48 protein-coding genes and 2 tRNA genes (1 of these 50 cut by a window edge) are annotated in these 57,671 nt (G+C 60.5%); 42 read left to right on the forward strand and 8 right to left on the reverse strand.

Features of this window, described 5'->3' with window-relative positions; translation table 11 throughout:
- Both BUA94_RS21585 and BUA94_RS21590 read left to right on the forward strand, forming a co-directional pair.
- Positions 1-629: the 3' portion of an amino acid ABC transporter ATP-binding protein gene (locus BUA94_RS21585; RefSeq protein WP_073015452.1), read on the forward strand. It extends 175 nt beyond the left edge of the window; the window shows 629 of its 804 coding nt (coding positions 176-804); its start codon lies beyond the left edge, outside the window; its stop codon occupies positions 627-629.
- A 244-nt stretch (positions 630-873) separates the two neighbouring features.
- A complete protein-coding gene (locus BUA94_RS21590; RefSeq protein WP_084082182.1) occupies positions 874-2,979 on the forward strand; it encodes an elongation factor G in 2,106 nt (701 codons plus the stop codon).
- A gap of 57 nt (positions 2,980-3,036) precedes the next feature.
- On the opposite strand, the gene sseA is transcribed toward BUA94_RS21590, so the two are convergent.
- From sseA to BUA94_RS21610, 4 genes are all read right to left on the reverse strand, one after another.
- A complete protein-coding gene (gene sseA, locus BUA94_RS21595; RefSeq protein WP_073015453.1) occupies positions 3,037-3,876 on the reverse strand; it encodes a 3-mercaptopyruvate sulfurtransferase in 840 nt (279 codons plus the stop codon).
- Between the two features lie 45 nt (positions 3,877-3,921).
- Positions 3,922-4,635, reverse strand: coding sequence for an alanyl-tRNA editing protein (locus BUA94_RS21600; RefSeq protein ID WP_073015454.1), 714 nt, complete (start codon positions 4,633-4,635; stop codon positions 3,922-3,924).
- Between the two features lie 126 nt (positions 4,636-4,761).
- Positions 4,762-5,415, reverse strand: a complete 654-nt coding sequence (locus BUA94_RS21605; protein ID WP_073015455.1) for a LysE family translocator — start codon at positions 5,413-5,415, stop codon at positions 4,762-4,764.
- Between the two features lie 15 nt (positions 5,416-5,430).
- Entirely contained in the window at positions 5,431-5,769 is a 339-nt protein-coding gene (locus BUA94_RS21610; protein ID WP_073015456.1) for a hypothetical protein, read from the reverse strand.
- A gap of 144 nt (positions 5,770-5,913) precedes the next feature.
- Here BUA94_RS21610 and BUA94_RS21615 point away from each other — a divergent pair, with 144 nt between their 5' ends.
- A complete protein-coding gene (locus tag BUA94_RS21615) occupies positions 5,914-7,695 on the forward strand; it encodes an SLC13 family permease (protein ID WP_073015457.1) in 1,782 nt (593 codons plus the stop codon).
- Between the two features lie 76 nt (positions 7,696-7,771).
- On the opposite strand, the gene BUA94_RS21620 is transcribed toward BUA94_RS21615, so the two are convergent.
- Entirely contained in the window at positions 7,772-9,460 is a 1,689-nt protein-coding gene (locus tag BUA94_RS21620; RefSeq protein ID WP_073015458.1) for a methyl-accepting chemotaxis protein, read from the reverse strand.
- 553 nt (positions 9,461-10,013) lie between these two features.
- Between BUA94_RS21620 and BUA94_RS21625 the strand changes: the two genes are divergently transcribed.
- The 39 genes from BUA94_RS21625 to lpxB all read left to right on the forward strand — a co-directional run bounded on the left by BUA94_RS21625 (position 10,014) and on the right by lpxB (position 53,398).
- Positions 10,014-10,090, forward strand: a tRNA-Asp gene (locus BUA94_RS21625).
- A 49-nt stretch (positions 10,091-10,139) separates the two neighbouring features.
- A tRNA-Asp gene (locus tag BUA94_RS21630) sits at positions 10,140-10,216 on the forward strand.
- 510 nt (positions 10,217-10,726) lie between these two features.
- The gene (locus BUA94_RS21635; protein ID WP_073015459.1) at positions 10,727-11,092 is read left to right on the forward strand and encodes an NADH-quinone oxidoreductase subunit A; all 366 of its coding nucleotides are present in this window, start codon (positions 10,727-10,729) and stop codon (positions 11,090-11,092) included.
- Positions 11,083-11,664: a NuoB/complex I 20 kDa subunit family protein gene (locus BUA94_RS21640; protein WP_073015460.1), complete on the forward strand. Its 582-nt coding sequence runs from the start codon at positions 11,083-11,085 to the stop codon at positions 11,662-11,664. The genes BUA94_RS21635 and BUA94_RS21640 overlap by 10 nt, the downstream gene beginning before the upstream one ends.
- 70 nt (positions 11,665-11,734) lie before the next feature.
- The gene (locus BUA94_RS21645) at positions 11,735-12,340 is read left to right on the forward strand and encodes an NADH-quinone oxidoreductase subunit C (RefSeq protein ID WP_073015461.1); all 606 of its coding nucleotides are present in this window, start codon (positions 11,735-11,737) and stop codon (positions 12,338-12,340) included.
- Positions 12,341-12,351: 11 nt separating this feature from the next.
- Positions 12,352-13,536 carry an NADH-quinone oxidoreductase subunit D gene (locus tag BUA94_RS21650; RefSeq protein ID WP_073015462.1) on the forward strand — a complete coding sequence of 395 codons (1,185 nt, stop codon included), beginning with the start codon at positions 12,352-12,354 and terminating at the stop codon, positions 13,534-13,536.
- Positions 13,537-13,617: 81 nt separating this feature from the next.
- On the forward strand, positions 13,618-14,811 hold the full coding sequence (locus BUA94_RS21655; RefSeq protein ID WP_073015463.1) for an NADH-quinone oxidoreductase subunit E: 1,194 nt from the start codon (positions 13,618-13,620) through the stop codon (positions 14,809-14,811).
- A gap of 9 nt (positions 14,812-14,820) precedes the next feature.
- Positions 14,821-16,119: an NADH-quinone oxidoreductase subunit NuoF gene (gene nuoF / locus BUA94_RS21660; RefSeq protein ID WP_073015464.1), complete on the forward strand. Its 1,299-nt coding sequence runs from the start codon at positions 14,821-14,823 to the stop codon at positions 16,117-16,119.
- Positions 16,120-16,147: 28 nt separating this feature from the next.
- Positions 16,148-18,217, forward strand: a complete 2,070-nt coding sequence (nuoG, locus tag BUA94_RS21665; protein ID WP_073015465.1) for an NADH-quinone oxidoreductase subunit NuoG — start codon at positions 16,148-16,150, stop codon at positions 18,215-18,217.
- A 15-nt stretch (positions 18,218-18,232) separates the two neighbouring features.
- Positions 18,233-19,282 carry an NADH-quinone oxidoreductase subunit NuoH gene (nuoH, locus tag BUA94_RS21670; RefSeq protein WP_073015466.1) on the forward strand — a complete coding sequence of 350 codons (1,050 nt, stop codon included), beginning with the start codon at positions 18,233-18,235 and terminating at the stop codon, positions 19,280-19,282.
- A 2-nt stretch (positions 19,283-19,284) separates the two neighbouring features.
- Positions 19,285-19,521 carry an NADH dehydrogenase gene (locus BUA94_RS21675; protein WP_073015467.1) on the forward strand — a complete coding sequence of 79 codons (237 nt, stop codon included), beginning with the start codon at positions 19,285-19,287 and terminating at the stop codon, positions 19,519-19,521.
- 23 nt (positions 19,522-19,544) lie between these two features.
- A complete protein-coding gene (nuoI, locus tag BUA94_RS21680) occupies positions 19,545-20,033 on the forward strand; it encodes an NADH-quinone oxidoreductase subunit NuoI (RefSeq protein WP_073015468.1) in 489 nt (162 codons plus the stop codon).
- Positions 20,034-20,124: 91 nt separating this feature from the next.
- A complete protein-coding gene (locus tag BUA94_RS21685) occupies positions 20,125-20,739 on the forward strand; it encodes an NADH-quinone oxidoreductase subunit J (protein ID WP_073015469.1) in 615 nt (204 codons plus the stop codon).
- 97 nt (positions 20,740-20,836) lie between these two features.
- Positions 20,837-21,145, forward strand: a complete 309-nt coding sequence (gene nuoK, locus BUA94_RS21690) for an NADH-quinone oxidoreductase subunit NuoK (RefSeq protein WP_073015470.1) — start codon at positions 20,837-20,839, stop codon at positions 21,143-21,145.
- Positions 21,146-21,151: 6 nt separating this feature from the next.
- Positions 21,152-23,176, forward strand: a complete 2,025-nt coding sequence (gene nuoL, locus BUA94_RS21695; protein ID WP_073015471.1) for an NADH-quinone oxidoreductase subunit L — start codon at positions 21,152-21,154, stop codon at positions 23,174-23,176.
- Entirely contained in the window at positions 23,176-24,696 is a 1,521-nt protein-coding gene (locus tag BUA94_RS21700) for an NADH-quinone oxidoreductase subunit M (protein ID WP_073015472.1), read from the forward strand. The genes nuoL and BUA94_RS21700 overlap by 1 nt, the downstream gene beginning before the upstream one ends.
- A 24-nt stretch (positions 24,697-24,720) precedes the next feature.
- Complete coding sequence (gene nuoN / locus BUA94_RS21705; protein ID WP_073015473.1) at positions 24,721-26,163, forward strand: NADH-quinone oxidoreductase subunit NuoN; 1,443 nt, start codon at positions 24,721-24,723, stop codon at positions 26,161-26,163.
- A gap of 59 nt (positions 26,164-26,222) precedes the next feature.
- Positions 26,223-26,972 (forward strand): biotin--[acetyl-CoA-carboxylase] ligase, encoded by a 750-nt coding sequence (locus tag BUA94_RS21710; RefSeq protein ID WP_073015474.1) that lies wholly within the window; start codon positions 26,223-26,225, stop codon positions 26,970-26,972.
- A 121-nt stretch (positions 26,973-27,093) separates the two neighbouring features.
- Positions 27,094-28,761, forward strand: coding sequence for a ribonuclease J (locus tag BUA94_RS21715; RefSeq protein ID WP_073015475.1), 1,668 nt, complete (start codon positions 27,094-27,096; stop codon positions 28,759-28,761).
- Positions 28,762-28,818: 57 nt separating this feature from the next.
- Positions 28,819-29,223 carry a methylmalonyl-CoA epimerase gene (gene mce, locus BUA94_RS21720; RefSeq protein WP_073015476.1) on the forward strand — a complete coding sequence of 135 codons (405 nt, stop codon included), beginning with the start codon at positions 28,819-28,821 and terminating at the stop codon, positions 29,221-29,223.
- 559 nt (positions 29,224-29,782) lie between these two features.
- Positions 29,783-30,064 carry a DUF1467 family protein gene (locus tag BUA94_RS21725; RefSeq protein ID WP_073015477.1) on the forward strand — a complete coding sequence of 94 codons (282 nt, stop codon included), beginning with the start codon at positions 29,783-29,785 and terminating at the stop codon, positions 30,062-30,064.
- A gap of 601 nt (positions 30,065-30,665) precedes the next feature.
- Positions 30,666-31,997 (forward strand): proline--tRNA ligase, encoded by a 1,332-nt coding sequence (proS, locus tag BUA94_RS21730; protein WP_073015478.1) that lies wholly within the window; start codon positions 30,666-30,668, stop codon positions 31,995-31,997.
- Positions 31,998-32,057: 60 nt separating this feature from the next.
- Positions 32,058-33,353 (forward strand): lipoprotein-releasing ABC transporter permease subunit, encoded by a 1,296-nt coding sequence (locus tag BUA94_RS21735; protein ID WP_073015479.1) that lies wholly within the window; start codon positions 32,058-32,060, stop codon positions 33,351-33,353.
- Positions 33,354-33,454: 101 nt separating this feature from the next.
- Complete coding sequence (locus tag BUA94_RS21740; protein WP_073015514.1) at positions 33,455-34,126, forward strand: ABC transporter ATP-binding protein; 672 nt, start codon at positions 33,455-33,457, stop codon at positions 34,124-34,126.
- Positions 34,127-34,815: 689 nt separating this feature from the next.
- Positions 34,816-38,310: a DNA polymerase III subunit alpha gene (gene dnaE, locus BUA94_RS21745; RefSeq protein ID WP_073015480.1), complete on the forward strand. Its 3,495-nt coding sequence runs from the start codon at positions 34,816-34,818 to the stop codon at positions 38,308-38,310.
- A 472-nt stretch (positions 38,311-38,782) separates the two neighbouring features.
- Positions 38,783-39,553, forward strand: a complete 771-nt coding sequence (gene rpsB / locus BUA94_RS21750; protein ID WP_073015481.1) for a 30S ribosomal protein S2 — start codon at positions 38,783-38,785, stop codon at positions 39,551-39,553.
- 146 nt (positions 39,554-39,699) lie between these two features.
- Entirely contained in the window at positions 39,700-40,620 is a 921-nt protein-coding gene (gene tsf, locus BUA94_RS21755; protein ID WP_073015482.1) for a translation elongation factor Ts, read from the forward strand.
- 69 nt (positions 40,621-40,689) lie between these two features.
- The gene (gene pyrH, locus BUA94_RS21760) at positions 40,690-41,409 is read left to right on the forward strand and encodes a UMP kinase (RefSeq protein ID WP_073015483.1); all 720 of its coding nucleotides are present in this window, start codon (positions 40,690-40,692) and stop codon (positions 41,407-41,409) included.
- Between the two features lie 112 nt (positions 41,410-41,521).
- Positions 41,522-42,085 (forward strand): ribosome recycling factor, encoded by a 564-nt coding sequence (gene frr / locus BUA94_RS21765; RefSeq protein ID WP_073015484.1) that lies wholly within the window; start codon positions 41,522-41,524, stop codon positions 42,083-42,085.
- Positions 42,086-42,121: 36 nt separating this feature from the next.
- On the forward strand, positions 42,122-42,889 hold the full coding sequence (locus BUA94_RS21770) for an isoprenyl transferase (protein WP_084082184.1): 768 nt from the start codon (positions 42,122-42,124) through the stop codon (positions 42,887-42,889).
- Between the two features lie 62 nt (positions 42,890-42,951).
- On the forward strand, positions 42,952-43,773 hold the full coding sequence (locus tag BUA94_RS21775) for a phosphatidate cytidylyltransferase (RefSeq protein ID WP_208980195.1): 822 nt from the start codon (positions 42,952-42,954) through the stop codon (positions 43,771-43,773).
- Between the two features lie 26 nt (positions 43,774-43,799).
- Entirely contained in the window at positions 43,800-45,029 is a 1,230-nt protein-coding gene (locus tag BUA94_RS21780; RefSeq protein ID WP_084082186.1) for a 1-deoxy-D-xylulose-5-phosphate reductoisomerase, read from the forward strand.
- A 152-nt stretch (positions 45,030-45,181) separates the two neighbouring features.
- Positions 45,182-46,318, forward strand: a complete 1,137-nt coding sequence (rseP, locus tag BUA94_RS21785) for an RIP metalloprotease RseP (protein WP_073015487.1) — start codon at positions 45,182-45,184, stop codon at positions 46,316-46,318.
- Positions 46,319-46,493: 175 nt separating this feature from the next.
- Complete coding sequence (gene bamA, locus BUA94_RS21790) at positions 46,494-48,866, forward strand: outer membrane protein assembly factor BamA (RefSeq protein ID WP_073015488.1); 2,373 nt, start codon at positions 46,494-46,496, stop codon at positions 48,864-48,866.
- 67 nt (positions 48,867-48,933) lie between these two features.
- The gene (gene lpxD, locus BUA94_RS21795) at positions 48,934-49,971 is read left to right on the forward strand and encodes a UDP-3-O-(3-hydroxymyristoyl)glucosamine N-acyltransferase (RefSeq protein WP_073015489.1); all 1,038 of its coding nucleotides are present in this window, start codon (positions 48,934-48,936) and stop codon (positions 49,969-49,971) included.
- Positions 49,972-50,028: 57 nt separating this feature from the next.
- On the forward strand, positions 50,029-50,493 hold the full coding sequence (gene fabZ, locus BUA94_RS21800) for a 3-hydroxyacyl-ACP dehydratase FabZ (RefSeq protein WP_073015490.1): 465 nt from the start codon (positions 50,029-50,031) through the stop codon (positions 50,491-50,493).
- A gap of 7 nt (positions 50,494-50,500) precedes the next feature.
- Positions 50,501-51,298 (forward strand): acyl-ACP--UDP-N-acetylglucosamine O-acyltransferase, encoded by a 798-nt coding sequence (gene lpxA / locus BUA94_RS21805; protein ID WP_073015516.1) that lies wholly within the window; start codon positions 50,501-50,503, stop codon positions 51,296-51,298.
- Between the two features lie 10 nt (positions 51,299-51,308).
- On the forward strand, positions 51,309-52,214 hold the full coding sequence (locus BUA94_RS21810) for an LpxI family protein (protein WP_073015491.1): 906 nt from the start codon (positions 51,309-51,311) through the stop codon (positions 52,212-52,214).
- Positions 52,211-53,398, forward strand: coding sequence for a lipid-A-disaccharide synthase (gene lpxB, locus BUA94_RS21815; protein ID WP_073015492.1), 1,188 nt, complete (start codon positions 52,211-52,213; stop codon positions 53,396-53,398). The genes BUA94_RS21810 and lpxB overlap by 4 nt, the downstream gene beginning before the upstream one ends.
- 15 nt (positions 53,399-53,413) lie before the next feature.
- Here lpxB and BUA94_RS21820 read toward each other — a convergent pair whose 3' ends face one another.
- The 3 genes from BUA94_RS21820 to gltX form a co-directional block, all read right to left on the reverse strand.
- Positions 53,414-54,457: a biotin/lipoyl-containing protein gene (locus BUA94_RS21820; protein ID WP_073015493.1), complete on the reverse strand. Its 1,044-nt coding sequence runs from the start codon at positions 54,455-54,457 to the stop codon at positions 53,414-53,416.
- 226 nt (positions 54,458-54,683) lie between these two features.
- Positions 54,684-55,976: a citrate synthase gene (gene gltA, locus BUA94_RS21825; RefSeq protein ID WP_073015494.1), complete on the reverse strand. Its 1,293-nt coding sequence runs from the start codon at positions 55,974-55,976 to the stop codon at positions 54,684-54,686.
- Positions 55,977-56,205: 229 nt separating this feature from the next.
- A complete protein-coding gene (gltX, locus tag BUA94_RS21830; protein WP_073015495.1) occupies positions 56,206-57,630 on the reverse strand; it encodes a glutamate--tRNA ligase in 1,425 nt (474 codons plus the stop codon).
- Positions 57,631-57,671 lie beyond the last annotated feature (41 nt).

Below are 57,671 nucleotides of genomic sequence, written 5' to 3' on the forward strand. Positions count from 1 at the left end.
GCCCGTCCGGTTCGGGCAAATCCACCATGATCCGCTGCATCAACCGTCTGGAAGAGCACCAGAGCGGCCAGATCATCGTGGATGGCAATGAACTGACCGATGACCTGAAGAAGATCGACGAGATCCGTAGGGAAGTGGGCATGTGTTTCCAGCACTTCAACCTGTTCCCGCATCTGACCATCCTGGAAAACTGCACCCTTGCCCCGATCTGGGTACGCAAGATGCCGAAGAAGCAGGCTGAAGAGATCGCGATGCACTATCTGGAGCGCGTCAAGATCCCGGATCAGGCCAACAAGTACCCGGGCCAGCTGTCCGGTGGCCAGCAGCAGCGCGTGGCGATTGCCCGCTCGCTCTGCATGAGCCCGAAGATCATGCTGTTCGATGAGCCGACCTCGGCCCTCGATCCGGAAATGATCAAGGAAGTTCTGGACGTGATGGTCGGTCTTGCCGAAGAAGGCATGACCATGCTTTGCGTGACCCACGAAATGGGCTTTGCCCGCAAGGTGGCGAACCGGGTGATCTTCATGGACGCCGGCCAGATCGTTGAGCAGAACGAGCCGGAGCCGTTCTTCACCAATCCGCAGCATGAGCGTACCAAGCTGTTCCTCAGCCAGATCCTGCACCACTGATCCGGCTTTGTGGACCTTCACTGACGTTGAAAGGGGCGGAGCGATCCGCCCCTTTTCGCGTTCCGGGGAAAGGGCTCAATGCTGCGCTGCCGCACAAGAAATCCTTGCGCCTGGGCCATCTCAGGCAGAGCATGGACACCTGTCCGCCGGGAATGAACCACGGCGGGCAAGGCGCGCAGATCTGGCTGCGCCTGAACGGGTCTGGCCGGGTGCCGCGCTGGTGATAACCAACGGGAGGCCCAGCATGCCCGACAAGACATTCCAGGAGACAATTCCCTCAGGCAGAGAGACCGGCGAAGGCGGCCGGACCCGGAACACGGCGGGAGCCCATGGCCCGCGGTGCATCGCCCTGACCGGCCCCTTCGGCAGCGGCAAGACCACGCTTCTCGAGGCGATCCTCGCCCGGACGGGTGCCATTGCCCGCCAGGGCACGGTTTCGGCGGGAAACATGACCGGAGATGCTTCCGCAGAAGCCCGCGCTCACGGCATGAGTGTTGAGGCAAACTTCGCCGAGGTCACCTATCTCGGAGACACTTTCTCTTTCATCGACTGCCCCGGTTCCATCGAGTTTCTTGCAGAAATGGAAGGGGTTCTGCCCGGTGTGGATATGGCCATCGTGGTGGCTGAGGACGACGAGCGCAAGCTGCCCGCCTTGCAGCTGATCCTCAAGGCGCTGGAGGCCCAGGGCATTCCGCGCATGCTGTTTCTGAACAAGATCGACCGGGAGGCGCGGGGCGTCCGCGTGGTGCTTGATACCTTGCAGGCGGCGTCCTCGGTGCCGCTGGTCCTGCGGCAATTGCCGATCTGGGAGGACGGCCGTGCGGTCGGCTTCATCGATCTGGCGCTGGAGCGGGCCCATGTCTATCACGAGCGCGAGGAAAGCACGCGGATCGACATGAGCGACCAGGACCGGGTGCGGGAACTGGAAGCCCGCTACACCATGCTGGAGACGCTTGCCGACCATGATGATGATCTGATGGAGGCTCTGCTTGAAGACATCGCCCCTGATCCCGCCCAGGTCTTCGGCGATCTGGTGCGCGAGATGCAGGAGGGCCTGATCTGCCCGGTGTTCTTCGGGTCTGGCGAGCATGGCAACGGGGTTGGACGGATGTTGAAGGCCCTCAGGCATGAAGCGCCGGGTGTCACGCAGACGCGCAAGCGCCTCGGCATGCACGCCCAAGGTCCGGCTCTGGAGGTGTTGAAGACCCTGCATACGCCGCATGGCGGCAAGCTGTCCGTGGCACGGGTGCTAAGTGGAACGGTGTCCGACGGCGACGTGGTGACGGATCCGCGCGGCGGCGAGAACCGGGTCTCCGGGGTCTTTTCGCTCCTTGGCCAGCAGGCGTCAAAACGGGGAGTTGCCAGCGAGGGTGAACTGGTCGGTCTCGGCCGTCTCGATACGGTGATGACGGGCGACATCCTGTCCGACAAGGCGGTGCCGTCCTCCGGTGCCCGCAGCTATCCCTATCCGGTTCTGGCGCTCAGCCTGAGGGCAGGGCGGCGGCAGGATGATGTGCGTCTGTCGGCGGCGCTTGCCAAACTGACCGAGGAAGACCCGTCCCTGATCGCCCGCCAGTCCCAGGACAGCGGTGAGACGATCCTGGAGGGGCAGGGCGAAATGCACCTGCGCGTGGCACAGGAGAAGCTGACCGGCAAGTTCGGGCTTGTGATCGAGACGGGGACACCGGCCATTCCCTATGCGGAGACCATTCGCAGCGGAACGGACATCAGGGCCAGGCACAAGAAACAGTCCGGCGGTCATGGCCAGTTTGGCGATGTGGCGCTGGAAATCCGACCCCAGGAAAGAGGCGCGGGAGCAGCCTTCTCCGACCGGATCACCGGCGGCGTGGTGCCGAAGCAATATATCCCCTCTGTCCGGGAAGGCGTGCTTGAAGCCTTGCAGAAAGGCCCGCTTGGCTTTCAGGTGGTGGATGTGGCGGTCTGCCTGACCGACGGGTCCTATCATTCGGTCGACAGTTCCGATCAGGCTTTCCGCATGGCGGCGATCCAGGGGATGCGCGAGGGGCTGGAGGCCTGCAAGCCTGTTCTGCTGGAGCCGGTGCTGAAGGTGACGATCCAGTGCCCGGCCGATGTGACAGCCAAGGTCAATGCGATTGTTTCCGCTCGGCGTGGGCAGCTGCTCGGTTTTGATGCGCGGGATGGATGGGCGGGCTGGGATGAGGTTCAGGCCTTGATCCCGCAGGCTGAAACCTCTGACCTGATCATTGAACTTCGCTCGGCAAGTGCCGGTGTTGCCAGCTATTTTGCCGCGTTTGACCATATGGCTGAAGTCAATGGCAAGGCGGCAGATCAGGTGCTGAGCCGGACAGGCAGCCAGGCGGCTGCCTGATCCTTTCTGATAATTCTCCGGCGCAGGTCAGGACCCGCGCCGGAGATGTCCCAAAGCCTAGCCAGTGACGACGTCCGTGTCTTCCCGTGCGCCCCATTCGCTCCAGGATCCGTCATAGACGCTGACATCGCGTGCGCCGATGATGTTGAGACCCATGGCGAGAATGGAGGCGGTGACGCCGGAGCCGCAGGTGGTCGTGACCGGCTTGTCGAGATCAACACCTGCATTCCTGAAGGCGGCTTCCAACTCCTCCTTCGGGCGGAAAGTGCCGTCTTCCGCGACCAGCAGGTTGAAGGGAAGGTTCAAGGCCGTAGGCATATGACCGGAGCGCAATCCAGCCCGGGGCTCGGGAGCTGTGCCATTGAAACGGGCGGCTGAGCGGGCATCGAGAAGCTGGCGTGAACCGCTGGCGATGATCTTCTGCACTTCCGCCAGATCGGCCACGGCGGAATGGTCCAGCCGGGCGCTGAAATGGCTTTCGCGCACCAGAGGGCTGGTGTTTTCGATCTGACGGTTCTCGGCTTTCCACTTCGGCATGCCGCCATCCAGCACATACACCCGTTCTGCGCCCATGGTGCGCAGGGTCCACCAGACGCGCGGAGCGGAATAGAAACCGTAATCGTCATAGACGACGAGGGTCTGGCCATCGCCGATCCCCATCTTGCGCATGGCAGAGGAGAACTGATGCGCGGGCGGCAACATGTGAGGCAGGCTGGTGGTCTTGTCGCAGATCTCGTTCACATCGAAGAAGACAGCGCCGGGAATGTGCTCGTTCGGATAGAAGGGCTTTGCGCCCGGATCCGTGACAGGAGGCATCCAGGCATTGATCACACGCACATCCGGAGCGCTCAGATGATCTGCAAGCCAGCTTGTGCTGACAAGGGGGCTCTCGCTCATTTCAGGTGTCCTCCCGGGACATGTGTTTGATAGGAATGTCAGGCCTCAACTGGCAAAGCGGATGCGGATCCGCCGGTTCAGCTTGCCCTTGTTTTCGATCTTGGTCACTTCGACGGGACCGATTTCCGAGGTGCGGGCCACATGGGTGCCGCCGCAGGGCTGGAGGTCGAAGTCCTCGCCGATTCGCACCAGGCGGATCTGGCCGGAGCCGCGAGGCGGGCTGACGCTCATGGACTTGACCAGATCCGGATTGGCATCAAGCTCGGCATCGGTGATCCATTCGGTCGAGGTTTCCATGTCCGCATCGATGGCGGTCTGGATTGCAGCCTGAACGGCGTCCCGCTCGGGCGGCTCGGGAATGTTGAGATCGATGCGGCTTTCCTCGGCTCCGATCTGGCAGCCGGTGATCTTGGTTTTCAGAACCGCGCAGATGATGTGAAGGGCCGTGTGCATGCGCATGAGCTTGTGTCGGCGCTCCCAGTCCAGCTCCGGGGCAAGGGCAGAGCCGACAGGCGGCAATTCCTGGCCTTCTTGCGGAACATGGATCACCGTGGTGCGGTCTTCGGCAAAAACCGTGTCGGCAATGGTCACTGCGGTGCCGTCCGCCATGACCAGCCGGCCCGTGTCGCCGGGCTGGCCGCCGCTGGCGGCATAGAAGACCGTGCGGTCGAGAATGATCCCGCCCTGATCCGTAATCTCCAGAACGCGAGCCTCGCAGGTCTTCACATAGGCGTTTTCGCGAAACAGGGGATCGGTCATGTCTTGCTCCGTTCAGGTCACTCTGCGGGTGGCAAGTTGATCAATGATCACCAGAAGATGCAAGGGCAGATCCGGCCGCAAGCTGCGGCCGGTTGTCATCAGAGGCGGAGGGGACGCGTTAGCGTCTCAGTTGCTGCTCGCCTGCGCGGTCAGAAGCCGGAGGGCAAAGCCGCCCATGATGGAGGCAAAGATCCAGTCAAAGGCCCGCATGGCCTTGGGCGAGGACTTGATCAGTCTCTGGAAGGCACTGGCGCTCATGACCAGGGCGATGCCAGCAGGAATGCTGAGGGCGACGAAGTAAAGGCCGAGGAACAGCAGCTTGCCCGTCGCATGGGGGTCGGTGACCGTGATGAACTGCGGCAGGAAAGTCACGAAGAACAGCACGATCTTCGGATTGAGCAGATTGGTCGCGATCGCTTGGGTGAAGGTTCCGAACAGGGAACCGCGGCGGCCGGAAGAGGCATCCAGATTGAGGGCCGAACCATGGCGGATCGCCTGGAAGCCGAGCCAGATCAGATAGGCGGCACCGCAGATTTTCAGGACCAGAAAGCCGGTCTGGGAGGCGGCCAGAAGCGCTGAAATGCCGACAGCGGCCAGAATGGAGTGCACGACGCAACCCGTCAGCGCACCTGCAACCGCGGCAAAGCCTGCCGCACGGCCCTGGGACAAGGTCTTGGACAGAAACAGTGTCATGTCCGGCCCCGGCGTGATGATGAGCACGACGGCAGCTGCGGAAAAGGCAAGGATTACCGACAGGTCGGGAATGAAGGCAGTATCCACGGAGTGGCTTCCTAATCAGTTGTGTTCAAGCCAGCAGGTCGTGACCATGCCCGATTTTGGCTGGACCACAACATCTACGGATTTCTTGTTACCTGCCCAGAGCTTGCCATCATAGATCCCCATCTCCCAAGACTGGTTTTTCTTGTTTGGCTGGGTCGTGACCTTGAAGAGCAGAACACCGGGCTTGTCGCTCATTTTACATTCAATCTTCGTTGGAATCTCTTTTTTCTTTTTGATTTCTTTTATTACGCTGGAGAACTTGCTCTTCCTTTGCCAGTCATACTTCTCGGCAGTGGCGGAGGAGGGCAAAATGGCAAGTGCAAGGCTTGCCGCCAGAATGAGACGAAATGGCATTGGGCAACGTAACTCCCTAATTTGACGCGTGAAATTCGCGATGCCTAATCCTATTCAGCCGATGGTTTTCAATCAACGGGTTGTGGAACTTTCCCTCGCTCCACCCGTTCTGTTCTCTGCTACTCAAAATCCGGCGGGTGACCCATGTTTGCTGAGTTCCTGGAGGCCCATCAGGCCCTGTTTGCATTGCTGATTCTGGCCGTGATGTTCGCCGCATTCCTCAGTGAACGACTGGCACCGGAGATCGTTGCCGCAGCTGCCGCTGCCGTCTGTCTGGGTCTCGGTTTCCTGTCCCAGGACGAGGCTCTTGCCGCCTTTTCCAATCCGGCGCCCATCACCATCGCTGCCATGTTCATCCTGTCCGGAGCCCTGGTGCGCACCGGGGTGCTGGATGCCCTGGCGGATCTGGTGGTCTCCCGCGCCCAGGAACGGCCGATCCTGTCCATCAGCGCCTTTGTTCTGATTTCGATGCTGGCCTCGGCCGTCGTCAACAACACGCCGGTGGTGCTGGTGCTGATTCCCGTGGTCATCAAGCTTGCCAAGGCGATTGGTGTTGCGCCCACCCGCTTGCTCATTCCGCTTTCCTATACCGCGATCCTCGGCGGCACCTTGAGCCTGCTGGGTACATCAACGAACCTTTTGGTCGATGGTGTTGCCCGCCAGCAGGGACTGGAGCCTTTCGGCATCTTTGAAATCACGCCCTATGGCATCATCACCGCCCTGAGCGGCCTGGCGACCATGCTGCTTCTCGGCAAGTTTTTGTTGCCGCACCGGGAAGACGCTGCGCAGGATCTGCTCCTTGGAGAGACGGAGTTCCTGACCGAAGTTGCCCTGATCAGCGAAGAGCTGGATGGGAAGACGATTGCTGATCTGGCCGAGCTGAACCGGCCGGGCATCGTCGTCACCGGTGTCCGGCGAGGTACCGAGGTGACAAGGTCGGATCTTGATGCCTTCGAGCTCAAAAAGGGGGACGTCCTGATCGTGCGTGCTCCAACCTCCGAAGTCCTGACGCTGAACAGTCTCAAGGACTTCCGGGTCGGTCTCCGCTCCGCGCAAAAGAAGGGCGAGGACCACATCGTGGTCGAGGCAGTGGTAGCACCGCGCCGGACCACCCAGGGCATTCCGATCTCGTCCCTGTCCCTTGGCCGCAGATTCGGCATCCGGATTCTGGGCGCGCACCGTCACAATCACATTCCGGGGCCGGAGCTTGGAGCTGTGCGGCTGAAGGCAGCAGACAAGCTGCTGATCGAGGGGCCTGCTGCCGGTTTTGAGGAACTGTCGGCCGAAACGGAACTGGTTTCGGTCTCACACCCCACCGGACGCGCCTACCGTCGCAGCAAGGCGCCGATTGCGCTCCTGGCGCTGGCCGGTGTCGTCATCCTGTCTGCAATGGGGTTCATGTCCATTGGCAGCCTTGCGTTGATCGCGGTCGCCTTGCTCCTGCTCCTGCGCTGCATTGACCCGGATGAGGCCTGGGATTCGCTGAACGGTTCAGTTCTGGTGCTGATCTTCTCCATGCTGATGGTCGGAAAGGCGCTGGAGAACACCGGGGCGGTTGAAATGATCGTTTCGGCCTTGACGCCGCTGATGAGTGCCGTTCCCGGTTTTGCGGCGCTTCTGCTGATCTATCTCGCCGCCTCCGTCATGACCGAGATGGTGACCAACAATGCGGTTGCCGTGGTGCTGACGCCGGTTGTCATCGGTCTTGCCGAACCGCTGGGCATTGACGCCAGGGCGATTGTCATGACCGTCATGTTCGGTGCCAGTGCGAGCTTTGCGACGCCGATCGGCTATCAGACCAACACGCTGGTCTATGGCGCGGCAAATTATCAGTTCTCGGACTTTCTGAAGATCGGGGTGCCGATGAACCTGATTGTCGGCCTGGTCACGACGACTGCGATCTGGTTCAGCTTCCACGGCCTGTGAGGCGAAGTGTTCGCCCAGTCATAAAATAACGCCGGCAGATCGCTCCGCCGGCGTTTTTTCTTGTCTTCAGGACCGGTCAGGCGGCTGCGACGTCGCGCAGGAAGGCCTCGATCTTGTTGCGCAAATTGTCGGTGCTTTCGGCGGTCCGGTTGGTGCTTGCCAGCACATCGTCGGCGGTCTGCGCCGTCATGGTCGCGCCGTTTGCGACCGTGTGCATGTTGACCGTTGCCAGGTGGGTACCTTGCGCGGCTTCCTGGACGTTCGAGGAGATCTCCCGGGTGGCGAGACCCTGTTCACCCACGGCATCGGCGATAGCGGTGGTATAGCCGCTGACTTGTTCCATGATCTTGGTGATGTCCTCGATCACGGCGACGGTTTCGCGGGTCGATCCCTGGATGGCATGGATCTGGGATGAGATTTCCTCGGTCGCCTTGGAGGTCTGGTTGGCCAGTTCCTTTACCTCGGCGGCCACAACCGCGAACCCACGGCCTGCTTCACCTGCCCGGGCCGCCTCGATGGTGGCGTTGAGGGCGAGAAGATTCGTCTGCTCGGCAATGGCCTGGATCAGGCTGACGACTTCGCCGATCTTCTGGGCCGCCGCGTCAAGGCTTGCGACCTTGGCGTTGGACAGGGCGGCGCTTTCACTTGCCTGGCCGACGATCGCGCTGCTCTGGTCCACCTGCCGGTTGATCTCGCTGATCGAAGCCGACAGTTCTTCTGCGGCGGAAGCAACGGTCTGGACATTGGCGGTCGCCTGTTCAGAGGCCGCTGCCGCGCTGCCGGAGCTTTCTTCGGTTTCGGTAGCGATGTTGCGCAGGGCAATCGCGGATTCGTTCAGCTTGCCGGTGTTGTCGCTGACCGAGCCAAGGGCCATGCGGACTTCTTCCTGGAAGACGCTGATGAGCTTGTTGACTTCCTTTTGGCGGCGCAGTTCCCGCAGACGGTCTTCTTCTGTCTGCTGCTCCAGCTGCTGACGGGTCAGACCATTTTCGCGGAAGACTTCGACGGCCTGGCTCATCTTGCCGATTTCATCGTTGCGGTCGACGCCTTCAATCGCAACCGAGAAATTGCCCTGGGCGATTTCCAGCATGCGGGTGGAGAGGGTGCGCAGCGGATTGGCGATAGAGCGGGCAATGAGGATGCTGAGACCGACGCAGATCGCAATCAGAAGGCCCATCAGGCCTGCGCTGGTGGTCGCCGTCTTCCAGTAAGCCGCGTTGATGTCGTCCATCAGAACGCCGGAGCCCAGAACCCAGCCCCAGGGCTTGAATTCCATGACATAGCTGATTTTGGGCAGAACCACGCCTTCCGGGTTCTTCCAGGCGTAAGAGACATAGGCCGAGCCGTTGGCCTTGGCCTGCTCGATGAATTCGCGGATGTGGTACTTGCCGTTGCCATCCTGCGAGCCAATGATGTTCTTGCCTTCGTTGTCGGGCTTTGCCGGGTGAACAAGGCTGGTGCCGTCACCATCATAAACAAAGACGTAGTCCTTGCCGCCATTATAGAGCATGCCGCGCAGAGAGCGTTTGGCAGCTGTCTGTGCATCGGCTTCGCTCATTTCACCCTTGGCGACGAGGGCCTGATAATTCCCTGCAATATTTGTGGCGGCCTGGACGAGGCTGCGCAGTTCGGCGCGCTTGAATGCGTCCAGATTGTTCCCCAGCGCATAGAGCTGGAAGCCGAGAGTAATCGCGAAGCAGACGGAAAACAGTGCGACAAGCGCATAAAGCTTTCCGCTGACGGTCTTGGGAGAACTGAAACTCATTTTTTGCTGATCCGGAATTGGGAGGAGGAAGATCGCAAAAACGAAATACGAGAAATAGTTTAATGGAATCCCATCGCTTTCGGGTGTGATGCGTATTTTTTTCGTTTTCTTGCGTAAGGTGAAAGTATTGGTACAAATATCAATATATAACTCTTGCGGGTATTTTTGCTCCGCTTCACCTTTTGATCTATGGTTCGAGGGTATTGCTGTGCGGCTGCCGCTCTGGAGGGAGGGGCGATGCGGCGCCTGGATGCGGGCGGGGGCAAGATGCCAGGCTCTCTTCAGGTGCAAGGGGCGGGAAAATGAACGCTGAATATGCCGGGGGCGGCAAATCAGTTTCCGGAGATGCGAATCCGCATCAGGGATTCGTCTCAAGCCATTTTGCTGGCTTGATTTTATCCACAAGTGAGTGCCGGTGAGAATTGCCTTGTTCCTGTGGGTTTTTGCGGGTTTTGGAAAAACCTTCAGGCATCGCTTTGCGGGCGCTTGACTTCCTCCGCCTGCCGCCGTACATCAGCGCCACTTCGCGGCGACAACACGTCGTCAGCGCGGAGCGGGTGTAGCTCAGTTGGTTAGAGTGCCGGCCTGTCACGCCGGAGGTCGCGGGTTCGAGCCCCGTCACTCGCGCCACTTCTCATGGACTTCGGTCAGGGGAAGGGCGCCTATATACCGTTAAGTTGCGGGTGTAGCTCAGTTGGTTAGAGTGCCGGCCTGTCACGCCGGAGGTCGCGGGTTCGAGCCCCGTCACTCGCGCCACTTAACGAAGCCGGGAAACCGGGCCGCCTGGGTGCGGAAAATCTCCAAGACTTTTTGAATATACGTGACGCCAGCATCTGCTTGGCGTCTTCATGCGTTTCGGCCAGGTGTTGCCGGAAGGCTCAATGGCTGGCGGGATGGCTTCCGGGGTTTTGCTGGAAAACCTGTCTGAGGCGAATCCTTCTTTAGCCTGCGTGCGCTACGGGTTGCAAAAGCTGCGGCTCTTTAAAAACTCCCTTCATCAAAACAAAAGTTATGCACCGGCCGGGAACGTAAGGAATTGTGCGGTTCGTGGCTCGAAAAGGGCAATTTCGGCCAACAATGGCAATTGTTTGACGATTGGAAGGTCTTGCGTTGCACCATGGGGTGAGCTAAGCGTGCCTTCGCATGCTGGTCCGCCTCGGACTGGCAGGTCTTGCGTTATGTGCGACTGTACAGTTGCGTTAGGGCAGGGCCTCGAAGGCAGGATCCTCTCCCGGTCCGCCCTCCACATGCAAGGACGCGAAAGACATGGAAGAACTCTTGCGGGAATACATCCCGATCGTCGTGTTCATCGGCATTGCGCTGGTGATCGGCCTGGCGCTTTTGATTTCTCCTTTCCTCCTGGCTTACAAGAACCCAGATCCGGAGAAGCTGTCCGCTTATGAGTGCGGCTTCAACGCATTCGATGACGCGCGCATGAAGTTCGATGTCCGGTTCTATCTGGTTTCGATCCTGTTCATCATCTTCGACCTGGAAGTGGCTTTCCTCTTCCCGTGGGCGGTGAAGTTCGGTGATCTCGGATGGTACGGCTTCTGGTCCATGATGGTCTTCCTCGGCGTCCTCACCATCGGCTTCATCTACGAATGGAAAAAGGGAGCGCTGGAATGGGATTGACCAGCACAACCGGCCCGCTCATCGCTGAGCGCCCGAAGGGCATCATCGACCCGAATACCGGCAAGCCGGTTGGTTCGAATGATCCGTTCTTCATGGAAGTCAATGACGAGCTGGCCGACAAGGGCTTCCTCGTCACCTCGACCGACAATCTGATCCAGTGGGCCCGTACCGGCTCGCTGATGTGGATGACCTTCGGTCTGGCCTGCTGCGCCGTGGAAATGATGCAGCTCTCCATGCCCCATTACGATGTCGAGCGTTTCGGCTTCGCACCGCGCGCGTCACCGCGTCAGTCGGATGTGATGATCGTCGCCGGCACGCTGACCAACAAGATGGCGCCCGCGCTCCGCAAGGTCTATGACCAGATGCCGGAACCGCGTTACGTTATCTCCATGGGCTCCTGTGCCAATGGTGGCGGCTACTACCACTATTCCTATTCGGTGGTTCGTGGCTGTGACCGGGTTGTTCCGGTCGACATCTATGTGCCGGGCTGTCCCCCGACGGCAGAGGCGCTGCTCTACGGCGTGCTGATGCTGCAGAAGAAAATCCGGCGCACGGGTACGATCGAGCGCTGAGACCGACTGAATTGACTAAGGGGTGGAACGCGCCGCCCCTTCGAGGCTCCAACGGAGTGAGGCAAAGAACATGGACGAGACGCTGAAGGAACTCGCAGAGCACATCCAGCTTGCTCTGGGCGAGTCCCTGCTGTCCTGGACCGTCGAATATGGCGAGCTGACGCTTGTAGCGGATGCGGGCCAGATTCTCGATGTGGTGCGGTTCCTGCGCGACAACAGCTCCTGCAAGTTCGTCAATCTGACGGACGTGTGCGGAGTTGACTGGCCGGCGCGGGAAAAGCGTTTCGACGTTGTCTATCACTTCCTGTCCCCGGTTCAGAACCACCGCATCCGCGTGAAGGTTGCCACCGATGAGGAAACGCCTGTTCCCTCCATCACCGGTCTCTTCCCGGGCGCTGAATGGTTCGAACGCGAAGCCTATGACATGTACGGCATTCTCTTTTCCGGTCACCCGGATCTGCGCCGTCTGCTCACCGACTATGGTTTCGACGGCTATCCGCTGCGCAAGGACTTCCCCGTGACCGGTTACGTGGAAGTGCGCTATGACGACGAGAAGAAGCGCGTCGTCTATGAGCCGGTTCGCCTGAACCAGGAATTCCGCAATTTCGATTTTCTCTCGCCATGGGAAGGCACGGACTACGTGCTGCCGGGCGATGAGAAAGCAACCACGAATTAAGGCTTTCCCCGATGGCCGAAAATCAGGTTCGCAATTTCAACATCAACTTCGGTCCCCAGCACCCGGCGGCCCACGGCGTTCTGCGTCTTGTGCTTGAGCTGGACGGGGAAGTGGTGACGCGCGTCGATCCGCATATCGGCCTGCTGCATCGTGGTACCGAAAAGCTGATCGAGCAGAAGACCTATCTGCAGGCAGTTCCCTATTTCGACCGCCTCGACTACGTGGCGCCGATGAACCAGGAACATGCGTTTGCGCTGGCGGTGGAAAAGATGCTCGGCGTCACCGTTCCGATGCGCGGTCAGCTGATCCGCGTTCTCTATTCGGAAATCGGCCGTCTCCTGTCGCATCTTCTGAACGTGACCACGCAGGCCATGGACGTTGGCGCCCTGACGCCGCCGCTGTGGGGTTTCGAGCCGCGCGAAGAGCTCATGATTTTCTACGAGCGCGCCTGTGGTGCCCGCATGCACTCCGCTTACGTTCGTCCGGGTGGTGTTCACCAGGACCTGCCGCGCGATCTGCTCGACGATATCTGGGACTTCTGTGATCCGTTCCTGCAGCGTCTGGACGACATCGAAGGCCTTTTGACCGACAACCGCATCTTCAAGCAGCGTAACGTCGATATCGGCGTCGTTGACCTCGACGATGCCTGGGCCTGGGGCTTCTCCGGCGTGATGGTCCGCGGTTCCGGCGCTGCCTGGGACCTGCGCAAGTCGCAGCCTTATGAATGCTACGCGGATCTGGAATTCGACATTCCGATCGGCAAGAACGGCGACTGCTATGACCGCTACCTCATCCGTATGGAAGAGATGCGCCAGTCTGTCCGCATCATGAAGCAGTGCCTTGAGCGTCTGACCACGGAAACCGGTCCGATTTCCTCCACCGACGGCAAGATCGTTCCTCCCAAGCGCGGCGAAATGAAGCGGTCGATGGAAGCCCTGATCCACCACTTCAAGCTCTATACCGAAGGCTATCACGTCCCGGCCGGCGAAGTTTACGCCGCCGTGGAAGCGCCCAAGGGAGAGTTTGGTGTCTATCTCGTGGCTGACGGCACCAACAAGCCGTATCGCTGCAAGATCAAGGCTCCGGGCTTTGCCCACCTGTCGGCCATGGACTTCGTAGGCCGCGGCCACCAGCTCGCCGATATTTCGGCGGTTCTGGGCTCGATGGATATCGTGTTTGGCGAGGTCGACCGCTAACGGTCGGCTTTCGCGCTTTTTTCTCGACCCTGGCAGCCGGCCAACCGGCTCCGGTCAAGCTGATGAAACGGGGATAACACCATGGCGGTTCGCAGACTTGCCGCGGAACAACCTGAAAGCTTCGCCTTCAACGAGGTCAATCTCGCTTGGGCGAATAAGGTGATCGACCGGTATCCGGCGGGCCGACAGGCCTCTGCCGTCATTCCGCTGTTGTGGCGCGCCCAGGAACAGAACGAAGGCTGGGTCTGTGAGCCGGCAATCCGCTACATCGCGGACATGCTCTCCATGCCGCATATCCGCGTTCTGGAAGTCGCGACCTTCTACACGATGTTCCAGCTTCAGCCGGTCGGCAAGAAGGCTCACATCCAGGTTTGCGGTACCACGCCATGCCAGCTGCGCGGCTCCGAAGATCTGATCAAGATCTGCAAGAGCCGTATTGCCAAGCACATGCACGAGATTTCCGAAGACGGAAACTTCTCCTGGGAAGAGGTCGAGTGCCTCGGCGCCTGCGTGAACGCTCCGATGGTCCAGATCTTCAAGGATACCTATGAAGACCTGACAACGGACACGTTCAACAAGCTTCTGGACGATATCTCCGCTGGCAAGGAAGTAACGCCTGGTCCGCAGAACGGCCGCCGCTTCGCGATGGCTTCCGGCGGTCTCACCAGCCTGACCGAAATCAACGATGACACCAAGGGCGAGTTGCCGGTGCCGCATGTGGTCGATGGCAATGCCAAGGCATCTGTCGCGTTCACCGGCGCTGCGATCAACGCAGGTGGCAAGGACTATGACGGTGTTCCGACCCCGGCAGAAGATGCTGTGGCCAAGGTGAAGGCTGCCTATGCTGCCAAGCAGGCCGCAGACAGCGTCGCCGACACCGCAAAGAAGGTCGAAAAGGCCGCCGAGAAGCCTGCGGAACCGGCTCCGGTCTCCAAGGCCAAGCCGGAAAGCGCTGACGCGCCGTCTGCCGAAGAGAAGGAACCCGTTCTTCTCACCGCAGCGCGCGACGGCAAGCCGGACGATCTGAAGAAGCTGAAGGGCGTTGGTCCGAAGCTTGAGGAAACCCTCAATGATCTCGGCTTCTATCACTTCGATCAGGTTGCGGCCTGGACCCCGGCGGAAATCGCCTGGGTGGACAGCCGCCTGAAGTTCAAGGGCCGGATCGAGCGCGACGGCTGGATCGAACAGGCGAAGATTCTGGCTGCCGGTGGCGAGACGGAATTCTCCAAGCGCGTCGAAAAGGGCGATGTGCCCTCCAGCAAGAACGAAGGGTAGGGGGAAGAGATGCTGAAAGATCAGGATCGGATCTTCACCAATATCTACGGTCTTCATGACTGGGGTCTTGAAGGCGCGAAGAAGCGTGGCCAGTGGGATAACACCAAGGGTCTCATCGACAAGGGCCGCGATTGGATCATCGACGAGATGAAAGCCTCCGGTCTGCGTGGCCGTGGCGGTGCAGGCTTCCCGACCGGCCTCAAGTGGTCGTTCATGCCGAAGGCTTCCGATGGCCGTCCGTGCTACCTCGTCGTCAACGCCGACGAATCCGAGCCGGGCACCTGCAAGGACCGTGAAATCCTGCGCCACGACCCGCACACGCTGGTCGAAGGCTGTCTGGTTGCCGGTTATGCCATGGGCGCCATTGCCGCTTACATCTATGTGCGCGGCGAGTTTATCCGCGAACGTGAGCGTCTGCAGGCAGCCATCGATCAGGCCTATGATGCTGGCCTGATCGGCAAGAACAACAAGAACGGCTACGATTTCGATATCTACGTTCACCACGGTGGCGGCGCCTATATCTGCGGCGAAGAAACCGCACTGCTTGAAAGCCTTGAAGGCAAGAAGGGCCAGCCGCGCCTGAAGCCGCCGTTCCCGGCGAACGTCGGCCTCTATGGCTGCCCAACCACGGTGAACAACGTTGAATCGATTGCGGTCGCTCCGACCATCCTGCGCCGCGGCGCCTCCTGGTTCTCCGGGCTCGGCACGCCGAACAACGCAGGCACCAAGCTCTTCTGCGTGTCCGGCCATGTGAACCAGCCGTCCACCTTCGAGGAAGAGCTGGGCATTCCGTTCTCCGAAATGATCGAAAAGCACTGCGGTGGCATCCGTGGCGGCTGGGACAACCTCCTGGCAGTCATTCCGGGCGGATCCTCGGTGCCCTGCCTCACGGCAGAGCAGATCAAGGACACGGCAATGGATTTCGACACGCTGCGCGGTCTGGGCTCCGGCCTCGGCACGGCAGCCGTGATCGTGATGGACAAGTCGACCGACATCATCAAGGCGATTGCCCGCCTCAGCTACTTCTACAAGCACGAGAGCTGCGGCCAGTGCACGCCGTGCCGTGAAGGCACCGGCTGGATGTGGCGCGTCATGGAACGCATGGTGAAGGGCGAATCCTCCTACGAGGAAATCGACATGCTGTTCAACGTGACCAAGCAGGTCGAAGGCCACACCATCTGCGCACTCGGCGATGCTGCGGCCTGGCCGATCCAGGGGTTGATCAAGAACTTCCGGCCGGTCATCGAACAGCGCATCGACGATTACGTCGCCAAGGCCAAGCGGCCGGCGATGGTCGCGGCAGAGTAACGCGGAAACGGGATTTGGAGAGCAGGCGATGACAAAGCTGATCATCGACGGCAAGGAAGTGGATGTCCCGGCGGACTACACGCTGCTTCAGGCATGCGAGGAAGCCGGCGCCGAAGTTCCGCGCTTTTGTTACCACGACCGGCTGTCTATCGCCGGCAACTGCCGCATGTGCCTTGTGGAAGTGAAGGGCGGACCGCCCAAGCCGACCGCATCTTGCGCCATGGGTGTCCGTGACCTGCGTCCGGGCCCGAACGGCGAGCCGCCGGTGGTTCTGACCAAGAGCCCGATGGTCAAGAAGGCCCGCGAAGGGGTGATGGAGTTCCTCCTCATCAACCACCCGCTGGATTGCCCGATCTGCGACCAGGGCGGTGAGTGTGACCTTCAGGACCAGGCCATGGCCTATGGCGTAGATAGTTCCCGTTACGGCGAGAACAAGCGCGCCGTGGAGAACAAGCACCTGGGACCGCTGGTCAAGACCATCATGACCCGCTGCATTCACTGCACCCGCTGCGTCCGTTTCACCACGGAAGTCTGCGGTGTCGCCGACATGGGCCTGATCGGCCGCGGCGAAGATGCAGAGATCACCACCTATCTGGAGAAGGCGCTGTCTTCCGAAATGCAGGGCAACGTCGTTGACCTGTGCCCGGTTGGCGCCCTGACCTCCAAGCCTTACGCCTTCCATGCCCGTCCGTGGGAACTGGTGAAGACCGAAAGCATCGACGTGATGGATGCGCTCGGCTCTGCCATCCGCGTCGACACCCGCGGCAAGGAAGTCATGCGCATCATGCCGCGTCTGAACGATGCGGTGAACGAGGAATGGATTTCCGACAAGACCCGGTGCATCTGGGACGGTCTGAAGACCCAGCGCCTCGATCGTCCTTACGCAAAGAAGGATGGCAAGCTGCAGCCGGTGAGCTGGGCAGAAGCCTTCCAGATCATTGCGGACAAGGTGAAGGCCACGGCTCCGGAAAAGATCGGCGCACTCGCCGGTCAGCTCTCCGGGGTTGAGGAAATGTTCGCGCTCAAGAGCCTGATGGACAGCCTCGGTGTTAAGAACATCGACAGCCGCTTCCCGGGATCTGCGCTGCATCCGAAGCATGGCCGCGCCAGCTACCTGTTCAACTCGACCGTTCAGGGCATTGATGAGGCAGACGCCATTCTGCTCATCGGAACTAACCCCCGTCTTGAAAGCCCGGTCCTCAATGCGCGTCTGCGCAAGCGCTGGACCCGCGGCGACATCAAGATCGGCCTGATCGGCCAGAACGCCGACCTGACCTACCCGGTGACCTATCTGGGCGCAGGCCCGGAAAGCGTCCAGAGCCTCATTGGCGATGCCTCCATTCTGGCAGGTGCCAAGAAGCCGATGATCATCATCGGTCAGAGCGCTCTGAACCGCATGGATGCCGCTGCAGTCCTGTCTGCCGCTGCCGCTGTCGCCAAGGCGCACGGCGTCATTCAGGACGGCTGGAACGGCTTCAACATTCTTCACACGGAAGCAGCCCAGGTTGGCGCGCTCGACATCGGTTTCGTGCCGGGCGAGGGCGGTCTCTCCACGGGTCAGATCCTGGCGGAAAACAGCCTGGAGGTCCTGTTCCTCCTCGGCGTCGACGAAGTCGAAATTCCGGCCGGTGCTTTCGTGATCTATCAGGGCACCCATGGTGACCGTGGCGCACACCGCGCCGACGTGATCCTGCCGGGCGCTGCCTATACGGAAAAGTCCGCCATCTACGTGAACACGGAAGGCCGTGTGCAGCTGGGTGACCGGGCTGGCTTCCCTCCGGGCGACGCCCGCGAGGACTGGGCCATCCTGCGGGCTCTGTCGGCCGCTCTGGGCAAGACCCTCGGCTTCGACACTCTTTCCGGTCTGCGCGGCGCGCTGTTTGCAGCTCACCCGCATCTGGCCGAGATCGACGGCATCGCCGCCGGAGACATTGCAGACATCGCCAAGCTGGCGGACTTGGGCGGCAAGCCGAATTCGGCTGCCTTCCACAATGTGATCAGCGATTTCTATCTGACCAACCCGATCGCGCGTGCGTCGGCCGTGATGGCGGAATGTTCCGCCCTGGCCAAGTCCCGCGCGGCGGAAGCAGCGGAATAAGGGCAGGGGACAGATATGTGGGATTTCATGACGGCCTACGGCTTTCCGCTCCTCTGGATGGTGTTCCAGAGCGTGCTGCTGCTCGTCTGCCTTCTGGTGATCGTTGCCTACGTGCTCTACGCCGACCGTAAGATCTGGGCTGCCGTCCAGATCCGCCGCGGCCCGAACGTGGTTGGCCCCTGGGGCCTGCTGCAGAGCTTTGCCGACCTTCTGAAGTTCGTTCTTAAAGAGCCGGTCATTCCGTCCGGCTCCAACAAGACGCTCTTCCTGCTGGCTCCGCTGGTCTCCGTGATGCTTGCCCTGTCCGCTTGGGCGGTCATTCCGGTGGCTTCCGGCTGGGTGATTGCCGACATCAACGTCGGCGTGCTGTTCGTCTTCGCTGTGTCTTCGCTCGAAGTCTACGGCATCATCATGGGCGGCTGGGCATCCAACTCCAAGTATCCGTTCCTGTCGGCTCTGCGCTCCGCAGCTCAGATGGTCTCCTATGAAGTCTCCATCGGCTTCGTGATCGTGACCGTTCTGCTGTGCGCCGGTTCGCTGAACCTGACCGCCATCGTGGAATCCCAGCAGACCGGTCTTGCGACCATGCTGGGCGTGCCGTGGCTGTCGATCCTGAACTGGTACTGGCTGCCGCTGTTCCCGATGTTCGTGGTGTTCTTCATTTCCGCCCTGGCGGAAACGAACCGCCCGCCGTTCGACCTTGCGGAAGCTGAATCCGAACTGGTTGCGGGTTTCATGGTGGAATACGGCTCCACTCCATACATGATGTTCATGCTCGGTGAGTATGTTGCCATCTGTCTGATGTGCGCGCTCATGACGATCTTCTTCATGGGTGGATGGCTGCCGCCGTTCGACTTCGCGCCCTTCACCTGGGTGCCGGGCATCGTCTGGTTCATCCTGAAGTGTCTGCTTGGCTTCTTCATGTTCGCGATGGTCAAGGCGATGGTCCCGCGCTACCGCTATGACCAGCTGATGCGCCTGGGCTGGAAAGTTTTCCTGCCGCTGTCGCTGGCAATGGTCGTGATCGTGGCCGCCGTGCTGATGATCATGGGCTGGGCGCCGTAACGATGAGTGTCTCGATCGCCGGACTGGTCGGGGCAGCCCTGGGTGGATACCTCGGCTGGCTCGACTGGAAGATCCTGAAAGGGGTGCTTCAGGCGGTCGAGGAAAAGAACAGACGCGCAGGCGGCGACGGTGGCCTTGTGGCCCGGTACGGCGCTCTGCTGCGTGGACTGGTTTTCGTAATTCCGATCATCGGGTTTCCCGTGATCGGGTATCTGGCCGGCAGTCAGCTGGCCGGTTGAGGGATAAGGAAGGCAACAAGGCGATGGGACTCGATCAGGCCGCCAAATCGCTGTTCTTGAAGGAGTTCGTCTCGGCGTTCTTCCTGGCCATGCGCTACTTCTTCAGGCCGAAGCCGACGATCAACTACCCGTTCGAAAAGGGGCAGGTGAGCCCGCGGTTCCGCGGAGAACACGCACTGCGCCGCTATCCGAACGGGGAAGAACGCTGCATCGCGTGCAAGCTGTGCGAGGCCATCTGCCCTGCACAGGCGATCACCATCGAAGCTGGCCCGCGCCGCAACGATGGCACGCGCCGCACCACCCGTTACGACATCGACATGGTGAAGTGCATCTACTGCGGTTTCTGTCAGGAAGCCTGCCCGGTGGACGCCATTGTCGAAGGGCCGAACTTCGAGTTCGCCACCGAGACCCGTGAAGAGCTGTACTACTCGAAAGAGAAGCTGCTCGCGAACGGCGACCGTTGGGAGCGTGAAATCGCCCGCAACATTGAAATGGATGCTCCTTACCGCTAGGAGCTTGACGCAACTTTTCTAGGGCTTCCGGCAATTCGGCCAGGGGTCCTGATCCCGGCCGGAAACGGCCAGACGACAGGCAGGTCTACCCATGATCCTGAACGCGCTTTTCTTCTATCTGTTTGCCGGGGTGACCGTGGCATCGGCCTTCATGGTCATCGCCTCGCGCAACCCGGTCCATTCGGTGCTGTTTCTGATCCTCGCGTTCTGTAACTCCGCCGGGCTCTTTGTCATGCTCGGTGCCGAATATCTGGCCATGCTGCTGGTCGTCGTCTACGTCGGCGCGGTCGCGGTGCTCTTCCTCTTCGTAGTGATGATGCTCGACGTCGATTTCGTCGAGCTGCGTCAGGGCTTCCTGCAGTATCTGCCGATCGGCGCTCTGGTCGGCATCATCCTGCTGGTCGAGCTGCTCATGGGCCTCGGCGCCTGGGTCATCGCACCGGATGTTCTGAACCACGGCGCGGAGCCAATGCCGGCCTTGACCGAGATGTCCAACATCGAGGCCATCGGCAACGTGCTCTACACGAAGTACATCTTCTTCTTCCAGGTGGCTGGCCTGGTTCTGCTGGTGGCCATGATCGGTGCCATCGTGCTGACCCTGCGCCACAAGGAATTTGTCAAGCGGCAGAGCATTGCCGCACAGGTTGCCCGCAACCCCTCGACCTCTATCGAGGTCCGCAAGGTGGAATCGGGCAAGGGTATCTGAGCGGTCCATCGCTCAAAGTCATGAAGTCCGGGCAATGGCGGTTACTCCGCGCCGTTGCCGGGTGAGGTTAAACGAGGGGGAGCACGGCGAGGCGCCCATGGAAATCGGTCTGTCGCACTATCTGTCGGTCGCGGCCATTCTGTTCACGATCGGGATCTTCGGGATCTTTCTGAACAGGAAAAACGTGATTGTCATCCTGATGTCGGTGGAGCTGCTGCTCCTTGCCGTCAACATCAACTTCGTCGCCTTCTCTTCATTCCTCGGCGATCTCATGGGCCAGATCTTCACGATGCTGGTTCTGACCGTGGCTGCGGCTGAAGCGGCTATCGGCCTCGCGATCCTGGTGGTCTTCCACCGAAACCGCGGCTCCATTGCCGTGGAAGACATCAACATGATGAAAGGCTAGGGGCGAATGTACTCCGCAATCGTATTCCTGCCTCTGATCGGCTTTCTGATCGCAGGCCTGTTCGGCCGGGCGCTCGGTGCCAAGGCATGCGAATTCATCACCAGCGGCCTCGTCGTCGTCGCTGCGCTTCTGTCCTGGGTTGCCTTCTTCACCATCGGGTATGGCGAGACGGCTCTGGTTCAGGTTGAAGTGCTGCGGTGGATCACCATCGGCGCTCTTGATGTTTCCTGGTCCCTGCGCATCGACACGCTCACCGTGGTCATGCTGGTGGTTGTGAACTCGGTCTCGGCCCTGGTTCACATCTATTCCATCGGCTACATGCACCACGATCCGCACCGTCCGCGGTTCTTTGCCTACCTGTCGCTCTTCACCTTCGCGATGCTCTCGCTGGTGACCTCCGATAACCTGCTGCAGATGTTCTTCGGCTGGGAAGGCGTGGGTCTGGCCTCGTATCTGCTGATCGGCTTCTGGTTCCAGAAGCCTTCTGCGAATGCGGCTGCCATGAAGGCCTTCGTCGTCAACCGCGTTGGTGACTTCGGCTTCGCTCTCGGCATCTTCGGTGTCTTCGTTCTCTTCGACAGCATCGACCTCACCACCATCTTCGCCAAGGCTCCGGCCGTGATCGGCGCTGCTGGCGAGCATGGGGCGGAAGCTGCCGCCGAGCACGGCGCATCGGTTCTGAACTTCCTCGGCTACGCCCTCGACTCCCACAGCGCGATGACCATCGTCTGCCTGCTGCTGTTCATGGGCGCCATGGGCAAGTCGGCCCAGTTCCTGCTGCACACCTGGCTGCCGGACGCGATGGAAGGCCCGACCCCTGTGTCGGCCCTGATCCACGCGGCAACGATGGTGACCGCAGGCGTCTTCATGGTCGCCCGTCTGTCGCCGCTGTTCGAACTGTCCCACACCGCTCTGACGGTCATCACCTTCTTCGGTGCGACCACGGCTCTCTTTGCCGCGACAGTCGGTCTGGTTCAGAACGACATCAAGCGCGTGATCGCCTATTCGACCTGTTCGCAGCTTGGCTACATGTTCGTGGCTCTGGGCGTCGGTGCCTATTCGGTTGCCGTGTTCCACCTGTTCACGCACGCCTTCTTCAAGGCGCTCCTGTTCCTTTGCGCCGGTTCGGTCATTCACGCCGTTTCCGACGAACAGGACATGCGCAAGATGGGCGGTCTGCGGAAACACATTCCGGTCACCTACTGGACCATGTTCATTGGAACCGTGGCCCTGACCGGTGTCGGCATTCCGTTCACCCACATTGGTTTCGCTGGCTTCATCTCCAAGGATGCGGTCATCGAGGCAGCCTATGCCGGTCACAATGCCATGGCCCAGTACGGCTTCTGGCTGACCGTCTTCGCTGCCGGCCTGACCTCGTTCTATTCCTGGCGCCTGACCTTCCTGACTTTCCACGGCAAGCCGCGTGCTTCCGTCGACGTGATGAAGCACGTGCATGAATCGCCACTGGTGATGACGGCTCCGCTCTACATCCTGGCGATTGGTGCAGCGCTCGCTGGCATGGTCTTCTACGGTCCGTTCATCGGCGAAGCCTATGACGCGTTCTGGAAGGGAGCTCTCTTCACGGGTGCAGAGAACCACGTCCTCCACGCCATGCATGATGTGCCGGCCTGGGTGAAGGTGTCTCCGTTCGTGATGATGGTTGGCGGTTTCCTGGTTGCCTACCAGTTCTACATCCGCTCGCCGGAAACACCGAAGAAGCTGGCCGAGGACTTTTCGGGCCTCTACCAGTTCCTGCTCAACAAGTGGTATATCGATGAGCTCTACGACTTCCTGTTCGTCCGTCCGGCTCTGTGGATCGGCCGTCAGCTCTGGAAGAAGGGCGATGGCGTGGTGATCGACGGTTACGGCCCGAACGGGGTTGCCTCCCGCGTGCAGAATGTCACGACCTGGGTTGTCAAGCTCCAGACCGGATACCTTTACCACTATGCCTTCGCGATGCTGATCGGTGTGGCGGCCCTCATCACCTGGTCGATGTTCACCGGGGCCGGCACCGTCGGGGGAGCTCACTGATGATCGACTGGCCAATCCTAACCACCACGACCTTCCTGCCGCTGGCAGGGGTGCTGGCAATCCTGCTGGTGCCTGAGGAGACTGCGGACGACAAGCGCCGCATCCGGTTCGTGGCCCTGATGACCACGGTCTTCACTTTCGTTCTGTCCCTGTTCATCTGGGGCGGGTTCGACTATGCGAACCCGGGCTTCCAGATGGTCGAGACCAGCGAATGGCTGGGCGGTTCCATCAACTACAAGATGGGCGTTGACGGCATCTCGGTGCTCTTCGTCATCCTGTCCACCTTCCTCATGCCCTTCTGTATCCTCGCCTCCTGGGAGAGCGTGCAGAAGCGGGTGAAGGAATACATGATTGCCTTCCTGATCCTGGAAACGCTGATGATCGGCGTGTTCTGTGCCCTGGATCTGGTTGCGTTCTACGTGTTCTTCGAGGCAGGCCTGATCCCGATGTTCCTGATCATCGGTGTCTGGGGTGGCGCACGCCGCGTCTACGCATCCTACAAGTTCTTCCTCTACACGCTGCTCGGCTCCGTGCTGATGCTGGTCGCCATCATGGCCATGTACTGGGAAGCTGGCACGACCGACATCACGGTTCTGCTGCAGCATGACTTCCCGGCCTCCATGCAGACCTGGCTGTGGATCGCCTTCTTCGCATCCTTCGCCGTGAAGATGCCGATGTGGCCGGTGCACACCTGGTTGCCTGATGCGCACGTGGAAGCTCCGACGGCCGGTTCCGTCATCCTGGCAGGTATTCTCCTGAAGCTCGGCGGCTACGGCTTCCTGCGCTTCTCCCTGCCGATGTTCCCGCTGGCCTCCGACATGTTCGCGCCGATGGTGTTCACCCTGTCCGTCATCGCCATCATCTACACCTCGCTGGTGGCGTTGGCTCAGGAAGACATCAAGAAGCTGATCGCCTATTCTTCCGTTGCCCACATGGGTTACGTGACCATGGGTATCTTCACCATGACCCCGCAGGGCGTGCAGGGCGGCATCTTCCAGATGCTCTCCCACGGTATCGTCTCCGGCGCGCTCTTCCTCTGCGTTGGCGTGATCTATGACCGGATGCACACCCGTGAGATCTCCGCCTATGGCGGTCTGGTCAACCGGATGCCGAAATACGCTGTCGCGTTCCTGATCTTCACCATGGCCAACGTCGGCCTGCCGGGCACCTCTGGCTTCGTCGGGGAAATCCTGACCCTCATGGGTGCGTTTGAAGTCAACACCTGGGTGGCGTTCTTCGCGACCTCCGGTGTGATCCTCTCGGCTGCCTATGCGCTGTACCTCTACCGCCGCGTCGTCTTCGGTGCGCTGGAGAAGGAAAGCCTGAAGTCGATCCTGGATCTGGATCTGCGCGAGAAGGTCATCCTGGTGCCCCTGATCATCCTGACGATCTTCTTCGGTGTCTATCCGATGGCGATCCTCGATGTGACCCAGGGCGCCGTCGACAACCTGATCACCCATTACCACGCAGCGCTTGAGGCAGCCGGACAGGTGTCCCATGCCGCAGCCGCCGTGCACTAACGTACCGAAGGCGAGAGAAAGCCAATGTCCGAGATGACACACTTGCCAGATCTCATGCCCGTTCTGCCGGAATTGTTCCTGGCAGTCGGCGCAATGGTTCTGCTGATGATCGGCGTCTTCGGCGGTCCGCGGTCCAGCGCGCCGGTGAACGGCATCGCCATGGGCCTGATCGCGGTCGCCGCGCTCTTCGTCCTGCCCTTCGGTGCAAAGCTCGGGGAAACCTTCGGCGGCTCCTTCGTCCTCGACGAATACGCCTATTTCCTCAAGCTTCTGGTGCTGGTCGGGTCGTTCTTCGCCATCGCCATGTCCTGGGCCTATGCCAAGAGCCAGTCTTTCGACAAGTTCGAGTATCCGGTCCTGATCGTGCTGGCCACGATCGGCATGATGCTCATGCTGTCGGCTGGTGACATGATCACCCTGTATCTGGGTCTGGAACTGCAGAGCCTTGCGCTCTACGTGGTCGCCGCCATCAACCGGGACTCCGTGCGCTCCACGGAAGCTGGCCTCAAGTATTTCGTGCTTGGTGCCCTGTCCTCCGGCATGCTGCTCTACGGCATGTCGCTGGTCTATGGCTTCACCGGCCACATCGGCTTCAACGCGATCTCCGAAGCCCTGTCCCATGAAGGCGCGTCCATTGGTCTGGTCATCGGCCTGACCTTCATGCTCGCCGGCCTGTGCTTCAAGATCTCCGTGGTGCCGTTCCACATGTGGACCCCGGACGTCTATGAAGGCGCACCGACTCCGGTCACCGCTTTCCTGGCCGCAGCTCCGAAGGTTGCTGCCATGGGTCTTCTGGTCCGAGTCGTGATCGAAGGCTTCCAGCCGGTCACCCATGACTGGCAGCAGGTCATCGTCTTCGTGGCGCTTGCCTCCATGGCTCTTGGTGCGTTTGCCGCAATCGGCCAGACCAACATCAAGCGACTGATCGCCTATTCCTCGATTGGTCACATGGGCTATGCGCTGGTTGGCCTTGCGGCTGGCACGGAAAAGGGTGTCGAAGGCGTGATCGTCTACATGGCGCTCTACCTCGCCATGACCCTTGGTGTCTTTGCCTGCATCCTGTCCATGCGCCGCAAGACCGGCATGGTTGAAGAGATCACCGATCTTTCCGGCCTGTCGCGCACCAATCTGCCGATGGCAGTCCTGCTCGCGATCCTGATGTGGTCGCTGGCCGGTATCCCGCCCTTCGCCGGTTTCTTCGCCAAGTGGTATGTCTTCTCGGCAGCTGTCGAGGCAGGCCTTTATCCTCTGGCCGTGATCGGTGTGGTCCTGTCGGTTGTCGGTGCCTACTACTATCTGCGTGTCATCAAGGTCATGTTCTTTGATGAACCGGCTGAAGCCTTCGAGAAGATGCCCGTCGAATTGCGGGTCGTTCTCGGACTGTCCAGCCTGGTCGTCATCTTCTTTGCCTTGATGCCGGGACCGATTGTCCAGGGAGCCGCCACTGCGGCGGGGGCCTTGTTCTGACCCGTTCCCAGTCAGATCCGACATTTGCGAACCCGGCGCTCACTGCGCCGGGTTTCCGCATTGAATGGCACGAGAGTGTCGGCTCGACCAACACGCTTGCCTTCGACCATGCCCGCAAGGGTGACGCAGGCAATCTGTGGGTCGTGGCAGATGAGCAGACCCTTGGCCGCGGACGGCGGGGCAGGGACTGGTTCTCGCTCAAGGGCAATCTCTTTGCCAGCCTCCTGCTGATCAATCCGGCCGAGCAGGAGCGGCTCGGTGAATTGCCGCTGCTGGCGGCGGTTTCCCTGGCTGAAGCGGTGGATGCAGCCTCCGGCACCCATGGGCTGGCGGGCCTGAAATGGCCGAATGATCTGCTTGTCGATGGTGCAAAACTGTCCGGCATCCTGCTGGAAGCAGAGACGCTTCCCGGCAACAGACTGGCGGTTGTCCTTGGCTTTGGTGTCAATTGCGCCGCCCATCCGGAGCTGTCACTCTACAAGTCCACGGATTTGATGAGTCTCGGCTTCCGTGTCAGTGCCGAGGAACTGCATGGCCATCTTGCCCGGGTGCTCGGAAAATGGCTCAGCACCTGGCAGCGTCCGGGAGGGTTTGATGCCGTGCGCAAGGCCTGGCTATCGCGCGCCGTCCATCTCGGCAAGACCATCACTGTCCGCAATGGAGACCGGGAACAGACCGGTACCTTTGTTGATCTCGATCCCCGGGGACATCTCATCCTCGGTCTTGATAACGGAACCCGGCAAACCATCTTTGCCGGTGACGTTTTCCCGCAGGGCTCGCAGCCGGATGGCTCGCCCTCATCCTCGTAGAGCATGTCGCGTTCGAGAAAACGCATGGATGTGCTCTTACACTTAAACATCGATCAGCGTCTGGTCCTCCGCCGTATCCGGCATCCGGCCCGCTGATCCTGAGGCATTGGAGCTTCACTACATGGCATCTGCCAAAGACCTTGTTTTCCTGCCGCTTGGCGGCGTTGGTGAAATCGGAATGAACATGGCCCTCTACGGCATTGGCCCGGAGCATGACCGCTCCTGGCTGATGGTCGATTGCGGGGTCTCCTTCGCCGGTCCGGAACTGCCGGGCATCGATCTTGTCTTTCCGGACATCAAGTTCCTGGAAGAGGAAGCCGACCGGATTGTCGGCATGGTCATTACCCATGCCCATGAAGATCACTACGGCGGCATCATTCACCTGTGGCCCTATCTGAAGGTTCCGGTCTATGCGACGGCCTTCACGGCCGGTCTTCTCGAGACCAAGGCTGACAGCGAGCCGGGGGCGGAAAAAGTGCCCGTGACTGTCGTCAAGCAGGGCGACCGGATCGACATTGGCCCGTTCAATGTCGAATTCGTCACCATGACCCATTCGATCCCGGAGCCTTGCGCTTTGGCCATCCGCACCGAGGCTGGTCTCGTCGTCCATACCGGCGACTGGAAGATCGACATGACCCCGGGCGTCGGCAAGCCGATCGATCTGGACCGGCTGGCGGAACTTGGCCGGGAAGGGGTGATGGCCCTGATCTGTGACAGCACCAATGCCATCCGCGACGGCGTCAGCCCGAGCGAAGGCGATGTGGCGGTCGAGCTCAAGAAAGTCATCAAGAATGCACCGCACCGGGTGGCAATCACCACCTTCGCCTCAAACGTTGCCCGTATCCGGGCAATTGCCGAGGCCGCGGAAGCCAATGACCGGGACGTTGTGGTCGTCGGCCGTTCCATGCGCCGGGTGATCGATATCGCTGGCGAACTCGGCTATCTGGACGGGCTGAAGCCCTTCCACGACGAGGAAGCCTATGGCTACCTGCCGCGCGACAAGACCGTGCTTCTGTGCACCGGATCCCAGGGCGAGGAACGGGCAGCCATGGCACGCATTGCCTCCGGCGATCACCGGAACATTGCGCTTTCTCAGGGCGATACGGTCATTTTCTCGTCCCGCACCATTCCGGGCAACGAGAAGGCCGTTGGCGCGGTTCAGAACAACCTCTCCAAGTCCGATGTCACCATTGTCACCGACCGGGACGCTCTGGTCCACGTGTCCGGCCACCCGCGCCGGGGCGAGCTTGAGCAGCTCTACAAGTTGCTTTCGCCCAAAGTTGCGGTTCCCGTCCACGGCGAACCGTTGCATCTTGCTGCCCATGCCCGTTTCGCCCGGTCCCTGGGCGTGCGGGAAGTGATCCGCGGCAAGAACGGCGACATCATGCGCCTGAACGCCGGGTCTGCTGCGGTGATCGACGAGGCGCCCTCGGGCATTCTGGTCAAGGACGGGCTGATCCTGGACGATCCGGAGGTGACCGGCGTCAAGGAGCGGCGCAAGCTGTCCTATGCCGGGGCTCTGGTGGTGTCTCTGGTCATCAACAAGGCAGGCGAATTGCTGGAAGATCCGGAAATGGCGCTCATGGGCCTGCCGGATACGGATGATGACGGCGAGCCGATGGAAGATGTGGTTTCCAAGGCCGTGATCGGTGCGGTGACCAGCATTCCCAAGGCCCGCCGCAAGGACAAGGACCTGATCGGTGAAGCTGCCCGCAGGGCCGCCCGGGCAGCCGTCCTTGAGGTCTGGGGCAAGAAGACACAGTGTCAGGTGCTGGTCACCCGCATCTGAGGTTGAACGGGATCCTGCCGCTGATGGCAGGTCCCTCTGAATTGGGAGGTTGAGGCAATGATCGGACGTTTGAACCATGTGGCAATTGCCGTTTCCGACATGGAAGCTGCTGTTGCGGTCTATAGGGACACACTTGGGGCGGACGTTTCCGAAAAGGTTGCCCAGCCTGACCATGGGGTCAGCACGGTCTTCATCAATCTTCCCAACACGAAGATCGAACTGCTTGAGCCGCTTGGAGAAAATTCTCCGATCCTGAAGTTCCTGGAGAAGAACCCCTCCGGCGGCATCCACCATGTCTGCTACGAGGTGGAGGATATTCTGGCCGCCCGGGACAAGCTGCTGGCTCAAGGCGCAAGGGTCATCGGCGATGGCGAGCCGAAGATCGGTGCCCATGGCAAGCCGGTCCTGTTCCTGCATCCGAAGGATTTCCTCGGCACATTGACCGAGCTGGAACAGGCGTAAGGTCCCAGAACGACTGCATTGTGTTGCTTCATTCTTCCGGAGATTTTCAGGAGGAACCGTTGCTTTGAGGTGCCGGGCAGTTCCGTCCCGGCAAACATGTTACCGTGGTGCAAGCCTCAGAGCCAGGCAAGCTGATGGTGGTCACCCCGGACGAGCAACGCGAGATCCGGGGCCCACTCGCAAGTCCTCCGCGACAGTGGGATATAGTTCGTCTCCGGGATTCCTCCCGAGTGACAATGTTCATACGAAGTTCGGGCTCTTGAGTGGTCCGGTGCAGAGCTCTATGTCTTTGCGGCAAGACCGCTCTGCAAATGAGTAGGCCCCGGCTCGCGCTGCGCGTGGCCGGGGTGACCGGCAGGGCGGGGCGTCAGGGTTGCGTTTTTCCCATCTGGCGGAGCAGGTTTCCGGCGCGCGTCATTGTCGCAGGGCTGGCAGTGTTCTGCACTGGACATTCCTGCTTGAAATTGCCATCTGGGGGCTCGCCTTGTTTCTGTTCTGGCGTGGCCGTCGATCCGGCCAGCCTGCGGCAGTGGCGACGCTGAACCAATAGGATCCGCAGATGTCCATTCCTTTCGCGCTTGCAACCTACTTCATGATCTGGTGGATCATCCTGTTTGCCATCCTGCCCTTTGGCATGAGGCGCACCCAGGAAGAGGCCGGTGAAGTCGTGCCGGGCAGCGAACCGAGCGCCCCCGACAGGCCGCGCTTCCTGCGGGTGATCATCGCGACGACCATTGCCGCGACATTGATCTTTGCCGGCTTTCTCTGGCTGCGCCATTCGGGCATCACTTTGGAAGACCTGCCGCTGCCAAGCCCGCCGGGCAAGGCCTACGGCGGCTAAGGTCCGGGGCAGGCACGTCCGCATCATTCCCAGGTTCAGCCGCAAGTAAGCTCGCGTTCCGTCCTTGCTGGATAGGGGCAGGCTTGTCTGCAGGGCAGGCATCGATCCGGCCGGGGCTAGGAACGGCTCCTGAAGACATTGCACGGAAAAGATCAAAAAAAAAGCAGAGCCGAAGCTCTGCTAATTTAGTTCCGCGTCTAATTACCTCTCATCCCTCATCAAGCTTTGACACTGATGGGGCGGCTGCGAACCTTACGGTGCGCCAGAGAAGTCTTCCTCCCAAGACTCAGACCGCGATGCCTGTAAAGAGCTACCAATCAGTAGAACTAACGAGTGCCCTTGTTCTTATGCAGACGGACACTAGCCGAATGAAATCAGCTTGTCATCTATTTGTGCATGTCAGCACAAACTTTTTGCTTGCCGTCGGGTGATGCATCTTCACTTTGATTTCGTTTGGGTTTCGGATTTGCGTTGCTTGCTGGATTTTTCGCGGATTTCTGCAGGCTTTGGTTCCTTCGGACTTGTTTTTGCCGCGGGCTTGCGGTTTCACTGCGCCACACGCCGCATTGTGCGGCCGAAGTTCTGACCTGAGAGATCCCACATGCGCCTGTCCCGCTATTTCCTGCCCATCTTGAAGGAAACGCCCAAGGAAGCGGAAATCGTTTCGCACCGCCTGATGCTTCGTGCGGGCATGATCCGCCAGCAATCCGCAGGGATTTACTCCTGGTTGCCGCTGGGTTTGCGTGTGCTGCGCAAGATCGAGCGAATCGTCGAGGAAGAGCAGGCGCGCGCCGGTGCCATCCAGATGCTTATGCCGACCTTGCAGTCCGCCGACCTGTGGCGCGAAAGCGGGCGCTATGACGCCTATGGCAAGGAAATGCTGCGCATTCAGGACCGCCATGAGCGCGACATGCTCTATGGCCCGACCAATGAAGAGATGATCACCGACATCTTCCGGTCCTATGTGCGTTCCTACAAGGACCTGCCGCTCAACCTCTATCACATCCAGTGGAAGTTCCGCGACGAAGTGCGCCCGCGGTTCGGCGTGATGCGCGGCCGTGAATTCCTGATGAAGGACGCCTATTCCTTCGATATCGATCAGGAAAAGGCTGTCGAATCCTATAACCGGATGTTCGTTGCCTATCTGCGCACCTACAAGCGCATGGGCCTGACCGCTATTCCGATGCGCGCCGAGACCGGCCCGATCGGCGGCGACCTCAGCCACGAGTTCATCGTTCTGGCCGAGACCGGCGAAAGCGCCGTGTTCTGTCATGCGGATTACCTGACCAAGGACGTGCCGGGCGAGGATCTCGACTTCAACAGCGACCTGACGCCGATCGTCAAGGACTGGACCTCCCATTACGCGGCGACCGAAGACGTCGTCGACATGGCCGAATTCGAGGGCACGGTTCCCGAGGAAAAGCGGATTTCCGCCCGCGGCATCGAAGTCGGCCAGACCTTCTATTTCGGCACCAAATATTCCGAGCCGATGGGGGCCAAGGTTGCCACCTCCGAAGGCACCGAAGTCCCGGTTCACATGGGATCTTATGGCGTTGGCGTGTCCCGTCTTCTTGGCGCCATCATTGAAGCCAACCATGACGATGAAGGCATCATCTGGCCGGCGTCCGTTGCGCCGTTCCATGTGGGCCTGATCAACCTGAAGCCGGGCGACGAACTGTCGGATGGTGCCTGTGAAGCGCTTTACGCCAAGCTGGAAGCTGCCGGCATCGAAGTGCTCTACGACGACACGGATACCCGCGCCGGGGCGAAGTTCGCGACCATGGATCTGATCGGCCTGCCGTTCCAGGTGGTCGCCGGACCACGTGGCCTGAAGGATGGCGTGCTCGAGGTGAAGGACCGCCGTACCGGCGAGAAGGAACTTCTGTCCCCAGAAGCCACCTTCGACAAGCTGAAAGCGGCATTGACGGTTTAACCGCAGTCCCCGATCCTCAGCGATAAGGATTCGCAGGGGAAACAAGCAGGTGGACGACGCATGAGCGCGGACAAGAGTTCCAGCACGGGGGAAGCGGCAGGCAGCACCAAGCCGTTTGCCGCTTTCGAATGGATGATCGCCAGCCGGTACCTGAGGTCCCGGCGGAAGGAGACGTTCATTTCCGTGATCGCGGGTTTCTCCTTTGTCGGCATCATGCTCGGCGTCGCCACTCTCATCATCGTGATGGCGGTGATGAACGGCTTCCGCACGGAGCTTCTGGGCAAGATCCTCGGCATCAACGGCCATATGCTGGTGCAGCCGATCGACAGCCCGCTGAATGACTTTGATGCGGTGTCCAAGCGCATCGAGGGAGTGCCCGGTGTCGTCAGCGCCATTCCCTTCGTAGAAGGTCAGGCGCTCGTCTCCGGCCCTGGCAGCAGCCTTGGCGGCCTTGTGCGCGGCGTGCAGGAAAGCGGGTTGCGCAAGCTTCATCTCGTTGCCGACAACGTGCGCACTGGCACCTTCGATAATTTCGACAGCAGCAATGGCATCGCCATCGGCACCCGCATGGCCCAGCAGCTTGGCGTCAGCATCGGCGACAATGTGACCATCATTTCGCCCGGCGGCAGCGTGACCCCCATGGGCATCATGCCCCGGCGCAAGGCCTATCCGGTGGTCGCGGTCTTCGAGATCGGCATGAGCGAATATGACGGCACCTTTGTCTTCATGCCCTTTGCCGAGGCCCAGGCTTTCTTCAATCTGGAAGACAAGGCAACCGGCATTGAACTCTATGTGACCGATCCGGATGCTGTCGGCCTGATGCGCCAGCCCATCGAGGACGCAGCAAACCGGCCCGCTCTGGTGACGGACTGGCGCCAGCGCAATGTCACCTTCTTCTCCGCTCTGGAAGTGGAGCGGAATGTCATGTTCATCATCCTGACCTTGATCGTCCTGGTGGCCGCACTCAACATCATTTCCGGTCTGATCATGCTGGTGAAGGACAAGGGCAGGGATATTGCCATCTTGCGCACTATGGGGGCGACCCGGGGCGCGGTCATGCGTATCTTCCTGATCACCGGGGCCAGCATCGGCGTGGTGGGCACGATCGCCGGGTTCCTGCTCGGGCTCGTGGTTTGCCTCAACATCGAGAGCATCCGCCAGTTCGTCTCCTGGCTGACGGCCACCCAGCTCTTTGATCCGACGCTCTATTTCCTGTCGAAACTTCCGGCGGAAATCGACAATGGCGAGACCACCATGGTTCTGGTCATGGCGCTCGTGCTTTCCCTTATTGCCACGGTCTATCCGGCCTGGCGTGCTGCGCGCCTCGACCCGGTCGAAGCCCTCAGATACGAATGACCCCCGTAGACATCCCTGTGGAGACCCGCATGGCCGACGCCCGTTCTGGCGCATCCTCCCGCGCCACCACCAGCGCCGCTTCCGGCAAGTCCGTCCCCGCCATGGAACTGCGCGCCGTCAAGCGCAGCTTTTCTGAGGGAGAGAACGAGCTTCAGATCCTCAATGACGTGAACTTTGCCATTCATCCCGGCGAAATGGTGGCGCTTGTCGCCCCGTCCGGGACGGGCAAGTCCACGCTGCTGCATATCGCCGGGCTGCTGGAACATCCGGATGAGGGTGAGGTTCTGATTGGCGGCGTCAATTGCGCGGATCTCGGTGATGATGCCCGCACGCGTATCCGCCGTTCCGACGTGGGCTTTGTCTATCAGTTCCACCATCTGCTGCCGGAATTCACCGCGCTGGAAAACGTGATGGTGCCGCAGATGATCAATGGCCTTGGCCGCAAGGACGCAGCAGCCCGCGCCCAGCAGCTTCTCGACTACATGCGCATGGGCAACCGCTCCAGCCACCGTCCGTCCGAACTCTCCGGCGGCGAGCAGCAGCGTGTGGCCGTCGCAAGGGCGGTCGCCAATGCACCGCGGCTTCTGCTTCTGGATGAGCCCACCGGCAATCTGGATCCTACGACGGCGAACTACGTCTTCGACGCGCTTCAGGCCCTGGTCCGGGCCTCCGGCGTTGCCACCTTGTTTGCGACCCACAACATGGAACTCGCAGGCCGGATGGACCGCTGTATCACCCTGTCCGGCGGCAAGGTTCTGCCCGTGGAGTTGTAGGCTCCGCAAAAGTGAGGAAGTGGAGCTGTAGGCTCCACGAAACCGAGGATGTGGAGCGGCTGGTTCCCCGCGCGAGGGGCCAGTGAGCTCTTGAATCCTGAGTTCACGATAAAGGCTATTGGCCTTCGAGAGCCATCCCGGCCAGGCGAAGCGCGAGCCGGGATCGGAGCGCCGTGATGGCAAGGGTCTCAGAGTGCTGACTGGTCGAGAGGTATCGGTCGTCCCTCGTCCTTAAAGGCACCTTCTGACCAAGGGCACCAGTGCCAACTGGCGAGAATCCTGCCTGGAATCAGCCGTTTGACCAGCGTGGTTACCTTCTGGTAAGCAAAGTCAAGAAATAAGAACAAAAAGGGATTGCAATGAGAACAAAATGAAAACATACTCTCCTGGTGATGAGGTTCTTGGACATTTCAGGAGGTTAGTATGTTTCATGTGGCTCGTGATTTCGCCGCCTTCGGTTCCCTGGTTCTCTTCTGCGCCACCATCGTGGTCTGGAGCGACGTGCTGATGCCGCTCAACTGAGCGGTTCTCTTCCGGCCGGCTCGCAGAACCGGGTCTTTGCCGGGGAAAGACCTGTGAACCACTTGTGTGGATCCGGGTTTCACGGTCGACATTGAGGTCCCGGGCGGGTCATGTGGGAAGATCCGTTCCGTTGATCCCCTCGCTCGATCCCTTCAGGGAGACCCGCCATGACATCCGACACGTCTGTTCCGCCTGCTGGCGCTGGAGAGGATGGGGCAGTCCGTGCATCTGCCGGGTTTGTTCACCTGCGGGTTCATTCGGCCCTGTCTCTGCTGGAAGGGGCCTTGCCGATCAAGAAGCTTCTCGATCTGGCCAAGGCCGACGACCAGCCTGCGCTGGCGATCACGGACAGTGGCAATCTTTTCGGGGCGCAGGAGTTTTCCGGCAAGGCCTGGGGCTCGGGCATTCAGCCGATCATCGGCTGCCAGCTTTCCGTCGCCTTCGAGGACAGGGCCTCGGAAGAGCGCCGCACCGAGCCCGATCTGGGCGATCTGGTGTTGCTGGCCATGTCCGAGGAGGGATATGGCAACCTGATGGAACTGACATCGCGTGCCTATCTCGACACGGATACGGGATTGAAGCCGCATGTCAGCCACAAATATCTTCTTGAAAAGTCTGGCGGGGTCATCTGTCTGACCGGCGGCAGTCTGGGGGCTATCGGCAAGCCGCTTCTGGCCGGACAGAAGGAACAGGCCCGCTCCCGCCTGGCCACGCTGGCAGAGGCCTTTTCGGGTCGCTGCTACATGGAAATCCAGCGCCATGGCATGGAAAGCGAGCGCAAGACCGAGGATGCCTTCCTGGATCTTGCCTATGATCTCGGCCTGCCACTGGTCGCCACCAACGAAGCCTTCTTTCCCAAGCGCGAAGATTATGAAGCGCATGATGCGCTGATTTGCATTTCCGAAGGCCGGGTCATCATCGAGGCGGACCGCCGCCGCCTGACGCCTGAGCATTACTTCAAGAGCCGGGCGGAAATGATTGATCTCTTTGCCGATCTCCCGGAGGCCGTTGCCTCGACGGTCGAGATTGCAAAGCGCTGCTGCTACCGCCCCTTGCGCCGGGATCCGATCCTGCCGCGCTTTGCCGGCGCGGATGCGGACCCGGAGGAAGCCGTCAAGGCTGAAACCGATGAATTGTTCCGTCAGGCCCGCGAAGGCCTGCAGATGCGTCTGGATGTCCATGGTCTCGCGCCGGGCCTGACCGACAAGGACTATTGGGACCGGCTCGACTATGAGCTTGGCATCATCGACCGGATGAAATTCCCGGGTTACTTCCTGATCGTTGCGGACTTCATCAAATGGGCAAAGGCTCATGACATTCCGGTGGGGCCGGGCCGCGGGTCGGGGGCAGGGTCTCTTGTTGCCTGGTCGCTGACGATCACCGACCTTGATCCCATGCGGTTCTCCCTCCTGTTCGAGCGCTTCCTCAACCCGGAACGTGTCTCGATGCCTGACTTCGACATCGACTTCTGCCAGAGCCGGCGCGAAGAAGTGATCCGGTATGTGCAGGAGAAATATGGCCGCGGCCAGGTGGCGCAGATCATCACCTTCGGGTCGCTCCAGGCCCGCGCCGTGCTACGCGATGTCGGCCGCGTGCTCCAGATGCCCTATGGCCAGGTCGACAGGCTCTGCAAGCTGGTGCCTGCGAACCCGGCCAACCCTGTCACTCTTGGTCAGGCCATCGCCGACGAGCCGCGCCTGCGCCAGGCTGCCGAGGAAGAGGAGATCGTCGACAAGCTCCTCAAGATGGCCCAAAAGCTGGAGGGCCTTTACCGGCACGCATCCACACACGCCGCCGGTGTGGTGATCGGTGACCGCCCGCTCGAGCAGCTTGTCCCGCTTTACCGCGATCCGCGCTCCGACATGCCGGTCGCCCAGTTCAACATGAAAATGGTCGAAGATGCCGGGCTGGTGAAGTTCGACTTCCTCGGCCTCAAGACCCTGACCGTCATCGACACGGCCGTGAAGCTGATCGAGCGCCGCGGCATCAAGGTCGATGTGGCAGGCCTGCCGCTGGATGACCAGCCGACCTACAAGCTTCTGGCGGGCGGCGAGACCTTTGGCGTGTTCCAGCTGGAAAGTCAGGGCATGCGCCGCGCCATCGCCGGCATGAAGCCGGACCGGTTCGAGGACATCGTCGCACTCGTGGCGCTTTACCGTCCGGGGCCGATGGAGAATATCCCGGTCTATAACGCGGTGAAGCATGGCGAGCAGGAGCCGGACTGCCTGCATCCGCTGCTTGAGCCGATCCTGATGGAGACGAATGGCATCATCGTCTACCAGGAGCAGGTGATGCAGATCGCCCAGGTGCTGTCCGGCTACTCCCTCGGGGAGGCTGACCTTTTGCGCCGCGCCATGGGCAAGAAGATTGCCGCCGAGATGGAGATCCAGCGCGCCCGCTTCGTGGACGGGGCGGTCGAGCGGGGCATCGACAAGGGACAGGCCGGGACGATTTTCGACCTTGTGGCGAAATTCGCCAACTACGGCTTCAACAAGTCGCATGCGGCTGCCTACGCCCTTGTTTCCTATCATACGGCCTGGCTGAAGGCGAACCATCCGGTCGAATTCATGGCAGCCTCTATGACCCTCGACCTCGGCAACACGGACAAGCTCGGGGATTTCCGTCAGGAGGCCCGGCGCATGGGCATTGATATCGTGCCGCCCTCGATCAACCGCTCGATGGTCCATTTCGACGTGCAGGACGGCAAGATCATCTATGCCATGGGGGCCATCAAGGGCGTCGGCGAACAGGCGGTCGAGCATATCGTCGAGGTCCGGGGCGACAAGCCGTTCAAGAGCCTGGGGGACTTTGGCCGCCGGATCAGCCCCAAGGTCCTCAACAAGCGGACCATGGAAAATCTGATAGCAGCCGGTGCCTTCGATGAGCTGGAAAAGAACCGGGCCCGGATCCTGGAAGGCCTTGACCGGATCATGGGGCTGGCGCAGCGCACGGAAGAGGACCGGACACTCGGCCAGAATGACATGTTCGGTGGCAGCGACGGGGAGGAGCCGCTGGTTCTGCCTGACTGCAACAACTGGACTTCGGAAGAAAAGCTTCAGCGGGAACACGCAGCCATCGGCTTCTATCTGTCTTCTCATCCGCTCGATGAATACGGCGAACTCCTGGAAAAGATGCGCGTTCAGCCCTGGGCGAAGTTCGCAGAGGCGGTCAAGAAGGGTGCTTCCGCAGGCCGTCTTGCCGGAACGGTGATTTCGCGTCAGGAGCGCAAGACCAAGACCGGCTCCAAGATGGGCATCGTCCGCTTTTCCGATGCGACCGGGCAGTTCGAAGGGCTTCTGTTCAAGGAGCGGCTGGACCAGTTCCGGGACGCTCTGGAGCCGGGCCGGTCCATGGTCCTTCTGGTCGGGGCGGATTTGCGCGACGACGAGCCGTCGATCCGCATCGAGCAGGTCGATCCGATCGAGGTGGCAGCGGCCAGGGTTCAGCGCAGCTTGCGCATCTTCATGCGGGACGAACGGCCGATTGCCAGCCTTGCCCGCCACCTCAAGGTGCGCGGTGAGGGCGAGGTGACCGTGGTGGTGATGCTGGAAAACGGTGCGCGAGAAGTGGAAGTGCGTCTTCCGGGCAAGTTCCGCCTGTCTCCCGAGATCACGGGGGCACTGAAGGCGGTTCCAGGGGTGACGGACGTGCAGATGGCCTGATGCCTGAGTGCCTGATGCCTGAGTGCCCTGACCCGGTGAAACCTATCAGGTCTGCTTGGCATGTCCGGCAGGAGTGGTCGGTGCGCGTGCGGTGCAGGTGAGTTGAGGATCAGGGTCTCGCTTGTGGGCGATTCTGTCTGCCTACCGTATCGCGGCTGGCTTCAGGCGCCGAGAGGGCTCTTTGTCTCTCGTCTGCAGGGGAAAGGCTTCCGGTGGCTATTGTTATGCCGTCTTATGTGCCGAATGTACCCGGTCTTTCGTGCCTTTGCTGTGGGTTCTGCTTGCGGGCGGGCAGGGGAAATCGACCTTTGGGCTTGAACTTGAAAGACACCGCCACTATAAGGCGCCCATTCCACACGCAAGGGGCGGAGGCTGAGCTTAATCATGCCCTCCATCCGGTGACGGACGGGACTTCCCGGCGTCGGCTCCCTCTTGCGGAGGTATAACCGGAAAAACATCAGGAGTTTGGGCCATGGCTTTGCCCGATTTCACCATGCGTCAGCTGCTCGAAGCAGGCGTTCACTTTGGTCACCAGAAGCACCGCTGGAACCCGCGTATGGGCCAGTACATCTTTGGTGTGCGTAACGACGTTCACATCATGGATCTGGCACAGACCGTTCCGCTGCTGCACCAGGCACTGAAGGCCGTCAGCGACACCGTTGCTGGTGGTGGCCGCGTTCTGCTCGTCGGCACCAAGCGCCAGGCTCAGGATGCTGTTGCTGAAGCTGCCCGCAACTCCGCGCAGTACTTCGTCAACGCCCGCTGGCTCGGCGGCATGCTGACCAACTGGAAGACCATTTCCAACTCGATCCAGCGTCTGCGCAAGCTTGAAGAGACCCTGAACTCGGACGTCTCCAAGTCGCTGACCAAGAAAGAGCGTCTGTTCATGGACCGCGAGCGTGAAAAGCTCGAGCGGAACCTGGGCGGTATCAAGGACATGGGCGGTATCCCGGACCTGATCTTCATCATCGATACCAACCGTGAAGCAAACGCAATCCAGGAAGCCCGCCGTCTGGGTATTCCGGTTGCTGCAATCCTGGACTCCAACTCGAACCCGGAAGGCATCACCTATCCGGTTCCGGGTAACGATGACGCCGGCCGCGCGATCACGCTTTATTGCGACCTGATCACCCGCGCCGCCATCGACGGTATCTCCCGTGCACAGGGCGCTTCCGGCATGGATCTGGGTGCTTCCGAAGAAGCTCCGGTTGAAGAGGCTCTGGCTGAAGAAGCTGACGCCTGATTGATTTATCCCGGCCACGGGTCTCCTGTGGCCGGGATATTCGAATTTTGTCGTGGGCGGACCTGCGCTGTTACGGCTCCGTCATAAAGATGCGGGCGATCATGCTTTAAGTGCAGACCAGCCCCAACCTATCCACGAGGCAATCAATGACCATTACCGCTGCAATGGTAAAAGAGCTGCGCGAGACTTCTGGCGCTGGCATGATGGACTGCAAGACCGCCCTGACCGAGTCGGGTGGCGATATGGAAGCTGCCATTGACTGGCTGCGCACCAAGGGCCTGGCAAAGGCTGCCAAGAAGGCTGGCCGCGTTGCTGCCGAAGGTCTGGTTGGCGTTGCTTCCGAAGGCACCAAGGCTGCCGTGATCGAACTGAACTCCGAAACCGACTTCGTTGCTCGTAACGATGGTTTCCAGGAGCTCGTCCGTAACGTTGCCAATGTTGCTCTGGGCACCGACGGCCAGCTGGAAAGCGTTGCAGCCGCAGCTTATCCGACCGGCAAGCCGGTTGAAGATGCAATCAAGGACGCGATCGCGACCATCGGCGAGAACATGACTCTCCGCCGCGTGGCTCTGCTGACCGTTTCTGAAGGCGTTGTTGCTTCCTACGTCCACAACGCTGCTGCTGAAGGCCTCGGCAAGATCGGCGTTCTGGTTGCTCTGGAATCCGCAGGCGACAAGGACAAGCTGAACACCCTCGGCCGTCAGATCGCCATGCACGTGGCTGCAACCAGCCCGCTCGCTCTGAACACCGATTCCCTGGATCCGGCTGTTGTCGAGCGTGAGCGCAACGTGTTCATCGAACAGGCCCGTGAATCCGGCAAGCCGGACAACATCATCGAAAAGATGGTCGAAGGCCGTATCCGCAAGTTCTATGAGGAAGTCACGCTGATCAAGCAGGCTTTCGTCATCAACCCGGATCTGACTGTCGAGCAGGCTGTTGAAGCCCTTGCCAAGGAACTCGGCACCCCGGTCAAGCTCACCGCTTTCGTCCGCTTCGCTCTCGGCGAAGGGATCGAGAAGGAAGAGACGGACTTCGCCGCGGAAGTGGCGGCAGCCGCAGGTCACTGACCCATCGAAAAGCGCCGGCATCGTCCGGCGCTTTTTTTTAGAAGGAACAACAAAAGAGAAGGTTGCGACATGACCAAGCCCCTGCGCTGGAAACGCGTGCTGCTGAAGCTCTCTGGTGAAGCCCTGATGGGCAGCCAGTCTTTCGGGATCGACCCGATGGTGGTGGAGCGCATTGCCAAGGAAATCGCCGATGCGGTTGCCCTGGGGTGTCAGGTCGGTGTGGTTGTCGGAGGCGGCAACATCTTCCGCGGTGTCGCTGTGGCGGCCAAGGGCGGCAACCGGGTCACGGGCGACCATATGGGCATGCTCGCGACCATCATGAACTCCCTGACCCTCGCGGACGCCCTGCGCCGCCACAAGGTCCAGGCACGCGTTCTGTCCGCAGTCGCGGTTCCCTCCATCTGCGAAACCTTCTCCCAGCGTGTGGCCGAGCGCTACATGGAAGATGGGGACGTGATCGTCTTTGCCGGCGGCACGGGCAACCCGTTCTTCACGACCGACTCCGGCGCTGCTCTGCGCGCTGCCGAAATGCGCTGTGACGCGTTCCTGAAGGGCACGCAAGTCGATGGCATCTATTCGGAAGATCCGAAGATCAATCCGGATGCCGAACGCTATGATACGCTCCGGTTCGAAGACGTGATCCAGCGCAATCTGAAGGTCATGGACACCACAGCCATTGCCCTGGCGCGTGACAACAACATCCCCGTGATCGTCTTCCGCATTCATGAGCCGGGCGCCCTTGTGGCCGTGCTTCAGGAATCCGGCCGTTATACGGTTGTCGGAAGCTGATTCTTTTGCCAATAACAGCGGCGCAAGCACTTGTGTTTCAGCGCGAGTGTGCGATTTTGGCGCCGGCCGTGACTCTCTGAGCCACCAAAGCAAGAAATAAAGCGAGGAAGTTATGCCTGTAGAAGGTGTCGACATGGACGATCTCAAGCGCCGCATGAATGGCGCGCTTGGTGTTCTGAAGACCGAATTCGCCGGACTGCGGACCGGCCGTGCTTCGGCCAGTATGATGGATCCCATTGTTGTTCAGGCTTATGGCCAGTCCATGCCGATCAGCCAGGTTGCGACCGTTTCCGTTCCCGAGCCGCGCATGCTCGCCGTTCAGGTCTGGGACAAGGGCATGGTTTCGGCTGTCGAAAAGGCGATCCGTGAATCCAACCTTGGTCTGAACCCGGTTATCGATGGCCAGCTTCTGCGTCTGCCGATCCCGGAACTGAACCAGGAACGCCGCCAGGAGCTGATCAAGGTCGCTCACAAATATGCGGAAGCTGCCAAGGTTTCTGTCCGTCACGTCCGCCGCGATGGCATGGATACGGCCAAGAAGCTGGAGAAGGATGGCGACATCAGCCAGGATGACAGCCGCGTTGCTTCCGACGAGATTCAGAAGCTCACCGATGGTATGATTGCCGAGGTTGATGCGATGCTCGTCAAGAAAGAGCAGGAAATCTCTCAGGTCTGACGACCTTTCCGGCACATCCACCGCGCGGGGAGCTTCATGACCGCAAGTCCAGACCGTACCGACATGACACCGCCAGCCCGTGAAGGGCAGGGGTGTGCGCCACGCCATGTGGCCCTGATCATGGACGGCAACGGCCGCTGGGCCAAGGAAAGAGGCTTGCCCCGTTCTGAAGGCCATCGCCATGGACTGGATGCCCTGCGGCGGATTATCCGCCACGGGGTGCGTATCGGCCTTGAATACATCACCATTTACAGCTTCTCTTCCGAGAACTGGTCGCGGCCGGCCAGCGAAGTCAGCTTTCTCATGTCCCTGCTGCGCCGTTTCGTGCAGCGGGATCTGTCCGAAATTCACCAGGCCAATGTTCGTATCCGCGTGATCGGCGACCGGCAGGGGCTGGAACCAGGCATTCGTGCCCTCCTGAACGAGGCGGAAGAGCTGACGAAAGCCAACTCGGGCATGACCCTGGTGGTCGCCTTCAATTATGGCTCGCGTGATGAGATCGCCCGCGCAGCCCGCTCGCTTGCCAAGGATATGGCTGAAGGCAGGATTGCGCTCGAAGACATCACGCCGGACGCCATTGCAGGGCGCCTGGATACGGCAGGCATTCCTGATCCGGATCTCATTGTCCGCACGAGTGGTGAAATGCGCCTGTCCAATTTCCTCATGTGGCAGGCTGCCTATTCCGAATTCTATTTCTGCGACACTTACTGGCCGGATTTCGATGAAGCCGCGCTTGACCGTGCCATTGCCGATTTCAGCAGCCGGGAACGTCGTTTCGGTGGCGTAACCGCCAAAGTCCTGTGACTATGGCTGGCACTGGCGGGCAAGGATCTAAAGACGGGCAGGGACAAGGTCAGGGGCGCGGAATGTCTAAGATGTCCGATCTGAAGGCGCGGGTTCTGTCCGCCCTGGTGCTGGGGCCGGCTGTGCTTGCCCTCGCCTGGTTTGGCGGCGCTCCCTACGACGCGCTGGTTCTGGTCGCAGGTCTTCTGGTCCTGGGCGAATGGCTGTCGATCACGGGGACTGGCGTCAAAAGCCCGTCCGGGATCGCTGGTCTGGTGGTTCTGGCTGTCTCCGGGCTTTGCTATCACATTGGCCTGCCGCTGATTGCGCTTGTGCTTGTTCTGGCCGGTGCTGTGCTCTGCTATCTCATCGGCAGGGCGACGCTGACCGCGCGCTGGTGTGCCGAAGGCATGATTTATGCTGGCCTTTCCATGCTGGCGCTGATGGCCGTGCGCCGGGGCGACCTTGGACAGGTCTTTATCTTCTTTCTGCTGGTCGTCATCTGGGCGACGGACATCTGCGCTTATTTCGTCGGCCGTTTCGTTGGCGGTCCGAAATTGTGGACGCGCGTGTCTCCGAACAAGACCTGGTCCGGTGCGCTCGGCGGGCTCGGCTTTGCCGTGCTGTTTTCCGGCGCATTCGTGATGGCGGTCGGGCAGGCGGAGCCGCTGGGCTGGATGCTGCTTGCAGGTGTCCTGTCGATTGTGTCCCAGATCGGTGATCTGGCGGAATCGGCTCTGAAGCGCCGGTTCAAGGTGAAGGATTCCAGCCGTCTCATTCCAGGTCATGGCGGCGTCATGGACAGGGTCGACGGGCTTGTCGCGGCCGCCATTTTTGCTGCGCTTCTCGGGCTGGTCTTCGGCGGAGATCTGTTGGAGCCCATGACAGCGCTCGGGCTGAAATGACGAAAGACCGGGTGATGGATACTCCCATGACAACCGGCGCAAGAGATGTTGCAGCCGGGGCCTTCGATCCGCTGTTCGCGCGCGCTGTTCAAAAAGTGACCGTCCTCGGGGCGACCGGTTCGGTTGGCCAGAGCACGCTCGATGTGATTGCCCGTCATCCCGACCGGTTCGAGGTTGAAGCGCTGGTCGCCAATTCCAATGTGGCGGAATTGGCGCGGCTTGCCCGTCTTGTCGGGGCCAAGCTGGCGGTTGTTTCTTCCGAGGCTCATGGCCCGGCCCTGCGTGACGCTTTAGAGGGCAGCGGGATAGAGACCGCCTGGGGCGCGCAGGCTGTCCTTGAGGCTGTCGATCGTCCAGCTGATGTTGTTCTGGGGGCAATTGTCGGCTTTGCTGGACTTGAGCCGACCTTGCGCGCGCTCAAGGCGGGCCGGTCTCTGGCCCTGGCCAACAAGGAATGCCTTGTCTGCGCCGGCGACCTCTTCATGTCCGAGGTCGAGCGCCATGATGTGACCCTTCTGCCGGTGGACAGCGAACACAGCGCGATCTTTCAGGTGTTCGAGGCGGAAAATGCCGGGCAGGTGGAGAAGATCATTCTCACCGCATCTGGCGGCCCCTTCCGCACCTGGTCGCTTGACGCCATGCAGTCTGCGACCGTTGCCCAGGCCCTGAAGCATCCCAACTGGGATATGGGCAGCCGGATCACCATCGACAGCGCCACCATGATGAACAAGGGCTTCGAAGTCATTGAAGCCTTTCATCTGTTCCCTCTGGGCGCCGAGCAGCTCGACGTTCTTGTGCACCCCCAGTCGGTTATCCACGGTCTTGTGCAATACAAGGATGGGTCGCTTCTGGCGCAACTCGGGTCTCCGGACATGCGCACGCCCATTGCCCATTGCCTGGCCTGGCCGGAGCGGATGAGCGTTCCGGTGGAGCGGCTTGATCTTGCTGCTATTGTCAGCCTCAGCTTTGAAGCTCCGGATCTGATCCGGTTCCCGGCCCTGCGCCTGGCTCAAGAGGCTATGCGCCGCGGGGGCGGGGCGACTGCGGTTCTGAATGCGGCCGATGAAGTCGCTGTGGCGGCTTTCCTCAATGGCCGGATCGGCTTCATGGACATTCCGGCCTCCGTCGAGGCAACGCTGGAGGCGATGGAGCCCCGCTATGGCGCCAGTGCGCCCATGCGGATCGAGGATGTGGCGGCGCTTGACCAGGAAGCGCGCGCAATCTGTGGAACGTGGATTGCCGCCCGGGCCTCCTGATGTTTAAGGTTCGGCCGTTCATGAGGGCCTTGATTCTGGGCGAAGCACCGCTTTTGACCGGAAAAAAGATGAAAGCCTTTACCCTGTTGTAATTCCTGACCGTATAATGGCCGGGATGAACCACACTGCCTTCGGACCTACGGGACAGCAGAATGGAAATTTTGACATCGGCCTATGACCTGGTCATCGGCTATATCGTGCCTTTCCTGTTTGTGCTGACGATTGTCGTCTTCTTCCATGAGCTTGGCCATTTTCTGGTTGCCCGCTGGTGCAATGTGAAGGTCGATGCCTTTTCCGTTGGCTTTGGCCGTGAAATCATCGGCCGCTATGACCGTCATGGCACACGCTGGAAACTCTGCCTGATCCCCCTCGGCGGCTATGTCAAATTTGCAGGCGACGAGAATGCGGCAAGCGCGCCGGACCGGGATGCAATTGCGTCCATGTCCGAAGACGAGCGCCGCACCGCTTTTGTTGCAAAGCCGGTCTGGCAGCGGGCCGCTGTCGTGGCCGCGGGACCTTTTGCCAATTTCATTCTCGCAATCGTGATTTTTGCCGCGACTTTCATGACTTTCGGTCAGATTGTCACGACGCCGGTTGTGGAAGAAGTGCGGCCGCAGAGCGCAGCCGAGCGCGGCGGGCTTCAGCCGGGCGATCTCATTCTCTCTGTGGATGGCCGCAAGATCGAAACCTTCACCGAGTTGCAGCGGATCGTGTCCGTCAGTGCCGATATTCCTCTTCAGATGGAAGTTGAGCGCGGCACTCAGACTGTCACTCTCACGGTCACGCCGGAGTATCGCGAATTGCGCGACCGTTTCGGCAATGTCCAGCGCATTGGTCTTCTGGGTGTGTCCCGCTCACCCAAGCCGGAGGATCTTGTGCATGTGACATATGGTCCGCTGGAAGCAGTTGCTCAGGGTGCCAAGGAGACATTCTATGTCGCCACCCGCACCGTGGATTACATCTGGGGCGTGATCTCGGGCCGGGAAGCGGCTGACCAGATCGGTGGCCCGATCCGGGTCGCGCAGATCTCCGGTCAGGTTGCCACCCAGGGCATCGTGCCGCTTCTGAGCTTGGCTGCGGTGCTGTCGATTTCCATTGGCCTGATCAATTTGCTGCCGATTCCGATGCTGGATGGCGGGCATCTTGTCTATTACCTGGCCGAGGCCGTTCGTGGGCGTCCCTTGAGTGAAGGCGTTCAGGACATTGGCTTCCGGATCGGGCTCGGGCTTGTTCTTCTGCTTATGGTCTTTGCGACATGGAACGATGTGCTCCATATCGCGAGGCTTTGAAAGGGGTTGAGCGTGAAGCGTTGCTTTGCCGCAACGTCTTCATATGAAAACCATTTTGGCCTGCGTCGGCTGTTGCCTAATCGGCAAAAGCCTGTAAAACGGGGTCAGTTGCTGAGAATCTGGTATCCCTGTGCCTGCGGGTAGAGGGGCTAAAACAAAAAGGCATAGCTCACTTATGCAGCGATTGCAGTCATCCACTCGCGCCGTGTTTCTTGCGGCAACCGTTCTGGCGACGGGTGCACTTCTGCCCAGCAGTGTCAGCCTGTTCCCGGCTGTTTCCGCAGAGGCGGCAGTTGCTCGTTCCATCGTCGTGAAGGGCAACACCCGGATCGAGGAAGAAACGGTTCTGAGTTACCTCACCATCAAGCCGGGCCGCTCCTATGGTCCTGCGGATGTTGATGAATCGCTCAAGGCTCTTTTTGCTACGGGCCTTTTCGCTGACGTGAAGATCACCCCGCAGGGTGGTTCGCTCGTCGTCACTGTGAGCGAAAATCCGATCATCAACCGGGTTTCCTTTGAAGGAAACAAGAAGATCAAGGACGATGCTCTGAAGACCGCTGTCCGGTCCTCCGAGCGGTCCATGCTGACCCGCGCCCGCGTCCAGTCCGATGTGCAGAACATCCTGGAAGCCTATCGCCGCAGTGGTCGCTATGACGCGTCCGTCGATCCGAAGATCATTGATCGCGGGGACAACCGCGTCGATCTGGTCTTCGAGATCAGCGAAGGTGCCAAGACCGGCGTCGAGCGTATCACCTTCATCGGCAACAGCTCCTTCAGCGATGGCCGTCTGCGTGACGTGATCCGGACCCGCGAAAGCGGTTTCCTGAGCTGGCTGCGCAGCTCCGATACCTACGATCCGGATCGTCTGGCTGCCGACGAAGAGCTGCTGCGTCAGTATTACTTCAAGAAGGGCTATGCTGACTTCCGTATCGTTTCGGCCAACGCTGAGCTCGATCGTGAGCAGAACGTCTTCCACGTCACCTTCACTGTTGATGAGGGCGAAAAGTACACGGTGAGCGACGTTGAAGTCGTCTCGTCCCTGTCCGAAGTGGATCCAGAAGCTCTGAAGTCCGAGTTGCGCACGTCTGCTGGTGACACGTTCAACTCCCTGCGCGTTGAGCAGAGCGTTGAAGATCTGACTGTCAAGGTTGCCGAGAACGGCTATGCCTTCGCTCAGATCCGTCCGCGCGCTTCGCGTGATTACGAGAACAAGACCATCTCCCTGACCTATTACGTCGAAGAGGGTCCGCGCGCATACGTTGAGCGTATCAATGTGGTCGGCAACGACCGGTCGCGTGAATATGTGATCCGCCGCGAGTTCGATCTGGCTGAAGGCGATGCTTTCAACCGCGCTCTGCTGGACAAGGCTGAGCGCCGCCTGAAGAACCTTGGTTTCTTCGAAAAGGTCAACATCACCACCTCCCAGGGCAGTGCTCCGGACAAGGTTGTGGTCAATGTTGAAGTTATCGAAAAGCCGACGGGTGAAGTCTCCTTCGGTGTCGGTTACTCGACCGCCGATGGTGTGATTGGCGACGTCTCCGTCACTGAAAAGAACTTCCTGGGCCGTGGTCAGTATGTGAAGCTCGGTGTTGGTGGCGGTAAAGACACCAAGACCTACGAATTCGCGTTCATTGAGCCCTTCTTCCTCGGCCGCCGGATCGCGCTTGATCTGGATCTGTACCGTCGTGAGAAGGATGCCAACAGCTACCGTTCCTATGACGAGCGCAAGACCGGTGGTGGCTTCGGCTTCTCCCTGCCGCTTCGTGAAGAAGAGCTGACCCTGCGCCTGTACTACCAGATTTACGAAACCAAGCTTTCGGATCCGGATGGTCTGTCGACGAGCATCAGCAACTGTAATACGGCGACCTTCTCTCGCGGTATCTGTGACTCCTTCGGTTCCTACCTGACGTCGCTGGGCGGTTACACGCTGACTTACAGCACGCTCGACAACCGCATGAACCCGAAGGACGGTCTCTACGGTCAGTTCGGTCAGGAGTTCGCCGGTATCGGTGGTGACTCCCAGTACATGAAGACCACCGCAGAAGGCCGTGCCTACACGGAACTGCTGCCGGATTACGGTGTCATCGGTAAGGTTGCGATCCAGGGTGGCCACATCATGCCGCTCGGCAGCAAGCGTCTGCGTGTTTCCGACCAGTACATGGTTGGTGGCGACATCATTCGCGGCTTCGAGAACCAGGGTATCGGTCCGCGTGACGCCACCACTGGCGATGCGCTCGGCGGCACCATGTACATGGCAGCAACTGTCGAGACCACGTTCCCGCTCTTCGGTGTTCCGGAAGAATTCGGCCTGAGCGCAGCGCTCTTTGCTGATGCCGGTACGGTCTGGGATGTCGACAACGATCTGGCCAAGGTCGTTGGCAAGAACAACATTCAGTCCAATGACTTCGCCCTGCGCGCCTCGATCGGTGCCGGCGTTCGTTGGGACTCGCCGTTCGGTCCGCTCCGCGCCGACTTTGCATGGCCGGTCATGAAGGAAGATGAGGACGAGGTTCAGGTCTTCCGTCTGAGTGGTGGTACGCGGTTCTAATTGGGCCGTAGACATGATACGAACGGCCGCCGCACCGCCGGCGGCCGTTTTTTATTGGGAAGCAACAATGTCCGATCCGATTTTCTTCAAGCAGCCTGAGCCGGTCACTCTCGGCCAGATCGCCGAATGGGCAGGGGCGGACATCGAGCGGGGCGATCCTGCCCTGGTCATTTCCGGTGTCGGTCCGGTTGAGGAAGCCATTGCCGGAACGCTCGTCTTCTTCGACAACACGGCCTATCTCGACAAGCTGACCTCGACCGAGGCTGCGGCCGTTCTGGTTGCTGCCAAGCACAAGGGCAAGGTGCCGGACAGTGCGGCGGTTCTCGTCTGCAAGGAGCCTTACCGGTCCTGGGCGCTTGTTCTGGCCAAGCTCTATCCGGAAGCCATGGTGCCTGCGACAAAAGGCGTTGCTGCGATTTCCGAACGCGCCATTGTCGATCCCTCTGCTGCCCTGGAAGCGGGCGTCATCGTGGAAGCTGGCGCAGTGATTGCGGCCGGTGTTGAAATCGGTAGCGGAACGGTTGTCCGGGCCAATGCCGTGATTGCCGAAGGCGTCCGCATCGGCCGGGATTGTGTTGTTGGGGCCAATGCCTCCGTCCAGCATGCGATCATCGGCAACAAGGTCTATCTCCATCCGGGTGTCTGCGTTGGTCAGGACGGCTTCGGCTATGCGATGGGGCCGGGCGGTCACATCAAGGTGCCGCAGATCGGCCGTGTGATCATCCAGGACAATGTGGAAATCGGCGCCAACACCACTGTGGACCGGGGTGCAAACCGGGATACGGTGATCGGAGAGGGCACCAAGATCGACAACCAGGTCCAGATTGGACACAACGTTGTCATTGGGCGGCACTGCGTGATTGTTTCCCAGGTCGGAATTTCCGGCAGCGCCACGCTCGAGGACTATGTCGCAATTGGTGGCCAGTCCGGGGTGCGCGGTCACGTGACGATCGGCATGGGTGCCCAGATTGCTGCGGTGAGCGTGGTCTCGGAAGACATTCCGGCAGGCGGAAGGTATGGCGGCGCGCCTGCCAAGCCTGTCAAACAGTGGTTCCGCGAGATGGCAATGCTGCGAAAGCTTGCAGAGCGCGGAAACGCCACGTAAACCGGACGAAACTTGATTGAATGTTCAGGCGCACGCGCGCCGAGGGGTTGAATGCACATGGAAAACGCTGAAAAGAAGGTTTTGCCGAGCGCGGACATCATGGAAGTGCTGGAGCTCTTGCCGCACCGCTATCCGTTCCTGCTGATTGACAAGATCATCGAGATGGATGGCGACGACAGCTGTATCGGCATCAAGAACGTCACCATCAACGAGCCGCATTTCCAGGGGCATTTCCCCAAGCAGCCGGTGATGCCGGGCGTTCTCCTGATTGAAGCCATGGCCCAGACCGCCGGTGCCCTGTGCGTCCACTCCCGTGGAAAGGACACTGCGCCGCAGCTGGTCTATTTCATGACCATTGACCGGGCGAAGTTCCGCAAGCCGGTGGTTCCGGGCGATCAGGTTCAGTTCCATGTGAAGAAGATCAAGCAGCGCTCGAACATCTGGAAGTTTGATGCCGTTGCCATGGTCGATGGCGCCAAGGTCGCTGAAGCGGAAATCAGCGCCATGCTGGTGGATGCGTGAGGACCAGATGAGCGAAATTCATCCCAGTGCCATTGTCGAGGACGGCGCCACCCTGGGTGAGGGCGTCCGCATTGGACCGTTCTGCCATGTGGGCAGTCAGGTTGTTCTGGGCGACGGCGTCGAGCTGAAGTCCCATGTGGCGGTGGCCGGGGACACCCGGATCGGCGCGCGCACGGCGATCTTCCCCTTTGCCTCGATCGGTCATCAGGCACAGGATCTCAAGTACCGCGGCGAACATGCAACCCTGCGCATCGGCGAGGATTGCCTGATCCGTGAAGGCGTGACCATGAACGCAGGCACCGAAGGCGGCGGCTTCTCCACCACCATCGGCAACCGCTGCGCCTTCCTGGCGAACTCCCATGTCGGTCATGACAGCCATCTGGGCGACAACATCGTTCTGTCGAACAATGTGATGATCGCGGGTCATGTCACCGTTGGCAGCAACGTGATCTTCGGCGGCGGTTCGGCCGTCATCCAGTTCACCCGCATTGGCGACCATGCTTTCATCGGCGGTCTGGCCGGGCTTGAGAACGATCTTATTCCTTTCGGCATGGTGACCGGCAACCGGGCGCATCTGGGCGGTCTCAATCTGGTGGGTCTGAAACGCCGGAATTTCCCGCGCGAGCAGATCCATGCGCTGCGTGCAGCCTACCGGGATCTGTTCGAGACTGAAACCGGCACCCTGCGCGAGCGGGCTCAGGGCGTTGCAGATGCAAACGCCGATCAGCCGCTGGTCCGGCAGGTGACGGACTTCATCCTGGAAAAGGAAGACCGCCGCTTCTGCACGCCGCGGGCACCCGAGTGACAGACCTGTCATGACCAAGGGCCATGACAGCAAAGATCTTTTGACGGCCGGTGCATCCGATGCACCGGTCGCTCTTATTTGTGGCAACGGCACCTTGCCGCTGCAGGTCCTGAACGGCCTGCGCCGGTCCGGCCGCGAGGCCTTCATCATTGCCATCAAGGGCGAGGCTGACGAGGCCTTGCGCGTACAGTCAGCCGTAGAACTGGGCTGGGGCGAGATCGGGCGGCTGTTCAAGGTCATGGCGGCGGCGAAGTGCCGTGAGGTCGTCCTGATCGGCGGGATCAGCAAGCGCCCGGACTTCACCTCCATCATCGGGGATCTGGGCACGCTCCGCCGGCTGCCGCGCATCATCCGGGCGCTTGCGGGCGGTGATGACAGTCTGCTGACCAAGGTGATCGGTCTCATCGAGGAAGAGGGATTTCGCGTGGTTGGGATCAAGGATGTGGCGCCGGACCTGCTTGCGGGACCCGGCAGCCTGGGGGCGGTCAAGCCAAGGGCAGAGGACCTGAAGGATATGGTGCTGGCGCTGGAAGCCGCCCGGCGTCTCGGGGATCTCGACATCGGACAAGCTGCTGTTGCCCTCGGTGGCCGGGTGATTGCCGTTGAAGGCGCGGAAGGAACGGATGCGATGCTTGCCCGCTGCGCTGAGCTTCGCCAGAACGGCCGTGTGCGGGCAAAAGGCCGCCTTGGTGTTCTGGTCAAGACCGTCAAACCTGGGCAGGACCTTCGGGTGGACCTTCCGGCAGTTGGTCCGAAGACCATTGAGCGGGCGCTGGCTGCGGGCTTTGCCGGTATCGCCGTCGAAGCAGGCGGGGCGCTGATTGCCGAGCGGGAAGCGACGATTACAGCTGCCGACAAGGCCGGGCTGTTTGTCTATGGCCTCAATCCGCAGGAAAGCTCCGGGGACGCAGAATGAGCGGCAGCGAGAGAACTTACAAGGTCGCCTTCGTCGTTGGTGAGGACTCCGGCGATCATCTTGGATCGCGGCTGATGGAAAGCCTGAGCAAAGCACTGCCCGGACGCATTTCCTACTGCGGTCTTGGCGGCGAACGGATGGAAGAACAGGGGCTCAGGAGCTTGTTCGATATTTCCGACATTGCGGTCATGGGACTGACCGCCGTTCTGGCGCGTCTGCCCCTGATCGTGAAGCGGGTCTACCAGACGGTTGATGCGGTGATCGCGGAGAACCCGGACGCGCTGGTGATCATCGACAGCCCGGACTTCACCCACAATGTCGCCAAGCGGGTGCGCAAGCGCGCACCGCATATTCCGATCATTGGCTATGTGTCGCCGTCTGTCTGGGCCTGGCGACCGGGCCGGGCGAAGAAGATGAGCGTCTATGTGGACGAGCTTCTGGCGATCCTGCCGTTTGAACCGGATGTTCATCGCAAGCTTGGCGGACCGCGGACCCATTATGTCGGCCATCCGCTGATCGAACGGCTGGACGATCTGCGCCCAGGTAAAGGAGAGCGTCCTGCCTTGAACGAAGGGCGCAAGACCCTGCTGGTTCTGCCAGGAAGCCGTGGCAGCGAGGTCGACCGACTTCTCAAGGATTTCGGCCAGACCATTGAGGTGCTTGAGAAATCCGTTCTGGATCTGGAAATCCTGCTGCCGGCTGTGCCGCGCATGGAAGCGCGGATCCGGGCAGAGGCGGCCAACTGGAAGATCAAGCCGGAGATCGTCACCGGGAACCAGGCCAAGCATGCGGCGTTCCGCCGGGCCCATGCGGCACTGGCTGCTTCCGGCACCGTGTCCCTGGAGCTGGCAATCTCCGGCGTCCCCATGGCGATCTGCTACCGGCTTGACTGGTTCTATCGCCGCCTGAAGGACATCAACCGCATTTTCCCCTTTGCCAGCGTCTCGTCGATGGTGCTGCCGAACATCATTCTGGGGCGTAACGTCGTGCCGGAGTTTCTGGATGATGAGGTCTGCCCTGAAAAGCTGGTGCCGGTCCTGGAACAGCTTCTGGCCGATACGGACGCACGCAAAGAGCAGGTCAGCGCCTTTTCGGAATTGGACACAATCATGCGTCTCCCGGATGGCCGTTCTCAGAGTGAGGCCGCCGCTGCCGTGGTGATGGACGTTCTGCAACGGGCTTGACGGGACCTGTGCCGCCTATTTCTTGCGGCACTGCATATCGAGGGTTTGCGCCCTTTCCAGTTCGTCCTTGATAAAGCCCTGATCCTTGTAGGACAGGGTCAGTTTTGCCGTGTCGAGGGTCGCGTCGCCGATCCGGTAGTCAATTCTGACGGTCCCGAGTTCTCTTCCTTCGCTCACGCTGACAGTCTGATTGCGGTCAATAGTGATCAAGTCGCCGGACTGGGTAAAGCTGTAGCAGCCTTCGGTCTTCGGGGAGAAAAACGATCCGCCGATCCACTCGTCAGGAAATGCACCGGCGAGACAGGCTTTCTGGCTGGAGAAGTCGACCGAGACGTCAAAAATCGTCTCGTAGTCAGCAGACTTACTGTCCAGGAGGTTGGCACCCCAGAAGTTGACCTTTTCCTGCTGCTCGGCCAGTCCTTCACAGGTGAGTTCCAGCGGCGGCTTGCTTGCAGGACTTGCCTCGAACCAATTCGAGACCTGCATGGACATGTTTTGGAACTGGATGCGGATCCTGCGGAAGTCCTGGGCGATCCCGAAGGGCAGGCTGAAACCTGCTTCCGGATACATGATCGTGAAGCGGGTGTTCGGCGTCAGCTGCCACAGGCCGAAGAGAACCACGGCAGCCACCCCATAGGGGGCAAAACGCCTCACGGGCGACTTGCCTGACTTTGCAGCCTGTGAGGCTGATTTCGGGGCTGTCTCTTGAGGGGCGCTTTTCTGGGGGCCAGGTCTCTGGGGCTCTGGTCTCTGAGGCTCGGGCTTTGCTTGAGCTTGCTCAGGGGCGTCCTGGCGGGCCGCGGCAGGCTCTTCAGCTTCCATCACCTCCATACGCAGCAGCGGGCTGCGCAGGCCGAGCCGGACGCCTTGCTCGATGTTGAGGGCCGTGACCGTTCCGTTGAAAGGCGCACCGATCTTGTGGGCCTTGTCCGGCCCGGTCAGAACGGCAAGCACCTGGCCTTTTGCGACTGTGTCGCCGCTACCGACCAGCAGCTGGTCGAGGGTCATCGGATAGCTGTCGGCTCCCTTGGGGGAGTAGATGTCGATCAAGCGGGCCAAAGAATTCGTCCTGACAATTCGGCAACAAGGAATCACATGCGTAGTGATGTCCAAGATGGCTGAAAAGGCAGGGAAATGCCTGGAAAAATCCGGAAGTCTGCTTTCATTCGGCAGGTTTCAACCAGGCGTTTTTGCTTTACGGGAAAGACACTCCATGTTGCAGGCAAAGAAAAACCCCCGGCCATGAGCCGGGGGTTTTGTATTTCTCGTATCGATCCTGGCCGGATTAGCGGCGCTGTTCGATCGGCACGTAGTCGCGCTTCGGAGCACCGGTGTAGAGCTGGCGCGGACGGCCGATACGCTGGGACGGATCTTCCACCATTTCCTTCCACTGGGCGATCCAGCCCACAGTGCGGGCGAGAGCGAACAACACGGTGAACATGTTGGTCGGGAAGCCCAGGGCACGCAGGGTGATGCCGGAGTAGAAGTCGATGTTCGGATAGAGTTTCTTCTCGATGAAATAGGGATCGTTGAGAGCGATCTTTTCCAGTTCCATCGCGATGTCGAGAAGCGGATCGTCCTTGATGCCCAGTTCGCCGAGAACCTCGTGACAGGTCTTCTGCATGATCTTGGCGCGCGGGTCGTAGTTCTTGTAGACCCGGTGACCGAAGCCCATGAGACGGAACGGATCGTTCTTGTCCTTGGCGCGGGCAACGAATTCCGGAATGCGGTCAACGGAGCCGATTTCGGACAGCATGTTGAGCGCTGCTTCGTTGGCGCCGCCGTGAGCCGGACCCCAGAGGCAGGCAATGCCGGCTGCGATACAGGCGAACGGGTTCGCACCGGAAGAACCGGCAAGGCGCACGGTCGAGGTCGATGCGTTCTGCTCGTGGTCGGCGTGCAGGATGAAGATGCGGTCCATGGCGCGGGCCAGAACCGGGTTCACCTTGTACTCCTCGCAAGGAACAGCGAAGCACATGTGCAGGAAGTTGGCCGCGTAGTTCAGGTCGTTGCGCGGGTAAACGAACGGCTGACCGACGTGGTACTTGTAGGCCATGGCAGCGATGGTCGGCATCTTTGCGATCATGCGCAGGGACGCAATCATGCGCTGGCGCGGATCGGAGATGTCGGTGCTGTCGTGGTAGAAGGCGGACAGGGCGCCAACGACACCGCACATGACGGCCATTGGGTGGGCGTCGCGGCGGAAACCGGAGAAGAAGCGGGACATCTGCTCGTGGATCATCGTGTGATAGGTCACACGGCTCACGAAGTCTTCCTTTTCCGGCTTGGTCGGGAGGTCGCCGTAGAGCAGCAGGTAGCAGGATTCCAGGAAGTCGCCATGGTCTGCAAGCTGTTCGATCGGGTAACCGCGGTACAGAAGCGTGCCTTCGTCACCATCGATGTAGGTGATCTTGGATTCGCAGGACGCCGTGGAGGTGAAGCCCGGGTCGTACGTGAACATGCCTGTGTCCTTGTACAAGGACGAGATGTTCACCACAGACGGTCCAATGGTGCCGTCCAGGACGTCGAAACCATGTTCGCCGCCGCCTACGGTCAGCTTGGCGTTCTTGTCAGCCATTCAGATAACCTCCTATGTCAGAAACTCGCCGCAGCCCTCGGCGTGTATGCAGGAATTGTCCGGTTGAGGGCCGGACAGGAACCCAGCCTGAGGGTGCTGGAGGAATGGTCGGCTCTTGCGTAGCCCATTTGTTGCGGGGCCGCAAGCGCGGGACCATACCGCTTTGGTCAAATCCGTTGCCGGAATTTTGCGCCGCAGGGCGGGCGATGCTGCCCTGCGGCATATTTCATCAGGACGCCTGGTCCGCGATGCGGGCAAGGCTCTCGTCGCGTCCCAGTGCGATCAGGACGTCATAAATGCCCGGAGAGGTGCCCCGGCCCGTCAGCGCGGCGCGCAGCGGCTGGGCAACCTTGCCAAGCTTCAGTTCTTTTTCTTCCGCATAGGCCTTGACCGATGTTTCCAGCGGCTCGGCTTCCCAGACGGGAGCGGCGGTCAGAAGCTTGTGTAGATCGGCAAGGATCGACTTGGCTTCGGCATCGAGAATCTTGGCCGCCTTCTCGTCGATGTCGAGCGGGCGCTGGCGCCACAGATAGGAGGCGCTTTCGGTCAGTTCCACCAGGGTCTTGGCGCGTTCCTTCAGGCCGGGCAGGGCGGTCAGAACGGTGGCGGTGTTGTCACCTGCCGCCATCCAGTCGAGCACGTCCTTGCCGCCGTCCACATGGGCAAGGCAGGCCTTCCAGTGGCCGAGCAATTCGGCATCATCGGTTGCGCGCATGTAGTGGCCGTTAAGGTTCTCCAGCTTCTTGAAGTCGAAGCGCGAGGGGGACTTGCCGATGGCATCGGTGCCGAACCACTGGATCATGTCTTCGGTGGACATGATTTCCTCGTCGCCATGGCTCCAGCCCAGTCGTGCCAGATAATTGCGCATGGCAGCTGGCAGATAGCCCATTGCCCGGTAGGCTTCCGCACCGGTCGCGCCATGGCGCTTGGAGAGCTTTGCTCCGTCCGGACCATGGATCAGCGGAATATGCGACATCTTCGGCACGTCCCAGCCCATGGCCTGGAAGATCAGGGTCTGGCGGGCAGCGTTGGTCAGGTGATCGTCGCCGCGGATGATGTGGGTCACAGCCATGTCATGGTCGTCCACCACCACGGCCAGCATGTAGGTCGGCACGCCGTCGGAACGCATCAGGACCAGGTCGTCCAGATCCTTGTTCGGGAAGATAACGCGGCCCTGGACAAGGTCTTCCACCACGGTTTCGCCTTCCAGCGGCGCGCGCAGGCGGATCGCCGGGGCAACGCCCGCAGGTGCCTCGGAGGCGTCCCGGTCGCGCCAGGTGCCATCATAGCGCGGCGGGCGGCCTTCGGCGCGGGCCTTCTCGCGCATTTCCGTCAGCTCTTCCGGCGAGCAATAGCAGCGGTAGGCCGTGCCATTGGCCAGCATGGCTTCCACCACTTCCTGATGGCGGGCGACCCGGGCAAACTGGGAAACCGGTTCGCCGTCCCAATCAAGGCCAAGCCAGGTCAGGCCATCCAGAATCGCATCGACCGCTTCCTGGGTGGAGCGGGTGCGGTCCGTGTCCTCGATGCGCAGCAGCATCTTGCCGCCATGGTGCTTGGCGAACAGCCAGTTGAAGAGAGCCGTGCGGGCGCCGCCGATATGAAGGAAACCGGTGGGTGAAGGCGCAAAGCGCGTGATGACGTTATTGGCCATGGTGGTTCTTGTTTGTCTCTGCCAGAATGATGCCTTGGCGG

The organism is Roseibium suaedae (assembly GCF_900142725.1).
Lineage (GTDB): Bacteria > Pseudomonadota > Alphaproteobacteria > Rhizobiales > Stappiaceae > Roseibium > Roseibium suaedae.

Bases quoted from the DNA above. Each gene is read 5' to 3' on its own strand.
- BUA94_RS21590 (WP_084082182.1), top strand. From the start codon at position 874: ATGCCCGACAAGACATTCCAGGAGACAATTCCCTCAGGCAGAGAGACC.
- sseA (WP_073015453.1), bottom strand. From the start codon at position 3,876: ATGAGCGAGAGCCCCCTTGTCAGCACAAGCTGGCTTGCAGATCATCTG.
- BUA94_RS21600 (WP_073015454.1), bottom strand. From the start codon at position 4,635: ATGACCGATCCCCTGTTTCGCGAAAACGCCTATGTGAAGACCTGCGAG.
- BUA94_RS21610 (WP_073015456.1), bottom strand. From the start codon at position 5,769: ATGCCATTTCGTCTCATTCTGGCGGCAAGCCTTGCACTTGCCATTTTG.
- BUA94_RS21615 (WP_073015457.1), top strand. From the start codon at position 5,914: ATGTTTGCTGAGTTCCTGGAGGCCCATCAGGCCCTGTTTGCATTGCTG.
- BUA94_RS21620 (WP_073015458.1), bottom strand. From the start codon at position 9,460: ATGAGTTTCAGTTCTCCCAAGACCGTCAGCGGAAAGCTTTATGCGCTT.
- BUA94_RS21635 (WP_073015459.1), top strand. From the start codon at position 10,727: ATGGAAGAACTCTTGCGGGAATACATCCCGATCGTCGTGTTCATCGGC.
- BUA94_RS21640 (WP_073015460.1), top strand. From the start codon at position 11,083: ATGGGATTGACCAGCACAACCGGCCCGCTCATCGCTGAGCGCCCGAAG.
- BUA94_RS21645 (WP_073015461.1), top strand. From the start codon at position 11,735: ATGGACGAGACGCTGAAGGAACTCGCAGAGCACATCCAGCTTGCTCTG.
- BUA94_RS21650 (WP_073015462.1), top strand. From the start codon at position 12,352: ATGGCCGAAAATCAGGTTCGCAATTTCAACATCAACTTCGGTCCCCAG.
- BUA94_RS21655 (WP_073015463.1), top strand. From the start codon at position 13,618: ATGGCGGTTCGCAGACTTGCCGCGGAACAACCTGAAAGCTTCGCCTTC.
- nuoF (WP_073015464.1), top strand. From the start codon at position 14,821: ATGCTGAAAGATCAGGATCGGATCTTCACCAATATCTACGGTCTTCAT.
- nuoG (WP_073015465.1), top strand. From the start codon at position 16,148: ATGACAAAGCTGATCATCGACGGCAAGGAAGTGGATGTCCCGGCGGAC.
- nuoH (WP_073015466.1), top strand. From the start codon at position 18,233: ATGTGGGATTTCATGACGGCCTACGGCTTTCCGCTCCTCTGGATGGTG.
- BUA94_RS21675 (WP_073015467.1), top strand. From the start codon at position 19,285: ATGAGTGTCTCGATCGCCGGACTGGTCGGGGCAGCCCTGGGTGGATAC.
- nuoI (WP_073015468.1), top strand. From the start codon at position 19,545: ATGGGACTCGATCAGGCCGCCAAATCGCTGTTCTTGAAGGAGTTCGTC.
- BUA94_RS21685 (WP_073015469.1), top strand. From the start codon at position 20,125: ATGATCCTGAACGCGCTTTTCTTCTATCTGTTTGCCGGGGTGACCGTG.
- nuoK (WP_073015470.1), top strand. From the start codon at position 20,837: ATGGAAATCGGTCTGTCGCACTATCTGTCGGTCGCGGCCATTCTGTTC.
- nuoL (WP_073015471.1), top strand. From the start codon at position 21,152: ATGTACTCCGCAATCGTATTCCTGCCTCTGATCGGCTTTCTGATCGCA.
- BUA94_RS21700 (WP_073015472.1), top strand. From the start codon at position 23,176: ATGATCGACTGGCCAATCCTAACCACCACGACCTTCCTGCCGCTGGCA.
- nuoN (WP_073015473.1), top strand. From the start codon at position 24,721: ATGTCCGAGATGACACACTTGCCAGATCTCATGCCCGTTCTGCCGGAA.
- BUA94_RS21715 (WP_073015475.1), top strand. From the start codon at position 27,094: ATGGCATCTGCCAAAGACCTTGTTTTCCTGCCGCTTGGCGGCGTTGGT.
- mce (WP_073015476.1), top strand. From the start codon at position 28,819: ATGATCGGACGTTTGAACCATGTGGCAATTGCCGTTTCCGACATGGAA.
- BUA94_RS21725 (WP_073015477.1), top strand. From the start codon at position 29,783: ATGTCCATTCCTTTCGCGCTTGCAACCTACTTCATGATCTGGTGGATC.
- proS (WP_073015478.1), top strand. From the start codon at position 30,666: ATGCGCCTGTCCCGCTATTTCCTGCCCATCTTGAAGGAAACGCCCAAG.
- BUA94_RS21735 (WP_073015479.1), top strand. From the start codon at position 32,058: ATGAGCGCGGACAAGAGTTCCAGCACGGGGGAAGCGGCAGGCAGCACC.
- BUA94_RS21740 (WP_073015514.1), top strand. From the start codon at position 33,455: ATGGAACTGCGCGCCGTCAAGCGCAGCTTTTCTGAGGGAGAGAACGAG.
- dnaE (WP_073015480.1), top strand. From the start codon at position 34,816: ATGACATCCGACACGTCTGTTCCGCCTGCTGGCGCTGGAGAGGATGGG.
- rpsB (WP_073015481.1), top strand. From the start codon at position 38,783: ATGGCTTTGCCCGATTTCACCATGCGTCAGCTGCTCGAAGCAGGCGTT.
- tsf (WP_073015482.1), top strand. From the start codon at position 39,700: ATGACCATTACCGCTGCAATGGTAAAAGAGCTGCGCGAGACTTCTGGC.
- pyrH (WP_073015483.1), top strand. From the start codon at position 40,690: ATGACCAAGCCCCTGCGCTGGAAACGCGTGCTGCTGAAGCTCTCTGGT.
- frr (WP_073015484.1), top strand. From the start codon at position 41,522: ATGCCTGTAGAAGGTGTCGACATGGACGATCTCAAGCGCCGCATGAAT.
- BUA94_RS21770 (WP_084082184.1), top strand. From the start codon at position 42,122: ATGACCGCAAGTCCAGACCGTACCGACATGACACCGCCAGCCCGTGAA.
- BUA94_RS21775 (WP_208980195.1), top strand. From the start codon at position 42,952: ATGTCTAAGATGTCCGATCTGAAGGCGCGGGTTCTGTCCGCCCTGGTG.
- BUA94_RS21780 (WP_084082186.1), top strand. From the start codon at position 43,800: ATGACAACCGGCGCAAGAGATGTTGCAGCCGGGGCCTTCGATCCGCTG.
- rseP (WP_073015487.1), top strand. From the start codon at position 45,182: ATGGAAATTTTGACATCGGCCTATGACCTGGTCATCGGCTATATCGTG.
- bamA (WP_073015488.1), top strand. From the start codon at position 46,494: ATGCAGCGATTGCAGTCATCCACTCGCGCCGTGTTTCTTGCGGCAACC.
- lpxD (WP_073015489.1), top strand. From the start codon at position 48,934: ATGTCCGATCCGATTTTCTTCAAGCAGCCTGAGCCGGTCACTCTCGGC.
- fabZ (WP_073015490.1), top strand. From the start codon at position 50,029: ATGGAAAACGCTGAAAAGAAGGTTTTGCCGAGCGCGGACATCATGGAA.
- lpxA (WP_073015516.1), top strand. From the start codon at position 50,501: ATGAGCGAAATTCATCCCAGTGCCATTGTCGAGGACGGCGCCACCCTG.
- BUA94_RS21810 (WP_073015491.1), top strand. From the start codon at position 51,309: ATGACCAAGGGCCATGACAGCAAAGATCTTTTGACGGCCGGTGCATCC.
- lpxB (WP_073015492.1), top strand. From the start codon at position 52,211: ATGAGCGGCAGCGAGAGAACTTACAAGGTCGCCTTCGTCGTTGGTGAG.
- gltA (WP_073015494.1), bottom strand. From the start codon at position 55,976: ATGGCTGACAAGAACGCCAAGCTGACCGTAGGCGGCGGCGAACATGGT.
- gltX (WP_073015495.1), bottom strand. From the start codon at position 57,630: ATGGCCAATAACGTCATCACGCGCTTTGCGCCTTCACCCACCGGTTTC.